Genomic DNA, 56,864 nt, shown 5'->3' with positions numbered 1-56,864 from the left:
AGTTTCGGCGGGCTCGGCGGGGTGTCGACCTGGCCGGGATAGATTGGGCGCGTGTTCACCGGAATCGTTGAGGAACTGGGCGAAGTGGTCGGCAAGGACGATCTGGCTGACTCCGCGCGGTTCGTCATTCGCGGCCCCGTCGTCACCGCCGATGCCCGCCACGGCGACTCGATCGCGGTCAACGGTGTCTGTCTGACCGTCGTCGACGTGCTACCCGGCGGGCAGTTCAGCGCCGATGTGATGGCCGAGACGCTGAACCGGACGAGCCTGGCCGCGGTCGCGGTCGGTAGCCCGGTGAACCTGGAGCGCGCCGCGGCGGTCAACAGCAGACTCGGCGGTCACATCGTGCAGGGCCACGTCGACGGCACCGGGCGGGTGATCTCGCGCACGCCGTCCGCCCACTGGGAGGTAGTGCGTATCGCACTGCCGGCCGAGCTGTCGCGGTACGTAGTGGAGAAGGGGTCGATCACCGTCGACGGCATCTCGCTGACGGTGTCCGCCATCGGCAGCGACTGGTTCGAGGTGTCGCTGATCCCGACCACGCTGGCGCTGACGACCCTCGGGCGGGCGCCGGTGGGCGCTGCGGTGAACCTCGAAGTAGACGTGATCGCGAAGTACGTCGAGCGCCTGCTGGGCGATCGCCAGCTCTGACCTGCCGTGGGCGCGCCGGTGGGCGCTGCAGTGAACCTCGAAGTAGACACGTAACGAAGTGCGTCGTGCGCCTACTCGCCGATCGCCAGTTCTGAGCTGCCAGAACACGTCATCCTTGCTCAGTCCGAAAAGCGAAACTCGTTCAATCCAGAAAACGAAGTTTGCTGAAATTCAGACTCCACGGGTTTCCTAATTGCTTAGTTGGGCTTGACTTCGACTCGGTACCCGTAAATTGGCCGTTCAGTGCGTTCTCCTAAAATTCCGCTAGCAATAACCTTGGTGACAGCTCCGGGTGATGTTAGGTTGCTGGACGGTAAAGTGACGCGTGTCTCCCTGGGTTGCATTCGTGAGGGTCGTCACTCGCAAACGAGCGGGAGAGTTGGTGGGTTCGAAGAAGCGCGGGGGCCGTCACCGGAAGCCCCCGTCCCGTAACGGCCGGCAGGCAGCTCGTAACGGGATTTTCGCGGCCGCGGTGGGGCTGGGCTTGGCGGTCGGCGCCGGACACGGCATGGCCTCGGCCAGCGCAGACGGTGGATCGTCAGATTCCGGCGCAGCACCGCATTCCGCGAGCAACGCCGGCAGCAATTCCGGCAACTCCGCGAGTTCCGGCCGCGGGAACGGATCCGCCGGCCCTGCGCGCGCCCGCTCGGCGGGCAAGGCGCCCGCGGCGGCCTCCAACGGCGGCTCCTCGTTGGCCGTCCGGTCGTCCGGCTCAGGCCGGGCTGTGGTGGCGAGGAGCAACTCGACAGCCACAGCCGGTGCCACCGCGACTGGCGCTGCCGACACCGCTACATCGACCGGCGACACCACGCTCGCGGCACCGGCCGCCGAGAACACGACAACGACGGTCGTGACCGACGACACCGCGACGCCGGCATCAACCGTCTCGCCGACGGCGACGGCCGCCAGCCCGTCGGAATCGACGGGCTCCGGCATCTCGAGGCTCTCCTCGGCCAGGGTTGCCCCAGCCGCCGCAGCCGCCGCCCCGTCGGCCGCGGCTGACTCGATGGACGGCGACCTATCGGCCGTTCAGGACGGCGCCGCCCCGATCACCACCCCGGCGCACTACGACATCCAGACCTCACTCGACGCCTGGGGCGCACAGTTGGACGCCTTCCTGGCGGCCCCGCTTTCTGTGGAGAACGCCTGGCTCAAGTTCCCCGTCACCGTCTTGAACATGTTCTTCACGTCACCGATCGTGTCGGATTCGTTCTCGCATTCGCTCAACGGCATGGCCACCTTCATCAATGAGTTCGTGCCACCGTTCAAGATGGTGAGCGGCGCACCCGAAGCCATCACGCCGGCGTCGGTGACCGCCGCGACCCTCGCGGGCGCAATCGAGGTCATGAACATCGCCCAGACCTGGGACGTCAACGTCTGGGGCGCGGAGGTCATCAGCTTCTCGAACGCGATGGTCGCGCTCGCCAGCGGCGATCTCATCAACGGCTTGAACGATCCGATCATCTCGGCCGGCGCCGGTGCGTTCCTCTCTCCAAAAACCGTGCTGGACAAGATGGTTGATGTCGGACCCGCCCCGAACCCGGTTTCACTTGTCATGTACGTCGCCGTGATCGCCATTTTCCGGCGGTTCGCGGACGTGGCGATCGATCACGCCCCCGTGCTGACTGGCGTGTCGTACAGCCAGACGAACAACGTCACCATCGACGGGGTTGTCGACTTCTATGATCAGGACTTCGACCCGATCACCGGTCCAGACGGTTTTACGCTGCCGGACAACGGCACGTGGTCACTGGCCATCGCCGACGCTGTCGATCCCTGCACGGGTTGCGGGCGTTTCACGTTCCAGCTGGTGAACTGGAACAGCGGCTTTGACAACGGACCTCAACTGCTGACGTTCACTTTTACCATCGATGCCCTGGGCGACGGCACCATCAGTGTGCTGCATCCGTACATGCCCGAAGGTAATGACGCCACAACCAAATTGACGGTGGCCATCACGGTCTACTGGCCCGGCGTCAACGTGCCTAGCTCCACGACCGACTCCCTCGGTGTCGTCCGCGGCGACCTTGTCGGCGACGGCGGTAACGGTTCCCTCACATACTCACTGGTCGACTCCGGATACGGCTCGGACGGCGCCGCTGGACCCCTCAGTGCCGCGAGTGCCGCCTCCACCACCTCGATGTCGGGGTATTCGGCCAAGGGTGGCATTGTCAAGCTGAATTCGGACGGCACCTACACCTACATTCCGACGTCGACGGCGGGGACGACGGATTCGTTCCAGGTTCGGATCGCAGACGACGAGGGCCGGTCCACCGTTCTGACGGTCAATGTTCCGGTTACCGCGCCGCAGGTCACGACGGTGTCCTCGGCGACCAATGTCCAGACGGTCAAGCTGAACCTCCCGGGTGCCGACGTTGGGATGCTCACCTATGCCAAGGGCTCCGATGGCGCGTACGGCACGGTCGTGGTCAACCCGGACGGCACGTACACCTATACCCGCAACCCGAACCTGGGCCACTCCGTCGCCCGCGACGATACGTTCACCGTCATTGGCACCGACTCTGCGGGGCGCACAGTGACTTTCGCGGTTGCGGTCGCGCCGCCGGTGACCAATGCCGTGCCGGTCGGCACCGGGGTGACGACGACGTCTCCGGTCGGGGCACCGACCTACGAAGCGGGCCACGGCCCGGCCGATGAGCAGCACACTACGGGCACGCTGCACGCGACCGACGCCGATGGCGATGCGCTGACCTTCGCCGCCGGCACCTACACCACGTCCAACGGCGGTTCGATCACGGTGAACGCCGACGGCACGTTCAGCTATTCGATGAGCAAGTACGCGTACGACGACGGGGCTGCCATCCACACCCACGACGCCTACTGGCACCACGCTGTCGGCGCGGTGGACACGGTGGCCATCAATGTCGCCGACAATTTCGGTGGTACCACGGCGGTGACGTACGGGATTCCGATCGCGTCGCGCAACGAAGCTCCGACTCTGAACGGCACAACGGGCATCACCCGCGACGCGCTGGGTGTGGTGCGCGGCACCATCAGCGGTTCTGACGGTGACGGTGACGGGCTCACCTACAGCTTGCTGGGTGCCGGTAATCCGGCCGGGGCGACGGCGACATCGTCGTACACCACCAAGGGCGGAATCGTCTATCTCAGCGGCAACTCCTTCACCTACGTTCCGACGTCGGCAGCGGGTTCGACGGACTCGTTCAACGTGCTGGCCAACGATGGTCACGGCGGAACCGCCACGCAGACGGTCAACATCTCGGTGGTGCAGCCTGCTACCACCACGGTGGGCGTGACCGCCACCACCGCGACGGTCAAGCTCACCATCCCGACGAACGATGCCGGAATGCTTTCCTACAGCGTCAATTCCAACGGCGCACACGGCACGGTGGTGGACAACGGCAACGGCACGTACACCTACACCCTCAATCCGGGCGATACCTCACCGAGCGACACCTTCACGCTGCGGGGTACCGACGCCAACGGACGTAGCGTGACGTTCACCATGACGGTCGCCCCGTCGGTGAACAATCGTGCGCCGGTCGCTGGCGGCGTGGTGGTGACGACGAACGCGCTCAATAGTGTGGCGGGTCCGGGCCATCGGCAGGTGGCCACCGGCACGCTGCTGGCGACCGACGCCGATGGCGACACGGTGACCTTCACCACCGGCACCTACAGCACCGCCAATGGCGGTTCGATCACGGTCAACGCCAACGGTACGTACAGCTACACCAGTGAGACGGAGCTGGATGCCTTCGGCGTCCCGAGCAGCCACTGGCACGCGGCCACCGCCGACGGCGCCCAGGGCGACACGTTCACCATCGCACTCAGCGACGGCCGCGGGGGTACCACCACCGCGACCTATTCGATCCCGGTCTATCAGCAGAACACGCCGCCGAATGCGACCACGTCGGTGAGCAATACCAGCACCGACGCCCTGGGTGTGCTGCGCGGCACCATTGTGGGCTCCGACCCGGACGGCTTCTACTCGTGGTCGCAGGTCAAGACCATCTACGACTCGCTGTCCTACAGCATGATCGGCGCCACCGGCGGCAACCTGTACACCGCCAATGGCGGCATCGTCACGATCAACTCGAACGGCACCTTCACCTACGTCCCGAAGGTGGGTGTCACCTCCGACTCGTTCCAGGTGCTGGTCAACGACGGGCACGGCGGCACCACGGCGGCGACGGTCAATCTGACTGGCCTGGCCGCGGCGACGCAGACCACCAACGGCAGCACCTCGACGCCCAACGTCGTGACCGGGCAGATCAATGTCCCGGCCAACGACGCCAGCCTGGGCGGAGGCTGGACCTACAGCCTGGGCGCCGGCCCGTCGAAGGGCACCGTGACGGTCAACGCCGACGGCACCTACACCTACACCCGGACCGCCGGCCTGGGCCACACCACCACGCCGAACGATTCGTTCACGATCGTGGCTACCGACGCCACGGGCAAGTCGGTGACAATCGCGACGATCAACGTGGTGCCGTCGGTGGCCAACAACGCGCCGGTGGGCAACGGTGTGACGACGGACAGCCCAGTCGGGGCTCCCACCTACAACGTGTGGGGCGGGCCGTCTGACGAGCAGCACACGACGGGCACGCTGCACGCGACGGACGCTGATGGCGATACGGTGACGTTTGCCGCGGGCACCTACGGCACTGCTCAGGGCGGTTCGGTCACGGTCAACGCCGACGGCACGTTCACATACGACAACAGCAAGTCCGCGCTGGCCGGAATCCATCAAAGCTACTGGCACACTCATGCCGCCGACGGCGATCCCGGTGACACGTTCACGATCACCATCAGAGATGCCTTCGGCGGCACCACCACGGCGACCTACGGGATCCCGATCGCGAAGCTCAACAATGCGCCGACACTCAGCAGTTCGGTCAGCGGCACCGACACACTGGGTGTAGTGCGCGGCACCGTCTCCGGCTCCGACAATGACGGCGACGGCATGACCTACAGCCTGGTCAATGCCACCGGCGGATCGGTCTACACCACCAACGGCGGCATCGTCTCGATGAGCGGCGCCTCGTTCACCTACGTTCCGAAGGTGGGGGTCACGTCCGATTCGTTCCAGGTGCAGGTGAACGACGGTCATGGCGGCGTCACCACGGCCACCGTCAACCTGACCGGGCTGACCACGCCGGGCACGACGACGGGCGTGGACAGAACGACGACGCTGGGTACCGAGACCGGGACGCTGAACATTCCGTCCCCCAGCGATACCACCGGTCTGGGGCTGACGTACAGCGTGGGCACCGGTCCGTCCAAGGGCACGGTGCAACTCGTCAACACCAACGGCACCTACACCTACACCTACGTACGGAACTCCAGTCTGGGCCACACGACGACCTCGGCTGATTCGTTCACCATCAAGGCCACCGACGCCACCGGTAAGACGGTCACGGTTGCGACGATCAACGTCGCCCCGAACGTGGTCGACAACGCCCCGGTGGTGAGTACGACGACGACCGACAAGGGCAGCACCGACTCGAACAAGTGGCGGCTGGACACGTTGAGCAGCAACGGCGGTAACGACCGGAAGCAGACGACCACCGGCAAGATCACCGCCACCGACGCCGACGGTGACACGCTCACCTATTCGCTGGTCGATCCCACCACCCATGCGAGTGTCACGACCACTACCGACGGTGGCTCCGTCACGTTGAATGCCGACGGTTCCTTCACCTACACGATCACCAAGGACAAGTCGTACTTCCACGCCGCGGCCAAGGTCGGTGCATCCGCTGCGGACACGACCGACACGTTCACCGTGGCGGTGAGTGATGGCCTGGGCGGCGTTGCTTACACCACGGTGACGATGTCCACCTATGCGGTGAACAATGCTCCGACGATCTCAGGTGGCACCAAGGCCAGCCTCTTCGGCCTTTCGCCGACGGTGACCGGGATTTCGGTGTCCGACGCTGACGGCGACTCCAGTGGCTTCGGCAATGTGTATTCCGGTAGCGGCGCCGGCCACACCATCACTAGCCGGACCTACTTCAATTACGACCTGCGCAGAATCGACGCCGACGCGGGGGTCAATTTCTCCGGTAAGACGATTACCCTCACCATCTACGATGGCTATTACACCGTCAGCAATGGGGTCGTGACCGGCACGCCAGCCAAGTCCTCGCCAGCTGGCTCATGGTCCTTCTAGTCGGCTTCTGCGGACGGAAGCGTTGTTGCCCACAGCCCACGGTCACGCGCTTTGCTGGTGCTTGCTACGCGTGACAAGAATCGGCACGGCCACTCGAACTCGTCGCCGGCGCTGTCGCTCTACAGCCCAGCTAACTGCGGCAGTGTTGCGTGGGCGATCAGGAAGTAGATGATCAGCCCGGTGCCGTCGACTATGGTGGCGATCATCGGCCCGGACACCACCGCCGGATCCACCCGCAGCTTCTTCAGCAGCGGCGGCAGCACCGAGGCCACGATCGAGGCCCACAGCACGATCGCGGCGACCGTCAGTGACACCGTGATGGTGACCTGGGGGCCGACTCCAAGGGTCCACGCCCGGATCACAGCGGCCAGGGCCATCGTCGCGGCGATCAGGAAACCTGTCGACACCTCCTTGGCCACGATTCGGGGCAGGTCGCGTAGCCGGACCTGTCCGGTTCCCATGGCGCGGACGAGCGTGGTGGTGATCTGGGTACCGGTATTGCCACCGGTGCCGATCAGCAGCGGGATGAAGAACGCCAGCGCGACGACCGCCTCCAACTCGTCTTCGAATGCCCGCAGCACGGTGCCGGTGTAGGCCTCGGCTGCGAACAACACGAGCAGCCAAACGATCCGCTTGCGCCACAAACGAAGTGGGGATGCGCGAAGGTAGGGGACCTCCAGGGGTTCCGAGCCGCCTTGGCGTTCGGCGTCTTTGGTGGCCTCCGCCTCGAGGATGTCGGCTGCCATGTCCGCGGTCAGCACACCGAGGATCCTTCGTTGGTCGTCGACCACCGGCAACGCGGCCAAGTCGTAGTCGATGAGCGAGTGTGCGGCCTGTTCGGCGTCGACCAAGGGGCGCACCCAGACCGGGTCGTCGCTGGCCAACTCTGCGACGGACTGATTCGGTTGGGCGAGCACGAGGTCTTGGAACTCCACGAATCCGATCAGCCGCCGGTCGGCATCAGTGACGTAGACCAGCGCGCCGGCACGGGCCCGGCCCCGAACCTGGGCGCTCTGCTCGCGAACCACCGCTTCGGCATCGGCAGCGGTGATCGTGTCCGAGACCGTGAACACGTGGGGGAGCATGTGCGCGGCAACGGACTTCGGCGGCCACCGCAGCATCTCGCGGAGGGATTGGGCCGGCTCGTCGTCGATGCGCTCGATGAGCGACTCGCGCGCTGAATTGTCAAGTCTGCGCAGAACTTCGGCGGCGTCATCACACTCAAGGGCTTCGAGCCACCGGGCCGACTGGCCAATATCCGCCGACCTGATGATCCGCGTCGCAAGATCGGCATCGACGGAGCCGAGCAGCTCGGGACCTGTCGACGAATCGAGCAGCGAAACAAATCTGGCCAGCTGTGGCTTCGACATCGAATCGACCTGCCGGCTTCGCTCGGCCGAACCGACCGACCGCAGCCACTGGTCGACGGCGAGCGCGGAGTCCAACTCGGCAGCCCGAACCGGGAGAACGCCTAGTACGCCAGTGCCGACGCCGAGTCCCCTCATCGCGCTCCTGTTCGTTCGGCGTGCGCCGCCCACACCACCGGGTCGACGAGCACGGCCAACTTTCGGCAGCGTCAGCGTAGCGACGGAAGCGGCAGCGCCGGAACTGACGCGAGCGGCGCGCGTCTGCTCGTCCGGCAGCTGGCCACGTCGATGACGGCCCGGCAGGACCTGGCGAAATACGCGGATGCCGCCGTCTCGGCCGCCGCGAAACTCCGCGATCCACTCTCCTGAGCGCAATGGCAACGCCTCAGTGATTTCATCTGTCGTTCACCCCCTGTCGAGATCTGCCGGCCGACCGCGTACGCGCAGTAACGGGGCGCGAATCGTGGGCGCCGCCGGACGGCGCCTCTGCTGCCACCCCGCAAGCCCCTCCTGTCACCTATGTCACACCGCGGGCGGGCCCGCCGCCAATGGCCTGCGAAAATCGGTGATCACAGCTGAGCGGCAATCGACGATCGGGCCACTGGGCAAGACGGGCAATAATCGACCGTGATCGGTGGTTCATACTGTGTGCAGCAGAATCACTTGGAATTCCTAGTACGGACTTCCCATGGTTACAGGGCGGCAACGATGACGAGGCTGGATACCGTCGAGCGGGCGGTCGCCGATATCGCGGCGGGCAAGGCCGTCGTGGTCATCGATGACGAGGACCGCGAGAACGAGGGCGACCTGATCTTCGCCGCCGAGAAGGCGACGCCGGAGCTGGTCGCGTTCATGGTGCGCTACACCTCGGGGTACCTGTGCGTGCCGCTGTCGGGCGAGATCTGCGACCGGCTGGGCCTGCTACCGATGTACGCGGTGAATCAGGACAAGCACGGCACCGCCTACACCGTGACCGTGGATGCCAAACACGGTGTGGGGACCGGCATTTCGGCGTCAGACCGGGCAACGACGATGCGGTTGCTCGCCGACCCGGCCAGCGTGTCTGAGGAGTTCACCAAACCGGGTCACGTCGTCCCGCTGCGCGCCAAGGACGGCGGGGTGTTGCGCCGTCCCGGCCACACCGAGGCCGCCGTCGACCTGGCCCGGCTGGCCGGCCTGCAGCCCGCGGGCGCCATCTGCGAGATCGTCAGCCAGAAAGACGACGGCGCGATGGCCCAGACCGACGAGCTGCGGATTTTCGCCGACGAACACGACTTGGCGCTGATCTCGATCGCGGACCTCATCGAGTGGCGGCGCAAGCACGAAAAGCACATCGAGCGGATCGCCGAGGCCAGGATCCCGACCCGGCACGGCGAGTTCCGCGCCGTCGGCTACTCGAGCCTCTACGAAGAGGTCGAGCACGTTGCGCTTGTCAAGGGGGATATCGCCGGCCCCGAGAACGACGGCCACGACGTGCTGGTTCGGGTGCACTCCGAATGCCTGACCGGTGACGTGTTCGGCTCGCGGCGCTGCGACTGCGGTCCGCAACTCGACGCCGCGCTGGCCATGGTGGCCCGTGAAGGCCGCGGCATCGTGCTCTATATGCGCGGCCACGAGGGACGCGGCATCGGCCTCATGCACAAGTTGCAGGCGTATCAACTGCAGGACGCCGGCGCCGACACCGTCGACGCCAATCTCGAGCTCGGGCTGCCCGCCGATGCCCGCGACTACGGCATCGGCGCGCAGATCCTGGTGGACCTCGGGGTGCGCTCGATGCGGCTGCTGACCAACAATCCGGCCAAGCGGGTCGGTCTGGATGGCTACGGGCTGCACGTCATCGAGCGGGTGCCGCTGCCGGTGCGGGCCAACGCCGAGAACATCCGCTACCTGATGACCAAGCGCGACCGGATGGGCCACGACCTGGCCGGGCTCGATGATTACGACGAGGCGGCGCGGCTGCCGGGTGACGTGGGCGGGGCCCTGTGAGCACCGGACGCCCGGCGCGCGGAGCGCACACATGAGCGGAGGCGACGGCGTCCCCGAACTTCCGGAGATGGACGCCTCGGAGCTGTCGCTGGCCATCGTGGCCAGCACCTGGCACGGCAAGATCTGCAACGCGCTGCTCGATGGCGCCCGCAGGGTGGCTGAGGACGCCGGCATCACCGGACCCACCGTCGTACGGGTGCTTGGCGCGATCGAAATTCCGGTCGTTGCACAGGAACTCGCCCGCAGCCACGACGCAGTAGTCGCTCTCGGTGTCGTGATCCGCGGTCAGACACCACATTTCGATTACGTCTGCGATGCCGTCACCCAGGGGCTCACCCGGGTGTCGTTGGACGAGTCGACCCCGGTGGCCAACGGCGTGCTGACCACCAACACCGAAGAGCAGGCCCTCGATCGGGCCGGGCTGCCCGGTTCCGCTGAGGACAAGGGTGCGCAGGCCGCCGCCGCGGCGCTGTCGACGGCGTTGACGCTGCGCCACCTGCGCGGGGCATGATCACGACGCACGGCGACTGGGATGTCGTGTTGCGGCCCCGACTGACGCCGTACTTCGCCTACGTTGCCGCGTTCGTGATCGCCACCGCCGGCATCACGGTCGGGCTGCTGCTGAAGATCCGCTACACCGGCGCGATCATCCAGACCGCCGATCAGGTGTCGATGGCCGGACTGGGGATCATTCTGGCCGCCGGGATTCTGCTGCTGGCCCTTCCCCGGGTCCGGGTGGGACCAGCCGGTATCGGGGTGCGCAACGTCATTGTGGAGCGGCTCGTGCCGTGGAGTGACGTGTTCGGGGTGTCGTTTCCAGAGGGATCGCGGTGGGCCAGGGTGGACCTGGCCGACTATGAGTACGTCCCGGTGCTGGCCATCCAATCGGTGGATGGCCGGCGTGCCGTCGACGCGATGGACACCGTCCGCGCCCTGGTCGCCAAGTACCGTCCCGACCTCACCCGATCCTGAGCCTCATCACCACTTCCTGGGTGGTGCTGCCCGACGGTATCTCGGTGAACCCGAGACCTTCGTAGACCGTGCGCGCCGCGCCGTTGCCGGGTTCCATGCGCAGCGTGGCGGTCCGCACCCCATGCCGGCGTGCCCAGTCCAGTACCGCTTCGACCAGGCGGCGAGCCAGTCCCTGGCCGCGCGCCTGCGGGTCGACCCACAGCGAGTACACGTAGGCGGTCTCGGCGCTGTCCGGGGAGGCGGCGACCAGCCCGACCGGCCGATCGGCGAGGAACGCCGCGAACTGTGCGTGGTCACGTAGCCGTCTGCGCCAGTCGGCCGGGGTGAACCGCGCTTCGGTGCGGTACTGCGGATCCGAGGTGCCGAAGGTATCTCTGAGCGCCCGCAACCGCAGCTGGGCGAACTGCTCCCAGTCCGACTCGGTGAGGCGTGTGACGCGGGCCGCGGGCACGGTGTCGACGGTAGCGGCTGAGGAGCCGGCCGATTTGGTCCGGGTACTAACCTGAGAACGTGCCCGATCCCGCGACCTACCGCCCCGCGCCCGGGTCGATTCCGGTCGAGCCGGGTGTCTACCGATTCCGGGATCCGCACGGCCGCGTGATCTATGTCGGCAAGGCCAAGAGCCTGCGCAGCCGGCTGACGTCCTACTTCCAGGACATCTCGGCCCTGCATCCCCGCACCCGGCAGATGGTCACCACGGCCGCCAAGGTCGAGTGGACGGTGGTCAACACCGAGGTCGAGGCGCTGCAGCTGGAATACAACTGGATCAAGGAGTTCGACCCGCGGTTCAACGTCCGATACCGCGACGACAAGTCCTATCCGGTGCTGGCGGTCACCCTCGACGAGCAGTACCCCCGGTTGTTCGTCTACCGCGGGCCGCGCCGCAAGGGGGTTCGTTACTTCGGTCCGTACTCACACGCCTGGGCGATCCGCGAGACGCTGGACCTGCTGACCCGGGTGTTCCCGGCGCGAACCTGCTCGGCGGGAGTGTTCAAGCGGCACAGCCAGATCGAGCGGCCGTGCCTGCTGGGCTACATCGACAAGTGTTCGGCGCCGTGCGTCGGTCGGGTCAGTGCCGACGAGCACCGCAAGATCGTGGGAGACTTCTGCGATTTCCTGTCCGGCAAGACCGACCGTTTCGCCCGCGAACTTGAACATCAGATGAACGCCGCGTCCAACCAGCTCGACTTCGAGCGGGCCGCCCGACTGCGCGACGATATCGCCGCGCTCAAGCGCGCACTGGAAAAGCAGGCCGTCGTGCTCGGTGACGGGACTGACGCCGACGTGGTTGCGTTCGCCGACGACGACTTGGAGGCCGCCGTGCAGGTCTTCCACGTGCGCGGCGGTCGCGTGCGCGGCCAGCGTGGCTGGGTGGTCGAAAAGCCCGGTGATCCAGGAGATTCCGGGCAGGCGCAGCTCGTCGAGCAGTTCCTCACCCAGTTCTACGGAGAGCAGGCCGAATTAGGCGGGGCGGCAGACGAATCCACTAATCCGGTGCCGCGCGAGGTGCTGGTGCCCTGCCTGCCGCCCAACGCCGAGGAACTGGCCGACTGGCTGTCGGGCCTGCGCGGCTCGCGGGTGGCGCTGCGGGTGCCGCGCCGGGGTGACAAGAAGGCCCTGGCCGAAACGGTGCACCGCAACGCCCAGGAAGCCCTGCAGCAGCACAAGCTCAAGCGCGCCGGCGACTTCACCGCCAGATCGGCTGCGCTGCAGAACATCCAGGAGTCGCTGGGGCTGGCCGACGCACCGCTGCGCATCGAGTGTGTCGATATCAGCCACGTTCAGGGCACCGACGTGGTGGCCTCCCTGGTGGTCTTCGAGGACGGACTGCCGCGCAAGTCCGACTACCGGCACTTCGCGATCCGGGAGGCTGCCGGTGAGGGACGCTCCGACGATGTCGCCTCGATCGCGGAGGTCACCCGCAGGCGCTTCACCCGGCACGTCCAGGAACAGCAGCGGTCGATCGAGGAATTCTCAGCCGAAGGGAAATCCCGCAGGTTCGCCTACCCGCCCAACCTCTACGTCGTCGACGGCGGCGCGCCGCAGGTCAACGCCGCCCAGGCGGTGCTCGACGACCTGGGCGTCAGCGACGTCGCGGTGATCGGCCTGGCCAAGCGCCTCGAGGAGGTGTGGGTGCCCGCCGAGGCCGACCCGCTGATCATGCCCCGCAACAGCGAGGGCCTGTATCTGCTGCAGCGGGTCCGCGACGAAGCACACCGCTTCGCCATCACCTACCACCGCAGCAAGCGCTCCAAGCGGATGACCGCCTCGGCGCTGGACTCGGTCCCCGGGCTCGGAGAGATCCGGCGCAAGGCGCTGGTCACCCACTTCGGATCGCTGGCCAGACTGCGCCAGGCCAGCGTCGAGGAGATCACAGCGGTGCCAGGGATCGGTACCGCGACCGCTGCCGCAGTATTGGAAGCGCTAGGCGTGACGCTAGATTCGGCGGGATCGGCTGCGCAGGTCGACCCCGTCGGTGAAGATCAGTCAGCTGAACAGGCGACGCGATGACAGAAAACAGCACAGGCGAACACATGCACACCGGACAGACCGGCGAAGAGTCGGGTATCGACGTGGTGTTGGTGACCGGCCTGTCCGGGGCCGGCCGGGGAACCGCCGCGAAGGTACTCGAAGACCTCGGCTGGTATGTCGCCGACAATCTGCCGCCCGAACTCATCGCGCAGATGGTCGACCTCGGCCTGGCCGCCGGCTCGCGGATCACCCAGCTCGCGGTGGTGATGGACGTGCGTTCCCGCGGATTCACCGGCGACCTCGACTCGGTCCGCAACGAGCTGGCGACCCGCGACATCCACCCGCGGGTGTTGTTCATGGAGGCCTCCGACAACATTCTGGTGCGGCGCTACGAGAACAATCGGCGCAGCCATCCGCTGCAGGGCAATCAGACGCTGGCCGAGGGCATCGCCGCCGAACGCGCGATGCTGGCCCCGGTACGGGCGTCGGCGGACCTGATCATCGACACCTCGACGCTGTCGGTGCGCGCCCTGCGCGAGAGCATCGAGCGCGCCTTCGGCAGTGAAGCCGTCGCGCAGACCAGCGTGACGGTCGAGTCGTTCGGGTTCAAGTACGGCCTGCCGATGGATGCCGACATGGTGATGGACGTTCGTTTCCTGCCCAACCCGCACTGGGTCGACGAACTCCGGCCGCACACCGGCCAGCATCCGGCGGTCAGAGATTACGTCCTGAGCCAACCCGGCTCGGCGGAGTTCCTGCAGACCTACCATCAGCTGCTGAGACTCGTCGTCGACGGATACAGCCGGGAGGGGAAGCGCTACATGACGGTGGCCATCGGCTGTACCGGCGGCAAGCATCGCAGTGTCGCCATGGCCGAAGCGCTGACCGGGCTGCTCCAGGGCAATGAGCACCTGACGGTCCGCGTGCTGCACCGCGATCTGGGTCGCGAATGAGCCGGATCGTTGCCCTCGGTGGTGGGCACGGTCTGTATGCGACGCTGTCCGCGGCCCGCCGGTTGACCCCGCACGTCACCGCGGTGGTCACCGTCGCCGACGACGGCGGATCCTCGGGCCGGCTACGCAGCGAACTGGAGATCGTGCCGCCCGGTGATCTGCGAATGGCGTTGGCGGCGTTGGCTTCCGACACCCCGCAAGGCCGGTTGTGGGCCACCATCATCCAGCATCGCTTCGGCGGCAGCGGCGCACTGGCCGGCCACCCGATCGGCAACCTGATGCTGGCCGGTCTCAACGAGGTGCTGGCCGACCCGGTCGCCGCGCTCGATGAGCTGGGCCGCGTCCTCGGCGTCAAGGGCAGGGTGCTGCCGATGTGCCCGGTCGCCCTGCAGATCGAGGCTGACGTGGCGGGCCTGGAAGGCGACCCGCGGATGAGCAGGGTCATCCGCGGCCAGGTGGCGGTGGCCACCACACCCGGCAAGGTCCGGCGAGTGCGCCTGCTGCCCGGGGACCCGCCGGCCACCCGGCAGGCCGTCGACGCCATCATGGCCGCCGACCTCGTCGTGCTCGGGCCGGGCTCCTGGTTCACCAGTGTGATCCCGCACGTGCTGGTACCGGGACTGGTCGAGGCGTTGAAGTCCACCACCGCGCGGCGCGCCCTGGTGCTCAACCTGGCCGCCGAGCCGGGGGAGACCGCGGGCTTCTCGGCCGAGCGGCATCTGCACGTCCTGGCTCAGCACGCTCCTGGCCTCTCGGTGCACGACATCATCGTCGACGCGGCATGCGTCCCATCCGACCGGGAACGTGATCAAGTCCGTCGCACCGCAGGGCTGTTGAATGCTGCAGTTCAGTTTGTCGACGTGTCGAGACCTGGTACACCTTTACATGACCCGGCGAAGCTGGCTGCAGCACTTGACGGTGTGCGCATCCGAGGAACGGTACCCACACCACCCATCCTCCCGCCTGCTGCACCCGTGCAGGCCGGCGGAAGCCGACAGGGGGGCGGAGTGCAGGAACCAACTGGCAACGGACCGAGAGGTGACGACCTGTGGCGATGACTGCCGAGGTGAAGGACGAACTCAGCCGGTTGGTCGTCAACTCCGTGAGTGCCCGCCGTGCTGAGGTGGCCGCGCTGTTGCGCTTCGCCGGCGGCCTGCACATCGTGTCCGGCCGGGTGGTCGTGGAAGCCGAAGTGGACCTGGGCATCATCGCCCGCCGGTTGCGCAAGGACATCTACGACCTCTACGGCTACAACGCGGTTGTGCACGTCCTGTCGGCCAGCGGTATTCGTAAGAGCACCCGCTACCTGGTCCGGGTCGCCAAAGATGGGGAAGCCTTGGCGAGGCAGACCGGTCTGCTGGACATGCGCGGCCGGCCGGTGCGCGGCCTGCCCGCGCAGGTGGTCGGCGGCAGCGTCGGCGACGCCGAGGCGGCGTGGCGCGGGGCCTTCCTGGCCCACGGATCGCTGACCGAGCCCGGGCGGTCCTCGGCGCTCGAAGTCAGTTGTCCCGGACCGGAAGCCGCGCTGGCACTGGTCGGCGCGGCGCGCCGACTCGGCGTCAGCGCCAAGGCCCGCGAGGTACGTGGTACCGACCGGGTCGTCGTGCGCGACGGCGAGGCCATCGGTGCGCTGCTGACCCGGATGGGCGCCCAGGACACCCGGTTGACGTGGGAGGAGCGCCGCATGCGCCGCGAGGTGCGGGCCACCGCGAACCGGCTGGCCAACTTCGACGACGCCAACCTGCGCCGCTCGGCGCGTGCCGCGGTCGCCGCCGCGGCCCGGGTGGAGCGCGCGCTGGAGATCCTGGCCGATACGGTGCCCGAACACCTGGCCGCCGCCGGCCGGCTGCGGGTCGAGCACCGGCAGGCCTCGCTGGAGGAGCTGGGCCGGCTGGCCGAACCGCCGATGACGAAAGATGCTGTCGCGGGCCGCATTCGGCGCCTGCTGTCGATGGCCGACCGCAAAGCCAAGCAGGACGGTATTCCGGATACCGAGTCGGCCGTCACCCCCGATCTGCTCGAGGACGCCTGAGCCGCGCCGGCTCTAGCGGGCCGCCGTCCGCTTGGCCACGTAGGCCTTGAGTTCCGCAGACAGCGCGTCGGCGGCCAGCAACCTGGGCAGCAGCGCGGGATCCGACATTCGGGCGCGGAACACCAGCTCGATCGTCACGTCGTGATCGGGACGGTGGTCGATCTCGACCTGGTCGCCTGCGCGCACGGTTCCGGGGGTGAGCACCCGTAGATAGGCGCCCGGCATTCCGGCGTCGGTGAACGTCTTGATCCAGTTGGCGATGTCCAGGAACGCCGAGAAGGTCCGGCACGGCGTGCGCGGCGCGCACACTTCCAGCATCAATCCGTCGGTGCCGACCCGCCAGCGTTCCCCGATACGCGCCCGGCTCACCTCGATCCCGGAGGTGGTCAGGTTCTCGCCGAACATCCCGTTGGTCAGCGGCCGCGACAGCCGGGTTTCCCACTCGTCGAGGTCTTCCCGTGCGTAGGCGTAGACGGCCTGGTCATCCCCGCCGTGCAGCTTGTGGTTGCCGATCGTGTCGCCGACCAGGCCGCTGCCCAGCCCACCGCGCATCGGCCCCGGTGCGCGCACCAGCACCGGCTCCGAGGTGCCCGCCTTGTCGATACCGGTGGACGTCGACGGCGCATCCGGATTCGCGCGGACCCGGGCCAGATTCACCGACAGCACGCTTGCCACCAGACCAGGGTAATGGTGCACGGGCGCCCCCGCTCACGGCTGCCGCGCAGGTCGGCCGAAAGGCTCTGCACCGACGACGGTTTCGGCACTCCCGCGTCAGCGTCATCTGGCGGCTCGGCCCCCGGATCGGGGGAGCGTCCGGGTGACATTCCAGCCGGTCGCACACGGCGCCGGTCGCGCTACTAGTCTGGGCGGGGGTACTCAGGAGCTACTAGAGGAGACAACGTGACCATCCGGGTTGGCGTTAACGGCTTCGGCCGCATCGGACGCAACTTCTACCGGGCCCTGGCAACACAGCAAGCCGAGGGCAAGGCCAAGGACATCGAGATCGTGGCCGTCAACGACCTCACCGACAACACCACTCTCGCGCACCTGCTGAAGTTCGACACGATCCTGGGGCGCCTGCCCGAGGACGTCAGCCTCGAGGGCGAGGACACCATCGTCATCGGCAACACCAAGATCAAGGCGTTCGAGGTCAAGGAAGGCCCGGCCGCCATCCCGTGGGGAGACCTCGGCGTCGACATCGTGGTCGAGTCGACCGGCATTTTCGTCGACGCCCGGGCCCGCGGACACCTGGAGTCGGGTGCGAAGAAGGTCATCATCTCCGCGCCGGCCAAGGACGAGGACATCACCATCGTCATCGGCGTCAACGACGACAAGTACGACGGCAGCCAGAGCGTCATCTCCAACGCGTCCTGCACCACGAACTGCCTGGGCCCGCTGGCCAAGGTGGTCAACGACGAGTTCGGCATCATCCGTGGCCTGATGACCACCGTCCACGCCTACACCGGAGACCAGAACCTGCAGGATGGTCCGCACAGGGACCTGCGTCGCGCCCGTGCCGCCGCGGTGAACATCGTGCCCACCTCCACCGGTGCGGCCAAGGCCATCGGCCTGGTGCTGCCCGAGCTGAAGGGCAAGCTGGACGGCTACGCCCTGCGGGTGCCGATCCCCACCGGCTCGGTCACCGACCTGACCGTCGAGTTGGAGAAGACGGCCAGCGCCGCGGAGATCAACGCCGCCCTCAAGGCCGCTGCCGAGGGCAAGCTCAAGGGCATCCTGAAGTACTACGACGCCCCGATCGTGTCCAGTGACATCGTCACCGACCCGCACAGCTCGATCTTCGACTCGGGTCTGACCAAGGTCATCGACAACCAGGCCAAGGTGGTGTCCTGGTACGACAACGAGTGGGGCTACTCCAACCGTCTGGTCGACCTCGTCGGCCTGGTCGGCAAGTCCCTCTAACAGCGATGGCTGTCAAGACTCTCGCCGACCTGCTTGCCGAGGGCGTTGCCGGTCGGGGCGTACTGGTGCGCTCCGACCTCAACGTCCCGCTCGACGGCAACCACGCCATCACCGATCCTGGGCGCATCATCGCCTCGGTCCCGACGCTGAAGGCGCTGTCCGACGCCGGGGCCAAGGTCGTGGTGACCGCGCACCTTGGCCGGCCCAAGGGTGGCCCGGATCCGGCGTTCTCGCTGGCTCCGGTTGCCGCCGCACTGGGGGAGAAGCTGGGTCGGCACGTTCAGCTCGCCGGTGACGTGGTCGGCAGCGACGCGCTGGCCCGCGCTGAAGGGCTGACCGACGGCGACATCCTGCTGCTGGAGAACATCCGCTTCGACCCGCGCGAGACCAGCAAGGACGACAGCGAGCGGCTGGCGCTGGCCGAGGCCCTGGTGGAACTCGTCGGTGCGGACGGTGGGTTCGTCTCCGACGGCTTCGGGGTGGTGCACCGCAAGCAGGCCTCGGTGTACGACGTCGCCACGCTGCTGCCGCACTACGCGGGAACGCTGGTGGCCGCCGAGGTCAAGGTGCTCGAGCAGCTGACCAGCTCATCCGAGCGGCCCTATGCCGTGGTGCTGGGCGGGTCCAAGGTGTCGGACAAGCTTGCGGTCATCGAGAACCTCGCCACCAAGGCCGACAGCCTCATCATCGGCGGTGGCATGTGCTTCACCTTCCTTGCCGCGCAAGGGCTTCCGGTGGGGACCTCGCTGCTGCAGGAGGAGATGTTGGATACGTGTCGGGACCTGCTCGAAAAATATGGCGACGTGATTCACCTACCGGTGGACATCGTGGTCGCCGAGAAGTTCGCCGCCGACTCGGCACCGGAAACCGTTGCCGCCGACGCGATCCCAGCCGACAAGATGGGCCTGGATATCGGGCCCGAGTCGGTCAAGCGGTTCGCCGCGCTGCTGTCCAACGCGCGCACCATCTTCTGGAACGGCCCGATGGGTGTGTTCGAGTTCCCGGCGTTCGCCGCGGGTACCAAGGGGGTGGCCGAAGCGATCATCGGTGCGACCGCCAAGGGTGCGTTCAGCGTCGTCGGCGGCGGCGATTCCGCGGCGGCGGTGCGCCAGCTCGGTCTACCGGAGGACGGTTTCTCGCACATTTCGACCGGCGGCGGCGCTTCACTGGAATACCTTGAGGGCAAGGTCCTGCCCGGCATCGAAGTATTGAACTAGGAGTCCTGTGTCCCGTAAACCGCTGATCGCGGGCAACTGGAAGATGAACCTCAACCATTTCGAGGCCATCGCGCTGGTCCAGAAGATCGCGTTCTCGTTGCCCGACAAGTACTTCGACAAGGTCGACGTCACCGTCATCCCGCCGTTCACCGATCTGCGCAGCGTGCAGACCCTGGTCGACGGTGACAAGCTGCGGCTGACCTACGGCGCCCAGGACCTGTCCCAGCACGATTCGGGGGCCTACACCGGCGAGATCAGCGGTGCGTTCCTGGCCAAGCTGGGCTGCACCTTCGTGGTGGTCGGCCACTCCGAGCGCCGCACCTACCACCACGAGGACGACGCGGTGGTCGCGGCCAAGGCGGCCGCGGCGTTCCGGCACGGCCTGACCCCGATCGTGTGTATCGGGGAGCACCTCGAAGTCCGGGAGGCCGGCAACCACGTCGAGTACAACGTCGCCCAGCTGCGTGGGTCGCTGGCCGGTCTCACCACGGAGCAGTTGACCGACGTGGTGATCGCCTACGAGCCAGTGTGGGCCATCGGCACCGGGCGGGTGGCCAGTGCCGCCGACGCCCAGGAGGTGTGTGGAGCCATCCGTAAGGAGCTCGAGGCGCTGGCTTCCGCTGAAATCGCCGCCGGTATCCGGGTGCTCTACGGCGGGTCGGTGAACGCCAAGAACGTCGGCGAACTCTCGGCGCAGCCGGACGTGGACGGTGCCCTGGTCGGCGGAGCCTCGCTGGACGGCGAGCAGTTCGCGACGCTGTCGGCGATCGCCGCCGGCGGGCCGCTGCCGTGACCTGGTCGAGCACCCGGTAGGCTGGCTCGCATGGTTTTGACCCTGCAGATCATCCTGGTGGTCACCAGTGTCCTGGTGGTGCTGCTGGTGCTGCTGCACCGTGCCAAGGGCGGCGGCCTGTCGACGCTGTTCGGCGGCGGTGTGCAGTCGAGCCTGTCCGGGTCGACTGTCGTCGAGAAGAACCTCGACCGCCTGACGCTGTTCGTCACCGGGATCTGGGTGGTGTCCATCGTGGGCATGGCCCTGCAGATCAAATACTCGTAGAGTCGGGCGTCAGCACCACCCGTCGACCGTCTTCGGGCTCCTGCCAGACCTGCTCGACATCGCGGAGCGGTACCGCGCGTGCCGGTGTCCGTAACGTCCCCCGCGTGATCTCGTCCGCGAGTTCGGGGAATTCGGCCAGCATGTCGGCGGTGGCCACCGAGCCCAGGCCGCTGCCGACGATCTGCAGCGGCATCGACCGCAGCGCCGCGGCGGGGATGTCCGCGCCGGCTCCAGCCATCGCGCCGATCTGAATCCATGTCAGCGGTTGTGCCGAGTCGTGCCGCCGGGCGGCGATACCGGCGATCAGGTCCGCGGCGGGCCGGCCCCACACGTAGTCGATGACGATGTCGGCGTGCAGCACGCGGTCGAGGTGGGCGCCGACTTCGTCGAGTGCGATCACGTCGTCGGCCCCCAGAGCGGGCAGGCTCGCCAACTGGCGGCGATTCCGTCCGATCCCCGTCACCGCGCCGGCGCCGAGGTGCTTGGCGACCTGGACGGCCATCGTGCCGGCGCTGCCGGTTGCCCCGAGGATCACCACCGATTGGCCTGGGCAAAAGGTGATGCGACGGCGCAGCGCCACCCACGACGACATGGTCGGGTTCATCGCTGCGGCGATCGCGACCGGATCGGCATCCTCGGGCAGGACGACGCTGCGGCGCAGGTCGATCACCGCCCGCTCGGCCATGACGCCGGTGCCGGTGAAGAAGTAACGCAGGGTGCCGTCGGGTGCGCGTCCGACGCCGTCAACCCCGGGCACGACTGGGAGGGCACCGCCGCTGCTGTAGTGCGTCCCGTTGGCGCGGGATCGCACCAACGGGTGCAGACCTGCGGCGAGGACGTCGACGACGACCTCGTCGGGTGTGCCGGGATGCGGATCCGGGAAGTGCTGATAACTGGGCGGTTTGGCGTAATCGGTGACGACGGCGGCGTACATAGGGCCTTCCAAATTAGGTGGTAGTACGAACTAAATTAGATGGTAATACGAACTAATGCGCTACGCTACGGGCATGGCGGGCGATGGCGCGGTCTCAGAGGAGCTGCTGGAAAGTCTGGTGCGGACGTCGTTCACCGTGATGGCCGCGCTGACCCGCATCGCCGCCGAGCACGACCTGTCGCTGACGCAGCTGCGGACCCTGGCGATCCTGCGCGATCGCGAACCCACGATGGCCGAACTGGCGGCTTTCCTGGGTCTGGAGCGGTCCTCGGTCAGCGGGCTGATGGACCGCGCGGAGCGCCGCGGGCTGGTCCGGCGGACCACCAGCGCCGCGGACGCGCGCGCCGTTCAGGTGAGCCTGACCGCCGAAGGGCACGGCCTGGCCGCCCGGCTCGGCGATCAGGCCGCGACGCTCTTGGCGCCCATGACCGGCCGGTTGAGCGCAGCCCAGCAGAAGCGGCTGTCGGGGTTGTTGTTCGCGATGCTGGATCAGCCGACCGGAAACCAGCGCCCCTCGTAGACGGTGCCCAGCACCGGGATGTCCTTGAGCGCCAGCGGGTCGGTGTAGGGATCCTCGGCCAGAATCGTGAAGTTGGCCAGCTTGCCGGGGGTGATGCTGCCGAGTTCGTGTTCCCGCCGCCACGAATAGGCCGCCTCGATGGTGACCGCCCGCAGCGCGTCGTGCACCGAGATGCACTGTTCGGGTGCGACGGTCCGGCCACTGGGCGTACGCCGGTTCACCGCGCACCAGGCCAGCGTCAGAGGTGCCGCCGGGGCCATCGGCAGGTCGGAATGCAGCGACAGCGGAATGCCGCGGCCCAGCACCGATGCGGCCCGCACCATGGTGTCGGCGCGCCGCGCGCCCAAACCGTGCGCGCGGTACTGGTCGGCGAATCCGACGGGGTAGTAGGGGTTGGCCGAGACGATGCAGCCCAGTGCGGCGATCCGGTCGACCTGTTCCTCGTCGGCATTGGCGAAGTGCACGATCACCGTGCGGTGGTCGGTGCGGGGGTGCCCGGCCATGCAGTCGGCGATGGTGTCGAGAACCAGGTCCAGGCCGGCGTCGCCGTTGACATGAATGTGCAACTGCCAGCCCGCGTTCCAGTACGCCTTCGCGAATGCGCGGAAGGTGTCCGGTTGCATCATCCACTCGCCGTGGTGGCACAGGTCGGGATGGCCGTCGTCGTCCAGATAGGGCTCGCGCATCTGCATCAGCTGGCTGATGATCGCGCCGTCGGCGAACAGCTTGACCTGTCTTGGCAGTAGCCGCACCTTGCCGTGCGCGGCCCGCGCAACTTGTCGTTCGGCGTCGGCGACCGCATCGGCCGGATCCATTGCGGCATCGGCCTGACTGCGTGCATCAACGAGAAATGTTGAACTGAAGGGTGTTTCGTCCGCGCCGAGGATGTCCTGGTACATCGACCACGGTTCGACCGCCCACATGATCCCCGGCTCGTTGATGGCGGTCACGCCATTGCGGTGCAGGTAGGCCACCAGCTGTCGCAATCCGGCGGTGAGCCGGTCCGGATTCATCAAGACCGGTGAGAGCTTCGGTAGCAGCAGGTTGGTACCCGATTCCCACCAATGTCCGGCAGCGAAGTCGACCATGGCGCCGGCTGCGCCGTGGCCGGTCATGTCGGCGGCCCGCAATTCCAGGGCGTCAATGGCGGCCGAGTTGAGAAAGAACTCGTGGCAGGAGCGCTGCCAGATCACGATCGGCCGGCTGGCGCTGACCTGGTCGAGCCTGGCGCGGTCGAGGGGGCCGTGCCAGAGCTTGTGATAACCCCAGGAGATCAGCCATTCGCCGGGGGGCAGCGTGCGGTCGGCGGCGACGAGACGCTGCTGGTATTCGGCTTCGGAATGGGCCGCAGGGCAGGTCCTGTCCGGTAGCGCCCAGTCCTCGATGGCGATGACCTCCGTGACCAGCGTGGTGGCCCCGAGTACGGGATGCAGGTGCTGGTCGATCAGACCGGCGCAGATGATCGCGTCGGCGAAGGTGTCGTCGAGCGTTCCGGCCACGCTCAGCTCGTCGGCGGCGCCCACGCCGGTGACCCGCCCGTCCCGCACCGCCACCGCGGTGGCCTCGGGCCGGGCCGGATCCATGGTGATCACGCGGCGGGCGGTGAACACAGTGGTCGGTGGCGGTGTCATGGGGGTGATCCTGCCCTTTCGAGGCGGACTGTGGACAGCCTCACTGGACTTCGGCCTGCGGCCCGTAGCGGGCACCCCGATACTGGAGGGATGGCTGATGTCTCCGACCTGACCCTGGAGCCGATCGGGGCGGTGCGCCGCACCCAGGTCGGGCGGGAGGCCACCGAGCCGATGCGCGAGGACATCCGGATGCTCGGGGCGATCCTCGGCGACACGGTCCGCGAGCAGAACGGCGACGAGGTGTTCGACCTGGTCGAACGGGCCCGGGTCGAATCGTTCCGGGTGCGTCGATCCGAGATCGACCGCTCCGAGCTGACCCGGCTGTTCGACGGGATCGACGTCCACCGGGCAATCCCGGTGATCCGCGCCTTCAGCCACTTCGCCCTGCTGGCCAATGTCGCCGAGGATATCCACCGCGAACGCCGCCGGGCCATCCACGTCGCGGCGGGGGAACCCCCACAGGACAGCACGCTGGCCGCCACCTACGCCAAGCTCGACGCCGCAGACCTCAACGCCGACATCGTCACCGAGGCGCTGCGCGGTGCGTTGGTGTCGCCGGTGATCACCGCCCATCCGACCGAGACCCGCCGGCGCACGGTGTTCGACACCCAGCACCGCATCACCACGCTGATGCGGCTGCGGCTGCACGGTCAGACTGAGAGCGAGGACGGCCGGCCCATCGAGACCGAGCTGCGCCGCCAGATCCTGACCCTGTGGCAGACCGCGCTGATCCGATTGTCCCGGTTGAAGATTCAAGACGAGATCGAAGTCGGCTTGCGCTATTACCCGGCGGCCTTCTTCGAGGTGATCCCGAAGGTCAACGGCGAGGTGCGCGACGCGCTGCGGTCCCGCTGGCCGGATGCCGGGCTGCTCGACGAGCCCATCCTGCGGCCCGGATCCTGGATCGGCGGGGACCGCGACGGCAACCCGAACGTGACCGCCGAGGTGGTGCGGCTGGCCACCGGCAGTGCCGCCTACACCGCGCTGGCGCACTACTTCGCCGAGTTGACCCGCCTCGAGCAGGAACTGTCGATGTCGGCGCGGCTGGTCAAGACCACCGACGAGCTGGTCGCGCTGGCCGGGGCCTGCGACGAACCGGCCCGGATGGACGAACCCTACCGGCGGGCGCTGCGGGTGGTGCACGCCCGGCTCACCGCCACCGCCGCCGCCATCCTGGACCGCACCCCCGAACACGTCCTCGACCTGGGATTGCCGCCCTACACCACACCCGGCGAGCTACTCGCCGACCTCGACGTCATTGACACCTCGCTGCGTCGCAACGGCAGCGCGCTGCTCGCCGACGATCGACTGGCCAGGCTGCGAGAAGCGGTGGACGTCTTCGGATTTCACCTCAGTGGTCTGGACATGCGGCAGAACTCCGAGGTGCACGAGGAGGTTATCGCCGAGCTGCTGTCCTGGGCCGGGGTGCACTCCGACTACCCGTCGCTGACCGAACCGGAGCGGGTGGAGGTGCTGGTATCCGAGCTGGCGACCCGGCGTCCGCTGGTGCGCGACGACGCCGAGCTGTCCGAGCTGGCCCGCAAGGAGCTCGACATCGTGTTCGCGGCCGCCCGGGCGGTGCGGGTGTTCGGCCCTGAGGCCGTACCCAACTACATCATCTCGATGTGTCAGTCGGTCTCGGACATGCTGGAGGCCGCGATCCTGCTGAAAGAGGCGGGGCTGCTGGATGTTTCGGGGGAGGACGGGTACGCCCCGGTCGGGATTGTGCCCCTGTTCGAGACGATCGACGACCTGCAGCGCGGAGCCTCGATCCTGGAGTCGGTGCTCGACCTGCCGCTATACCGGGCGATGGTGCACGCACGCGGGGAGAGCCAGGAAGTCATGCTGGGCTACTCCGATTCCAACAAGGACGGGGGTTATCTGGCCGCCAACTGGGCGCTGTACCGGGCCGAGCTGGACCTGGTGGAGTCGGCCCGCAAGACCGGCATCCGGCTGCGGCTGTTCCACGGCCGCGGCGGCACGGTCGGCCGCGGCGGTGGCCCGAGCTACGACGCGATCCTGGCCCAGCCGCCCGGGGCGGTGAACGGATCACTGCGGTTGACCGAACAGGGCGAGGTGATCGCCGCCAAGTACGCCGAACCGCGCATTGCCCACCGCAACCTGGAGACGCTGCTGGCCGCCACGCTGGAATCGACGTTGCTCGACGTGGAGGGCCTCGGCGATGCGGCTGGGCCTGCCTATGAGGTGCTCGATGACCTGGCCGCCCGCGCCCAGCGCGCGTATGCCGAATTGGTGCACGAGACACCGGGATTCGTTGAGTATTTCAAGGCTTCGACCCCGGTGAGCGAGATCGGTTCACTCAACATCGGCAGCCGGCCTACCTCCCGTAAACCCACGACGTCGATCGCGGATCTGCGCGCCATCCCGTGGGTGCTGGCCTGGAGCCAGTCGCGGGTGATGCTGCCCGGCTGGTATGGCACCGGCACGGCTTTCCAAGAATGGATCGCCGAAACCGAGGGCAGGCTCGAGGTGCTCCAAGAGCTGTACGTGAAATGGCCGTTCTTCGCCACCGTGCTGTCGAACATGGCGCAGGTGCTGGCCAAGTCCGATATGGGTCTGGCGGCACGGTATTCCGAGCTCGTCGGTGACGAGGAGTTGCGACGACGGGTCTTCGACAAAATCGCCGCCGAGCATGAACGCACCATCGGCATGTACAAGCTCATCACCGGGCAGGACGACCTGCTGGCCGATAACCCGGCGCTGGCCCGATCGGTGTTCAACCGCTTCCCGTACCTGGAGCCGCTCAACCATCTGCAGGTCGAGTTGCTGCGGCGCTACCGGTCCGGGGACACCGACGAACTGGTACAGCGCGGCATCCTGCTGACCATGAGCGGGCTGGCCTCGGCGCTGCGCAACAGCGGCTGACGCCGCTACCCAGACAGAATGATGGGCCGGTCACCTCGATCGGGGGATGTCGAGGCAACCGGCCCATCACCGGTGTTGTGTCGCTCAGCCCTGGTTGATCCAGGCGCCCCAGGGGACGTAGGTCGGCGCCGGATCGGCGTAGGTGTCGGGCGAGGCGACGATCTCGTTGTTCGCGTGCACACCCCAGGTGTCGGTCGCGGAGTAGCCGTTGGAGGTGTAGACGTCGGCGCTGGCCGGGCCGGCCAGCGCAAGGGCGGCGCCAGCGAAGACGGCGCCGGCGACCGCGGGTGCGGCGAGCAGTGCAGCGAGGCGGTTGTTCATCATCATGGTGTCCCTCCCGGTGCTTCGTCGGCCCGGTGGCCGATCTGTTGGTGTGCTGCCCACTAATCTGCCCTAACCTGCGGCGATGGTCGATCGGGCGACCGGCCCTTCTTCATGTCCCCCAATCGGGGGACAGAGCGGTCGGCGGGAACCGGCATCGCGGATTCGGCGTCGAACTCGGTATGACCCAACCCGACTTCCAGGTCTCCCTGGAAAACACCGCCGAACTCATCGGGCCGCTTCCCGCGGTCGCTCCGCCCGTGCTGGCCGACTGGGACGTCGCCGATCCCGCCGAGCGCTGGTGGTAGCGCTAGTCCCGATCGAGCAAGCGCTTGAGCACCTTGCCGCTCGGGTTACGTGGCAGCGCCGCGGTGAACACCACGTCGCGGGGTACTTTGAATCGGGCCAGCCGTTGCGCCACATAGGATTTGACGTCATCGGCGGTCAGTGACCGGCCCGGCTTGGTGACGATGAAGCTGCGCAGTCGCTGCCCGAACTCGGCGTCGTCGACCCCGATCACCGCGGCCTCGGCGATGTCGGGATGGCGCTCCAGGGCGTCCTCGACCTCACTGGGGAACACCTTCTCCCCGCCGGAGATCACCATCTCGTCATCCCGGCCGTCGATGAAAAGCCTTCCGCCGGTGTCGAAATGGCCGACATCACCGCTGGAGAGCAGGCCGTCGACGATCTCCTTGCTGCCGCCGCCGGTATAACCCTCGAACTGCATGACGTTGCCGACGAAGATCCGCCCGGGCGTGCCGGGCGGCACCGGCCGGCCGGCGTCGTCGAGAATCCGCACCGCCGAACCGGCCACCACGGTGCCCACACATCCGGGCTCGGCCGCCAGGTCGGCCGGTGTGGCGATGGTCGCGAAGGCCACCTCGGTGGAGCCGTACATGTTGTAGACCACCGGGCCGAACCGCTCCAGCGCGCGCCGGCACAATCCCGCACCCAGCTGCGAGCCGCCGACGAAGATGACGCGCAGGTCAGGAAGGTCCCCGACCGGCCCCTGATCGAGCATGCGGTGCAGCATGATCGGCACGACGATCAGCGCCGTCGCCCGATTGGCGTGCAGGCTGTTCAGCGTCGCGGCGGGGTCGAACCCGCGCCGGATCACCAGCGTCGACCCCAGCACCATCGCGAACATCGCCTGGCTGAATCCCAGGGAATGGAACAGTGGCACCGCGCACTCGGTGACCTCGCGTGCCCGGAACGGCACCTTGCCGAACAGCCCGCCGACCGGGATCAGCGAGTGCGGCTCGGAGCGGGCGGCGCCCTTGGGGGTTCCGGTCGTGCCGCTGGTCAGGATGATGATCTTCGGTGGGATACCCGGTGGCGGCGGGGGAGTTCCGTCGCCGTCGCCGATCAGCCGTTCGAGTGTGTCGGGCCCGCTGGTCTCGGAGTGCCAGGCCAGGAACCGGCCCATCGGCAGTTGGAGGGCGCCGGCCACGGCGGTGAACTCCTCGTCGTGGACCAGCAGCTCCACACCTTCGCGGGCGACGACGTCGGCCAGCTGGTCGGGCCCGAACCCGGTATTGAGCAGGATCAGCCGGGCGCCACACTTGGCGGCGCCGAACACCGCGTCGTAGAAGCCGCGGTGGTTTCGGCACAGCACCGCGACCCCGGTGCCCGGCTGTAGCCCCCGCCGCCGCCAGCCGGCGGCCACCGCGTCGGAACGGCGGTCGAGGTCGCCGAAGGTCAGTGGACCTAGCTCGTCGATGATGGCCACCCCGTCGGGATCCCGCAGCGCCGCGATCCGTGTTCCCGCGCCCATGAGGCCATAGTCGTTGAGGGCCTTGAGTATTCCGGTCAACTGGCCGACCGACAGTGGGCGCACCACCCCGGTGCGCAGCAGCAGACCCGCTGACCAGATCTCCAGCCCGGCGCGGCGCGCCAAGCCCGCGAGAGAACGGATCAACGGCCCGCGCGCCGCACCGCGTTGACCATTCCCCGCACCGCGGACTCGGTGGCCGCCAGCGGTGTCATCACCGCCTCGCCCAGACCGACGATGCGCTCGACCCGTTCGACGATCCCCTCCAGGCGGTCGACGACCGCATTGAGCCTGGGAGCCAGCTCGTCGATGCGGGCCAGCGTGGTGTTGAACACGCCGAGGGTCTCCTCGAAGTACTCCAGCGTGCCGTCCATCCCGGTCATCGTCTTGTTGAGGTCGGTGAGGGCACCGCTCATGCCGGTCAGGATGGTGTCGAGCTGGTCGACGGTGACGTCGGCGTTCAGCGCGGCTTGGGCCAGCGTCTTGATCCGATCGCGACCGCTGCGCGGGGCCGGCCTCTTCTCGGCCTCCGGCGTCTTGTCGACCATCGGGTCAGTCTTGCAGCTTGGCGGCTGCCTCGGTGTCGAGAAGCCACACAGTCGCCTCACGCCCGACCGCGCCCGCGGCAGGTATGTCGGCCGGCTTGGCGCCGCCGATGGCGTCGGCGACCGCGTCGGCCTTGGCCGCACCGGAGACGACCAGCCACACCTCCCGGGAGCGCGCGACGGCAGGCAGGGTCAGGGTGATCCGCCGGGGCGGCGGCTTGGGGGAGTCCTCGACGCCGACCACCAGCCGCTTGGCCTCGGCCACCGCAGGCGTGTGCGGGAACAGCGAGTTGATGTGCCCTTCGCCGCCCATCCCGAGCAAGTGCACGTCGAACACCGGGGTGGGCTCGCCCGGTGCGGCGTTGGCGGCCAGCACACTTTCGTAGGCCAGCGCGGCGGCGTCCAGGTCGGAGCCGAATTCGCCGTCACTGGCCGCCATCGGGTGCACATTGCTGGCCGGAATGGCGACGTGGTCGAGCAGCGCCTCCCGGGCCTGCTTGTCGTTGCGCTCGTCGTCGTCGGCGGGCACATAGCGCTCGTCACCCCAAAAGATGTGCACCTTCGACCAGTCGATCGCCGCGTCGTGGTCGCCGACGTGCTTGAGCAGGGCGATGCCCGTCCCGCCGCCGGTGAGCACGATCGCGGCCTGCCCGCGTACGTCAATGGCACTGGTGATCGCCGCGACCAGCCGGTCGCCGGCCGCGGCCACCAGGGCCGCCGTGTCGGGGTAGGTCTCGACTATTCGGTTCACATGCGCCTCTCTCGGCCGGCTCGATCAGACGTACTGCACCTTGCCAATACCCGCCAGCGCCTCGTGGTAAATCTCGTCCGCATCGAGCCGTCGAAGGTCCTCGGCCAGGCATTCGCGGGTTTCGCGGCGGGGCAGCGGCAGCAGCGCGTCGGGCCGGTCGGTACGGCGCAGCATGGCCGTCACGCCCTCTTGCGGCCGGCTCAGCGTCACCGCCACCGATCCGCGCACCAACTCGACCTTCAGCTCACCGACCGCCCGCTGCACCGGGCCTTCGATGCGGCTGGCCAGCCAGCCGGCCAGCACGTCCAGGGCCGGTTCGTTCTTCAGGCCCGACACCAACGCCGAGGTCACCGGCTCGTACGGCGGTTGATCGATGGCCGACGCCAGCAGGGCGCGCCAGTAGGTGATCCGGCTCCAGGCCAGATCCGTATCGCCGTCGGTGTAGCCCTCGAGCCTGGCCCTTATCGAGGCCAGCGGGTCCTCAGCCGTGGTCGCATCGGTAATCCGCCGAATTGCCAACCGGCCCAACGGATCTTGCGCGGGAACCGCCGGTGCCACACCCGGCCACCAGGCCACCACCGGAGTGTCGGGCAGCAAGAAGGGCAGCACCACGCTGCTGGCATGGTTGGACAGCGGCCCGGAGATCCGCAGCACCACCACCTCGCCGGCTCCCGCATCGCCGCCCACCCGCAACTGTCCGTCCAGTCGCGGGTCGGAGGCGAGCCGGTCGTCGGGAACCACCACGATGATCCGGCAGGGATGCTCCCGGCTCGCCGAGACGGCGGCGTCGATGGCGTCCTCGACGAGGTCCTCGCTGTCGGGGGCGACCACGAGGGTCAACACCCGCCCGAGCGTGATCGCGCCGCCCTCCTCACGAAGCGCGGTGATCTTCTTGTTGAGCGCGTTGGTTGTCGTGTCCGGCAGATCGACAATCATGTTCGGTTCCTCGCACTCGTGCGCATCACGGCCTTCTCCATTCCCGACCGGACCGCGTCAGCATCTCGAACGCCGAGTCCGGACCCCAGGTGCCCGACTCATACGGATCCGGTTTCCCGTGCGCTGCCCAGTAATCCAGCACGGGATCCAAAATCTCCCAAGACAATTCGACTTCGGCGTTGACCGGAAACAGGGATGGCTCGCCCAGCAGGACGTCGAGGATGAGCCGCTCGTAAGCCTCCGGGGAATCCTCGGCGAAGGCCGAGCCGTAGGAGAAGTCCATGTTGACGTCGCGGACCTCCATCGCGCTGCCGGGCACCTTCGACCCGAAGCGCAGCGTGATGCCCTCGTCCGGCTGCACCCGGATCACCAGGGCGTTCTTGCCCAGTTCCTCGGTCATGGTGGCGTCGAACGGCAGGTGCGGTGCCCGCTTGAACACCAGCGCGATCTCGGTGACCCTGCGGCCCAGCCGCTTTCCGGTGCGGAGGTAGAACGGCACCCCGGCCCAGCGCCGGGTGTCGACCTCGAGTTGGATCGCGGCGAACGTCTCGGTGGTGGAGTCCTTGGAGAACCCTTCCTCGTCGAGCAGCCCGACGACCTTCTCCCCGCCCTGCCAGCCCGCCGCGTACTGCCCACGGGAGGTGGTCAGATCCAGCGGCTGGGCCAGCGAGGTGGCCGATAGCACCTTGATCTTCTCGGCCTTGACCTCCTGCGGATGGAAGCTGACCGGCTCCTCCATCGCGGTCAGCGCCAGCAGCTGCAACAGGTGGTTCTGGATGACATCGCGGGCCGCACCGATGCCGTCGTAATACCCGGCTCGTCCGCCCAGCCCGATGTCCTCGGCCATGGTGATTTGGACGCTGTCCACGTAGTGGCTGTTCCAGATCGGCTCGAACAGTTCGTTGGCGAAGCGCAACGCCAGGATGTTCTGCACCGTCTCCTTGCCGAGGTAGTGGTCAATGCGGAAGACCGACTCCTCCGGGAAGACACTGTTGACCACGTGGTTGAGGTCGATGGCGGACTGCAGATCGTGGCCGAAGGGTTTCTCGATCACCACCCGGCTCCAGCGGCCCTCCTGCTGGCGGGCCAGCCCGGATTTCTTGAGCTGCTCGCACACCACCGGGAAGGCCTTGGGCGGAATCGACAGGTAGAACGCATGATTGCCGCCGGTGCCGCGCTCGACGTCGAGTTTCTCCAGGGTTTCGGCCAGCCGGCCGAACGACGCATCGTCATCGAAGGTGCCCTGCACGAACCGGAATCCCTCGGCCAGCCGGTCCCACACCTCCTGCCGGAACGGGGTGCGGGCGTGCTGGCAGACGGCGTCGTGGACGATGGCGCCGAAGTCCTCGTCGGCCCAGTCACGCCGGGCGAATCCGACCAGCGAGAACGACGGCGGCAGCAGACCCCGGTTGGCCAGGTCGTAGATCGCCGGCATCAGTTTCTTGCGGGCCAGATCGCCGGTCACGCCGAAGATCACCACACCGCACGGCCCGGCGATCCGCGGCATCCGCTTGTCTCGCTTGTCGCGCAGCGGGTTGTGCCAGGTCGCAGGGGCGGGCGCGAGTACCCCCGGCACCGGCCGGTCGCCGGTCATTTGGCCGCGGCGTCGAGCTGATCCTGAGTTGCGTCGATCAGTTCCTGCCACGACTTCTCGAACTTCTCCACGCCCTCGTTCTCCAGCACCAGGAACACGTCGGTCAGGTCGATGCCGATGGCATCGAGCTTGTCGAACACGTCCTGGGCCGCCGCGGCGGTGCCGGTGATCGTGTCGCCGGTGACCACGCCGTGGTCGGCCACCGCGTCGATGGTCTTCTCCGGCATGGTGTTGACCGTGTTGGGGGCGACCAGCTCGGTGACGTAGAGGGTGTCGGAATAGTCGGGATTCTTCACACCCGTGGAGGCCCACAGCGGGCGCTGGACCCGGGCGCCGGCCTCGGCCAGGGCGCGGAACCTGTCCCCGCTGAGGAACACCTCTTCGTAGGCCGCGTAGGCCAGCCGCGCGTTGGCGACCCCGGCCTGCCCGCGCAGCGCCAAGGCCTCGTCGGTGCCGATCTGCTCCAGCCGCTTGTCGATCTCGCTGTCCACCCGGGACACGAAGAACGACGCGACCGAATGGATCGTGGACAGATCATGGCCGGCCTGGCGGGCGGCCTCCAGTCCCGCGAGGTAGGCGTCCATGACGGCGCGGTGGCGCTCTACCGAGAAGATCAGCGTCACGTTGACCGAGATGCCCTCGGCCAGCGTCGCGGTGATCGCGGGCAGGCCCGCCTCGGTGGCCGGGATCTTGATCAGCAGGTTCGGCCGGTCGACGATCTTCCATAGCTCGATCGCCTGCAGCACGGTCTTGTCGGTGTCGTGGGCCAGCCGTGGGTCGACCTCGATTGAGACCCGGCCGTCGACGCCGTCGGAGGACTCCCACTGCGGGCGGAGTACATCGCAGGCCTCGCGGACGTCGTCGGTGGTGACGGTGCGGATGGTGGCGTCCACATCGGCGCCGCGCTCGGCGAGCTCGGAGACCTGTGCGTCATAGGCGTCGCCGTGCGACAGCGCCGCCTGGAAGATCGACGGGTTGGTGGTGACACCGACAACGCTGCGGGTGTCGATCAACTCCTGCAGGTTGCCCGACCGCAGCCGGCTCCGGGACAAGTCGTCGAGCCAGACGGACACGCCGGCGGCGGACAGCGCCGCGAGGTTGGGATTCTGTGCCATGACGTTCCTTCTCTTGCTGTTGTCGTTTAGTTGTCGATTGCGCGTTCGGCGGCCGCGGCGACGGCTTCTGCGGTGAAGCCGAATTCACGGAACAGGGTCTTGTCGTCGGCGGATTCGCCGTAGTGCTCGATCGAGATGATCTCCCCGGTGTCGCCGACGAACTTGTACCAGCTCTGGGCCACACCGGCTTCCACCGCGACTCGCGCCGAGACATCCGGCGGCAGCACGCTGTCGCGGTACTCCTGCGGCTGCGACTCGAACCATTCGACGCATGGCATCGACACCACGTAGGCGTTGATGTCCTTGTCGGCCAACAGTTTCTTCGCCTCGACCGCCAACTGCAGCTCGGACCCGGTGGCGATGATGATCACGTCGGCATCGTCGGCCGGGCTGCCACCACCGAGCACGTAACCACCCTTGGCGACCCCCTCGGAACTGGTTCCCTCCAGCACCGGGATGCCCTGTCGGGTCAGGATGAAACCGACCGGGCCGCTGCCGTTGCCTCGGGCGATGATGCTGCGCCAGGCGTAGGCGGTCTCGTTCGGGTCACCGGGACGCACCACCGACAGCTTCGGGATGGCCCGCAGCGCGGCAAGGTGCTCGATCGGCTGGTGGGTGGGGCCGTCCTCGCCCAGGCCGATCGAGTCGTGCGTCCAGATGTAGATGGTGTCGATGTCCATCAACGAGGCCAGCCGCACGGCCGGACGCATGTAGTCGGAGAACTGCAGGAACGTCCCGCCGAACGCCCGGGTCGGCCCGTGCAGCACGATCCCGGACAGGATCGAGCCCATGGCGTGCTCGCGGATGCCGAAGTGCAGCACCCGGCCGTACCAGTCGGCGGTGTAGTCCTTGGTCGAGATCGACGGCGGGCCGAACGACTTGACCCCATTGATGGTGGTGTTGTTGCTGCCCGCGAGATCGGCTGAGCCGCCCCACAATTCGGGCAGCTTGGGCGCGACGTCGTTGAGCACCTGGCCGAAGGCGGCGCGGGTGGCCAGCGGTTTGGACCCCGGCTCCCAGTAGGTGATGTCGGCATCCCAGCCGTCGGGCAGCTCCTCGGCGGTCAGCCGGTCCAGCAACGCCTTGCGCTCCGGTTCGCGCTGAGCCCAGGCGTCGAAGTCACCCTGCCACTTCTCGTGTGCCTCGCGGCCGCGCTCCACCAGCTTGCGGGTGTGCTCGATCACTTCGTCGCGCACCTCGAAGGTCTTGTCGGGGTCGAAGCCCAGCACCTTCTTGGTGGCGGCCACTTCCTCGGCGCCCAGGGCCGAGCCGTGCACGCCACCGGTGTTCATCTTGGTGGGGGCCGGATAGCCGATGATGGTGCGCACCGCGATGAACGACGGCTTGTCGGTGACGGCCTTTGCGGCCTCGATGGCGTCCTCTATCCCGATGACGTTCTCGCCGCCGTCGACTTCCTGGACATGCCAGCCGTACGCGCGGTAGCGCTCCAGGGTGTCCTCGGACAGCGCGATGTTGGTGTCGTGCTCGATGGAGATCTGGTTGCGGTCGTAGAAGACGATCAGGTTCCCGAGCTGCTGGGTGCCAGCCAGTGAGGAGGCCTCGCTGGTGACGCCCTCCTCGATGTCGCCGTCGGAGGCGATGACATAGATGTAGTGGTCGAACGGGCTGGTACCCGCCGGTGCGTCCGGGTCGAATAGGCCGCGCTCGTAGCGCGCGGCCATCGCCATCCCGACCGCCGAGGCCAGGCCCTGCCCGAGCGGACCCGTGGTGATCTCCACACCGAGGGTGTGCCGGAACTCGGGGTGGCCCGGGGTTTTGGAGCCCCAGGTGCGTAGCGACTCGATGTCGGAAAGCTCGAGGCCGAAACCACCCAGGTACAGCTGCAGGTAGAGGGTCAGGCTGGAATGCCCGCAGGACAGGATGAACCGGTCGCGGCCCAGCCAGTGGGTGTCGCTCGGGTCGTGCCGCATCACCCGCTGGAACAGCGTGTAGGCCAGCGGCGCGAGGCTCATCGCCGTGCCGGGGTGCCCGTTGCCGACCTTCTGCACCGCGTCTGCCGCCAGGACCCGCACCGTGTCGACGGCCAGTGAGTCGACATCCGTCCAGTCATCGGGGTGGTGCGGTTGGGTCAGTGCGGCAATGTCTTCGGTTGTGGTCACGAACTCGCTCCTGGCTTGAGATTCGGCTGGCAAGCTGGGGTTGTCCTCTTCACCCTAGTGCCGTCGGGTCGGTTGCTGCAGTGTGCTCCCACCAGCATTACCGGTGGGTGAAGCTTTACGCCTACGACTGTGTCACTACGGTGGAATCGCCGTGAATCGACCCTTCAGTACCGGTCGGGGTGTGGCGCGGTCTACCATCGCCTGTAGTAGATCGTCGTGTCAGGAGTCAGTTGCGTGAGAGTTCGCGAAGTGCACCTCGTTGATGGGGCGCCGAACCGGTTCCGCGACAAGCTCTTGGGCTACCTTGCCCTGACTAAGCCGCGGGTTATCGAGCTGCTTCTCGTAACCACCATCCCGGCCATGCTGTTGGCCGACCGCGGCACCGTCAACCTGGTGTTGATCCTCAACACCCTGTTCGGTGGTCTGCTGGCCGCGGCCGGCGCCAACACGCTCAACTGTGTGGCCGACGCCGATATCGACAAGAAGATGAAGCGCACCGAGCGCCGGCCGCTGGCCAGGGCCACGGTGCCGCGCAGCCACGCCCTGGTGTTCGGGCTCGTGCTGTCGGTGGCCTCGTTCTTCTGGCTGTGGTGGACGACCAACATGCTCTCGGCCCACCTTGCCGGGGCCACCATCGCCTTCTACGTGCTGGTCTACACACTGCTGCTCAAGCGCCGCACCTCGCAGAACGTGGTGTGGGGCGGGGCAGCCGGCTGCATGCCGGTGATGATCGGCTGGTCGGCGGTGACTGGCACCGTCGGGTGGCAGGCGCTGGTGATGTTCGCCATCATCTTCTTCTGGACCCCGCCGCACACCTGGGCGCTGGCGATGAAGTACAAGGATGACTACCGCGCCGCGGGGGTGCCGATGCTGCCGGTGGTCGCCACCGAGCAGCAGGTCACCAAGCAGATTCTGATCTACACCTGGCTCACGGTGCTGGCCACGTTGGCGCTGGTGCCCGCGGCTGGCTGGCTGTATGCCTCGGTCGCCGCGCTGGCCGGGATCTGGTTCCTGGTCATGGCCCACCAGCTGCACGCAGGTGTGCGCCGCGGCAACCCGGTCAAGCCGCTGCGGCTGTTCCTGCAGTCGAACAACTACCTGGCCCTGGTGTTCGTCGCGCTGGCCGTCGACTCGGTGCTGGGACTGCCGACTCTGTTCGGCTGACCCGGTCGATTAGGGACTTTTCGGTCGGACCCGGTGACCTGGGACCCTGTCCCCGGCTCGCATCGTGCGGCGACGATGGCCTCGAATCGTTTCAACGATGCGGGGGAGTATGCGTCATGGCCAGAGCCGGCGCGGTGTCACTGACCGATCAGGACGTCGATGGCATCACCGTCGATTTCCTGCATTCGCAGTACGTCGAGGACACCTACGGCGGCTGGCCCCTGGACCGGCGGCTGGAATCCTTCCTGCGCCGAAGCGGGCTGGGCCGCATCGCCGACGACGGTGACCTAAACGAGCTGGTGCTGCGCCGGGTGATGGCCTACCTCAAGGCCCTCAAAGGCGGTGTCCGAGCCTGACGGTCAGGGCACCAGCACGATCGACCCGATGGTCTTGCGGCCCTGCAGGTCCTGGTGCGCCCGGTGCGCTTCGGCCAGCGGATAGTGGCCACCGACCGTGATCGTGATCGATCCGTCCGCGATGGCGTCCAGTAGTTCGCCTGCGCGCCAAGCAAATTCGTCGGACGTGCGGGTGAAGTGCGCCAGGTTTGGCCGGGTCAGGTACACCGACCCGGCGGCGTTGAGTCGCTGCGGGTCGACCGGCGGAACCGGTCCGCTGGAGGCGCCGAACAATGCCAGCGTGCCCCGGATCGCCAGGCTGGCCAGGCTCGCGTCGAATGTGGTCTTGCCGACGCCGTCGTAGACCGCGGCGACTCCGTGGCCGTTGGTCAGCTCGCGGATGGTGGCTGCGAACCCGGCGGTGTCCTCGGGATAGTCGAGCACTTCGATCGCGCCGGCCTGCCGGCTCAGTTCGGCCTTCTCCGGGCTCGAGGCGGTGGTGATCACCCGCGCACCGAGGCTGGTCGCCCACTGGGTCAGGATCAGGCCCACCCCGCCGGCCCCGGCGTGGACCAGGACGAAGTCGCGGGCCGCAACCGCGTACACCGACTTGATCAGGTAGTGCGCCGTCATCCCCTTCAGCAGCGCTGAGGCGACCGCATCGGCCTGCACTCCGTCGGGCACGTAGGCCACGAAGTCGGCTGGCGCGGTGCAGAATTCGGCGTAGGCGCCGGCGGCATTGGCGGTGACCACCCGATCGCCGGGTTTGATCGCGGCGACGTCGTCGCCCACGGCGGCGACCGTGCCGCACACCTCGGTGCCCAGCACGAAGGGCAGCTCGCGCGGGTAGAGCCCGGAACGGAAGTAGGTGTCGATGTAGTTGACGCCGATCGCGTCCGCCTGGATCAGGACCTCACCCGCACCGGGAGTGGGCGTCGGCTTCTCGACGTAGTTGAGGACCTCGGGACCGCCCGTCTCGGCGACTTCGATTGCGTGCATGTCACTATCATCCCCGCTGTGAAGTCCCCTTCGAAGCTGGCCCGTCCCGACGTCTTCCACCCCCGCATCGTGCTAGCGGGGTGTCCGCAGCTTGCCGCCGGCGACGGCGATGACGACGGCCTCGTCGACGCGCTGCGCAGCCGCGGGCTGCATGCCCGCTGGATGTCCTGGGACGACCCGCAGACCGAGACCGCCGACCTGGTGATCCTGCGCGCGACATGGGACTACACCGAACGGCGCGAGGAGTTTCTGGCCTGGACCACCAGGGTCCGCAACCTGGTGAACGCGCCGGCCGTGGTGGCGTGGAACAGCGACAAGCACTACCTGGAGGATCTGGCGGCCGCGGGAGTGGCGACCCTGCCCTCGTCGTTCTTCGCACCCGGCGAGAAGGTGCGGCTGCCCAAGGGCGAGGTCGTGGTCAAGCCGGCCATCGGGGCCGGTTCGATCGGCACCCGGCGCTTCACCGACCACGGCGGGGCCCGCGCGCATGCGGCGGCGTTGCAGGCCGCGGGCCAGGCCGTGCTGGTGCAGCCCTATGACGCCCGCGTCGAAGGCGGCGAGACCGCCCTGGTGTTCCTCGCCGGCCGCCAGTCGCACGCCTTCACCAAGGGCCCCATGCTGCCGCCGGAAGGTGAGCTGCCGGGGCTCGACGAGTCAGGCACGTTCGCCGCGGAATCGCTGCGGTCCGCCGACCCCGACTTCGCGATGTGGGATGTCGGCTACGCCGCGCTCGACGCCGCCTGCCGCCACCTGGGCATCGGCACCGACGAACTGCTCTACGCCCGGGTCGACCTCATCGGCGACGGCGCTGACCCGCTGCTGCTCGAACTGGAACTGATCGAGCCGTCGTTGGGCTGGCGCCAGCTCGACGAGACGACCCGCGAACTACAGCAGAGGACGTTTGCGCTGGGGGTGGAGTCAGCCTGCGAGCGGCTTGGGCTCGGTCCGCTGTCGCATCGACGCCCATAGCGCGGCGGTGGCCGCGGTGCAGGCCGCGGCTCCCGCGACGTGCACCGCCACCAGGGCGGCCGGCACGCCGGTGAAGAACTGCACGGAGCCGATGACACCCTGCGCCACCACCAGGGCGACCAGGACTGCCAGCCGGCGCATGATCACCCGGGGGGCGAACACCGCCTGTAACCCGGCAGCCAGGCCCACCAGCAAGGCCAGGTAGGCGATCAGCAGGGTGGAGTGCATGTGCACCAGGGTGAGGATCTCCACCTCGAGCCTGGGCACCGGGCGCTGCAGGCTCTTGTCCCCGGCGTGCGGGCCGGCGCCCGTCACCAGGGTTCCGGTGACCAGCGTGGCGGCCAGGGTCAGCGCAGTGAGCAGGGTCAGGTGCCGCAACGGCTTGGGGACCAGGGCGGTGGAAATGCCGTCATCGGGCTCGCCGATCTTGACGTAGAGCAGGGTGGCCAGCCACACCATCGCCATCGAGGCGACAAGGTGGATGGCCACCGTCCACCAGGCCAGGCCAGCCAGCACGGTGATACCGCCGATCACGGCCTGCAACACCGTCGAGGCCGGCATCAACCAGGCATAGACGAGCACCTCGCGCCGGCGGCGGGCCCGGGTCACCGCGAGCACCGCGAGGATCGCGGTGATGACCACCAGGAAGGTGATCATCCGGTTGCCGAACTCCACCGCTTGGTGGATCACGGGGACCTCGGCGTGCGGCACCGGGACGAAACTGCCGGGGAAGCACTGCGGCCAGGTCGGGCAGCCCAGACCCGAGGCCGTCACCCGGACGATGGCGCCGGTGACGGCGATGCCGCCCTGGGTGAGGATGACCGCCGCCGCGATGATGCGCTGGGTGCGCAGGCTCGGCAGTGGCAGCAGGTCCACCAGCCGCAGGAAAATCCGTCCGACGGGCACGGGCCGATCGTAGTTGACGGCTAACTACGGCCCGTAGTAGGGACCGTGCTCAGGTGAACCGGAACCAGCGCAGCGCCGCCAGCGCCGATACCGCGCCCCACACCGCCAGCACGGCGATACCGAACCAGTCGACCGACAGCGACATCGCCTGGGACAGCGACTCGGTGAGCGCCCCGGACGGGGTCAGCCGGGCCACCCAGGTGATCCCGCTCGGGATCGCGCCGGTTTCCAGGGTCAGCGCCCCCAGCCCGGCGAACACGAACCACAGCAGGTTGGCGACGGCCAGCACGATCTCGGCGCGCAGGGTACCGCCGAGCAGCAGACCCATCGCTGCGAAGCCGGCGGTGCCCAAGGCGATGACCACCGCGCCCAGCAGCAGGCCGGCGGGTTGCGGTCGCCAGCCCAGGGCCAGGCCGATGCCACCGAGCAGCAGGGCCTGTAGGAACACCACGCTGACCACCGCCAGCGCCTTGCCGGCGATGATGCCCCACACCGGTAGCGCGGTGGCGCCCAGCCGTTTCAGCGCGCCGTAGCGGCGGTCGAAGGCGACCGCGATGGCCTGGCCGGTGAACGCGGTCGAGATCACCGCCAGCGCCATGATGGCCGGCACGAACACCCCGACCCGGTCGGCGCCGAACGATCCGAACGGCAGCAGCGTGAGCCCGATGAGCAGGGTGATCGGGATGAACATCGTCAGCAGCAGCTGCTCGCCGTTGCGCAGGAGCAGTTTGAGCTCCAGGCGGTACTGCGCGGCCAGCATCCGCGGCACGGTGTTGGGCCGCGGGTCCGGGGTGAAGGTGCCGGCGGGGAAGAGGTCCGTCGCGTCGCTCATGGCTGTCTCCGATTCGCTCCGCAAGCGTCGCTCATGGCGCAACCTCGCAGGCTCGGTTGCGCCATGCCTGTCTCCGATTCGCTCCGCAAGCGTCGCTCATGGCCGCAGCTCCTTGCCGGTCAGGTCCAAGAACACGTCTTCAAGGCTGCGCTGCTCCACCCGCACGTCGGTGGCCAGCACGTTGAGCCGCGCACACCACGCGGTCACGGTCGCCAGGACCTGCGGGTCGATATGCCCCTCGACGAGGTATTCGCCGGGCGAAACCTCTCGGGCCGCATAGTTTTCCGGCAGCGCGGCGATCAGCAGCGTCAGATCCAGGCGGCGCGGCGCGGTGAACCGCAACTGCCCTTCGGCGCCGTCGTGCATCAGCTCGGCGGGTGTCCCGGCGGCCACCGCTGAGCCGTGATCGATGATGACGATGCGATCGGCGAGTTCCTCGGCCTCCTTGAGCTGGTGGGTCGTCAGCACCACCGTGACCCCGTCCCGGCGCAACGCGTCGATGAGCTCCCACACCACCAGCCGGGCGTGTGCGTCCATGCCCGCGGTCGGCTCGTCGAGAAACACCAATTCGGGGCGCCCGACCAGCGCGCAGGCCAGCGCCAGCCGCTGCTGCTGGCCGCCGGACAGCCGGCGATAGGTGGTGCGGGCGGCATCGGTGAGGCCGAGGGTGTCCAGCAGCCAGTCCGGGTCCAGGGGGTTGGCCGCGTACGAGGCCACCAGCCGCAGCATTTCGCCGGCGCGCGCAGCCGGATAGCCGCCGCCGCCCTGCAGCATGACGCCGATGCGCTCGCGCACCCGCGCGTTATCGCCCACCGGGTCCAGGCCGAGCACCTCGATGGTGCCGGCATCGGGTCGCACGAACCCTTCGCACATCTCGACGGTGGTGGTCTTGCCTGCACCGTTGGGGCCAAGCAGCGCCAGCACTTCAGCGGCATGCACCTCGAGGTCGAGGCCGGCCACCGCCGTCGTCGACCCATAGCGCTTGGACACCCCGCGCAGTCGTACGGGGATTTCGCGGCCGGAACTCACGGGGACTCAGCGTAGGCGCCGGGAGCGTGACGCGACGCCGGTGGCTCGGCTGGTGGCGCCGGATCGGGGTCCTGGCCGCTGAACGCCTCGGTGGTGCCGGGCACTTTCCGCCAGGGCAGCCGGTGCAGGGTCAGGGCGATCAGCATCAGCACGATCACCGTGCTGGCCACCGTGGCGTCCACGATCTGGAAGAGGGCGAAGCGGTCGCCGTTGGCGGTGGGGCCGAAGATGCCCACGATCAGCGACACCGCGATGGTGGCGATGCGGAATCCCGGCCGGGTGGCCCACGCCGCCAGGGGGATGATCGCCCACAGCAGATACCAGGGCTGCACGACGGGAAACAGCAGCACCGTGGCGCCCAACGCGACGCCCAGCCCGCCGACAGGATGCAGCCGCCCCCGCAGCACGGCCAGCAGCAACCAGGTCACCGTGATCATGATGATCAACACGCCCATCGCGCGGGTCAGCGACAGCACCGCGGTGGTGTGGTCGCCCAGACCGAGCAGGATCCCGACCTGGCCGGTGCCCAACGCGAGCAGAGTGGGTGGTGACATCCAGCTGCGCACCACGTTGGCGGTGCCCAGGGTGAAGATCCAGCCGAAGCCCAGCCCGCTGGCCCAGCCGATGAGCGCCATGACCACCACCGACAGGCCCATCGCCAGCGTGCTGGCCAGCAGGAACGCCCTGACTGTGCCGCCCCAGCGGTGCGCCAGCGCCATGGCCACAAAGCCCAGTGCCAGCAGGCCGGGCAGCTTGACCTGCGAGGACATCGTGATCAGCACCGCCCCGCCGGTCAGCAGGCCCAGCGGTGCCCAGGCCGCCCACTGCTGGCGGCCGTGCGGCCAGTGCAGCGGCCGCGGCAGCAGCGGAGCGGACACCATGCCCGCGGCGGCCGACCCGGCGGGCCCGGAGATCCCCCGCAGGGCAAACTCCGTGCCGGTCAGCATCAGCCCCAGCATCAGCGCTTCGTTGTGGATACCGGCCACCAGATGCATCAGCAGCAGTGGATTGGCGGCGCCGAGCCACAGGGCACTGACTTCGGCCACCCCGCAGCGGCGGGCCAGCCGCGGTACCGCCCACACGATCAGCCCCACGCCGATCAGCACCACGACCCGGTGGCTCAGCACGGCTGCGACGATGTTCTCCCCGGTCAGCGCGGAGATGCCGCGGCCGATCCACAGGAACAGCGGCCCGTAGGGCGCCGGGGTCTCGCGCCACAGGCTCGGCACCGACAGGGTGAACACGTGATCCAGGCCCAGGCCAGGGGCTGGGCCGACCTTGTACGGGTTGAGGCCGTTGGCCGAGATCTGGCTCTGGGCCAGGTAGGAGTAGACGTCCTTGCTGTACATCGGCGGCGCGATCAGCAGCGGCACCATCCACAGCAGCAGGGTGTGGTCGAGCTGGCTGCGCGACATCCGGCGGGGCCCGAGCGTGAAGCGGCCCAGCATCAACCAGGCCAGCGCCATCATCACCGCGCCGGTGGTCGTCATGGTCAGCGACACCGTCGCAATGCGCGAGGGCAGGTTCAGCAGCCGGACGCCGAACGTCGGGTCCTGCACGACCGGCCGGGCGCCGGCTCCCAGCGCCCCGATGCCCATCAGCATGGTCCCGGTGGCACCGAAGATCCGGGTCCGGCGCATCGCGCGCAGTTCGGCGTCGTTGAGGGGCGAGCCCACGGTGCGCTCATCGCCGTGCAAGCGGGCGATGGAGGAACTCAACGAGCGTTGGCGGGCTGCCACCACAGCACTCTAACCGCAGGGCTCACCTGGCCCGGAGCCGCTGAGGGTGCCCTTGCTTTACCCGCTCGATCAATTGCGTCACACTGGTGTTGTGAAAATCCCGGCCGATGCATACCCGGTGCCCGCTGTGGGCGCTCCGGTGCATGACGGCCAGACGCGGCGGGCGATTGTGCAGCTGCTGCTGGAATCGGGATCGATCACCGCCGCCGAGATCGGCCGCCGGCTGGGTATTTCCGCGGCCGGTGTGCGTCGCCACCTTGATGCGCTCATCGAAGCGGGCGACGCGCAGGCCAACGCCGCGGCGGCGTGGCAACAGGCCGGCCGCGGCAGGCCCGCCAAGCGCTATCGGCTGACCGCTGCGGGGCGCGCAAAGCTTGAGCACACCTACGACGACCTGGCCTCGGCCGCGATCCGGCAATTGCGTGAGATCGGCGGCGAGCAGGCGGTCGAGGCGTTCGCCCGGCGTCGGATCGACGCGATCCTGGCGGGAGTAAAGCCGGGGCCCGACGATGTTGAATCCACTGCTGAGCGGGTAGCCGACGCATTGACCAAGGCCGGCTACGCGGCGACGACGACGCGGGTGCGCGGCCCGGTGCAGGGCATCCAGATCTGCCAGCACCACTGCCCGGTTTCGCATGTCGCCGAAGAGTTCCCGGAGCTGTGTGAAGCCGAGAAAGAGGCCATGTCGGAGATCCTCGGGACCCACGTACAGCGGCTGGCGACGATCGCCAACGGCGACTGCGCCTGCACCACCCACGTGCCGCTGACCCCGGCAACGCCCTAGCCCAGACCACCTTCGGCGCACAGCCCGCGCCGAAGCCGCCACGAACGCATAAGGAGCGTCGCCATGACACTCACCCCGGATGCCAGGCCGGCCGAGTCGCCGCTGACCCAGGAGGAGACGATCGCCTCGCTGGGCCGCTACGGCTACGGCTGGGCGGACTCCGACGTCGCGGGCGCCAGCGCGCAGCGTGGCCTGTCGGAGGCTGTGGTGCGCGACATCTCGGCCAAGAAGAGCGAACCCGAGTGGATGCTCGAGATGCGTCTGAAGGCGCTGCGCACCTTCGACAAGAAGCCCATGCCGAACTGGGGCTCCAACCTCGAGGGCATCTTCTTCGACAACATCAAGTACTTCGTGCGCTCCAGCGAGAAGCAGGCCGCGACCTGGGATGACCTGCCCGAGGACATCCGCAACACCTACGACCGGCTCGGTATCCCGGAGGCGGAGAAGCAGCGCCTGGTGTCCGGTGTCGCGGCGCAGTACGAGTCCGAGGTGGTCTATCACTCGATTCGCGAGGATCTCGAGGCCCAGGGTGTGATCTTCCTCGACACGGACACCGCGCTCAAGGAACACCCAGATATCTTCAAGCAGTACTTCGGCACCGTGATCCCGGCCGGGGACAACAAATTCTCCGCGCTCAACACGGCGGTGTGGTCCGGCGGGTCGTTCATCTACGTGCCGAAGGGTGTACACGTCGACATCCCGCTGCAGGCCTACTTCCGGATCAACACCGAGAACATGGGCCAGTTCGAGCGGACGTTGATCATCGTCGACGAGGACGCCTACGTGCACTATGTCGAAGGGTGTACCGCGCCGATCTACAAGAGCGACTCACTGCACTCCGCGGTTGTCGAAATCATCGTCAAGCCGGGCGGACGGTGCCGTTACACGACCATCCAGAACTGGTCGAACAACGTCTACAACCTGGTGACCAAGCGAGCCCGCGCCGAGGCCGGTGCCACCATGGAGTGGGTCGACGGCAACATCGGCTCGAAGGTCACCATGAAGTATCCGGCGGTCTGGATGACCGGTGAGCATGCCAAGGGCGAGGTGCTTTCGGTGGCGTTCGCCGGCGAGGGCCAGCATCAGGATACCGGCGCCAAAATGTTGCACCTGGCCCCGAACACCAGCAGCAATATCGTGTCCAAGTCGGTGGCACGCGGTGGTGGCCGGGCGTCCTACCGCGGCCTGGTCCAAGTTAACAAGGGTGCGCACGGCTCGCGTTCGAGCGTCAAATGCGATGCGTTGCTGGTGGATTCGATCAGCCGCTCCGACACCTACCCCTATGTCGACATCCGCGAGGACGACGTCACCATGGGCCACGAGGCCACCGTCTCCAAGGTCAGTGCCGACCAGCTGTTCTACCTGATGAGCCGCGGAATGACCGAGGACGAGGCGATGGCGATGGTCGTGCGCGGCTTCGTCGAGCCGATCGCCAAGGAACTGCCCATGGAGTACGCCCTGGAGCTCAACCGGCTGATCGAACTGCAGATGGAAGGCGCGGTCGGCTGATGGGGACAACGAAGCGACGGGACATATAGATAGATGGCGCAGAACCTCACCGCGACCCTCGAGGGTCGCAATAAGGGCGAGCAGTTCGCCTCCTTCGACGTCGACGCCTTCGAGGTGCCCGGCGGTCGCGACGAACTGTGGCGATTCACCCCACTCAAGCGGCTGCGTGGCCTGCACGACGGCTCTGCGCCGGCCACCGGCACCGCGCAGATCAGCGTCGCCGAGCAACCCGGCGTGACGGTCGAATCCGTCCGTCGCGGCGACCCGCGCCTGGGCCAGGGTGGCATTCCCGCCGACCGTGTTGCCGCACAGGCATTCTCGTCGTTCAACGGCGCCACGATCGTCACCGTCGGACGTAGCGCCCATACCGACACGCCGGTCGAGATCGCGGTCACCGGACCCGGTGCAGGCGCTACCGCCTACGGCCATCTGCAGGTTCGGGTCGAGGAACTCGGCGAAGCCGTCGTCGTCATCGACCACCGCGGCAGCGGCACCTACGCCGACAACGTGGAGTTCGTCGTGGCCGACGCCGCCCGGCTCACGGTGGTGTGGATCGCCGACTGGGCCGACGACGTGGTGCACGTCGGCGCCCAGCATGCCCGATTGGGCAAGGATGCGGTGCTGCGCCACGTGGCCGTCACCCTCGGCGGCGAAGTAGTCCGCACCTCGGTCACGGTGCGTTACGACGCCCCCGGCGGCGACGCCGAGCTGCTTGGCCTCTACTTCGCCGACGAAGGCCAGCACCTGGAATCGCGGCTGCTGGTCGACCACGCGCAGCCCAACTGCAAGTCCAACGTGCTCTATAAGGGTGCGCTGCAAGGTGATCCGGCCTCCAACAAGCCCGACGCGCACACCGTGTGGGTCGGTGACGTGCTCATCCGCGCCGATGCCACCGGGACCGACACCTTCGAGGTGAACCGCAACCTGGTGCTCACCGACGGCGCACGCGCCGACTCGGTACCCAACCTGGAGATCGAGACCGGTGAGATCGTCGGCGCCGGCCACGCCAGCGCCACCGGCCGCTTCGACGACGAGCAGCTGTTCTACCTGCAGGCGCGCGGTATCCCCGAGGAGCAGGCCCGCCGTCTGGTGGTGCGGGGGTTCTTCGGCGAGATCATCGCCAAGATCGCCGTGCCCGACATCCGCGACCGCTTGACCGACGCCATCGAACACGAACTAGCCATCACTGAATCGAGAATCGCACAGCCATGAGCACCCTGGAAATCAAGGACCTTCACGTCAGCGTGGCCAACGAGGACGGGACCGAGAAAGAGATCCTCAAGGGCGTCGACCTGACCGTGAAGTCGGGGGAGACCCATGCGGTCATGGGGCCCAACGGATCCGGCAAGTCGACGCTGTCCTATTCGATCGCCGGCCACCCCAAGTACCACGTCACCTCGGGGTCGATCACCCTCGACGGCCAGGACGTGCTGGAGATGAGCGTCGACGAGCGCGCCCGCGCCGGGTTGTTCCTGGCCATGCAGTACCCGGTCGAGGTGCCGGGTGTGTCGATGTCGAACTTCCTGCGCACGGCGGCGACCGCGGTCCGCGGCGAGGCACCCAAGCTGCGGCACTGGGTAAAAGAGGTCAAGGCCGCGATGACCGACCTGGAGATCGACCCGCAGTTCGCCGAACGCAGCGTCAACGAAGGCTTCTCCGGCGGTGAGAAGAAACGGCACGAGATCCTGCAGCTCGGTCTGCTCAAGCCGAAGATCGCCATCCTCGACGAGACCGACTCCGGTCTGGACGTGGACGCCCTGCGGGTGGTCAGCGAAGGCGTCAACCGCTTCGCCGAGGCCGAGCATGCCGGTGTACTGCTGATCACCCACTACACCCGCATCCTGCGCTACATCCGCCCCGCATTCGTCCACGTCTTCGTCGACGGCCGCATCGTCGCCTCGGGCGGACCGGAACTGGCCGACGAGCTGGAGGAGAACGGCTACGTGCGGTTTACCCAGCAGGCTGCGGCGACCGGGGCCTGAGGTGACCGCGTCGGTCGACCTTGACGTTACGGCGATCCGCGCCGACTTCCCGATCTTGAGTCGGGTGATGCGCGGTGGCCACCAACTGGCCTACCTGGACTCCGGGGCCACCTCGCAGAAGCCGTTGCAAGTCCTCGACGCCGAGCGGTACTTCCTGACCCACCACTACGGCGCCGTCCACCGCGGGGCCCACCAGCTGATGGAGGAGTCCACCGACGCCTACGAGCTCGGCCGCGCGGACATCGCCGCGTTCGTCGGGGCCAGGGCCGGCGAGCTGGCCTTCACCAAGAACGCCACCGAGGCGCTCAACCTGGTGTCCTATGTGCTGGGGGACAGCCGGTATGCGGGCGCAGTCGGGCCGGGTGACGTCATCGTCACCACCGAACTGGAACACCACGCGAACCTGATTCCCTGGCAGGAGCTGGCCCGCCGCACCGGCGCCACCCTCAAGTGGTACGGCCTGACCGATGACGGCCATGTCGACCTGGACTCGCTGCAACTCGACGAGCGGGTCAAAGTCGTTGCCTTCACCCATCATTCGAATGTGACCGGAACGGCACCACCGGTCGAGGAGATGGTGAAACGCTCCAAGGCTGTCGGTGCGCTGACGGTGCTGGACGCCTGCCAATCCGTGCCGCACCAGAGGGTGGACTTTGGTGCTCTCGGCATCGATTTCGCAGCCTTCTCAGGTCACAAGATGCTCGGCCCCACCGGCATCGGCGCACTGTACGGCCGTGCCGAACTGCTCGAGGCCTTGCCGCCGTTCCTGACCGGTGGCTCGATGATCGAGACGGTGACGATGGAGGGTGCCACCTACTCGGCGCCGCCGCAGCGCTTCGAGGCGGGCACCCAGATGATCTCGCAGGTGGTCGGGTTGGCCGCGGCCGCGCGATACCTCGACGGAATCGGCATGCCGGCGGTGGCCGCCCACGAGCAGCAGCTGGTCGCGGCGGCCTTGGAGGGTCTGAGCGCCATCGACGGTGTGCGGATCATCGGCCCGACGAACGCCGCGCAGCGCCGATCTCCGGTGGCCTTTGTGGTTGATGGTGTGCACGCCCACGACGTCGGACAGGTCCTTGACGACGACGGGGTTGCGGTGCGCGTCGGGCACCACTGCGCGTGGCCGCTGCACCGCCGCTTCGGAGTCGCCGCGACCGTGCGCGCATCGTTCGCGGTGTACAACACCCTCGATGAGGTCGACCGGCTGATCGCCGGGGTGCGGCGGGCGATCGAGTTCTTCGGCAGGTAGGCGACGTGAGACTGGAACAGATGTACCAGGAAGTGATCCTGGACCATTACAAGCGCCCGCACCACCGCGGGTTGCGCGAGCCATTCGGGGCCGAAGTGCACCACGTCAACCCGACCTGCGGTGACGAGGTGACGTTGCGGGTGGCTCTGTCCGGCGACGGAGAGCACGTCGAGGACGTCTCTTATGACGGCCAGGGCTGCTCGATCAGCCAGGCTGCCACCTCGGTGCTGACCGATCAGGTGATCGGGCAGACCGTGGGCGATGCCCTCAAGACGGTCGCCGCGTTCACGGAGATGGTGTCCTCCCGCGGAACCATCGAGGGCGACGAGGACGTGATCGGCGATGGAGTGGCCTTCGCCGGGGTGTCCAAGTATCCGGCGCGAGTCAAATGTGCGCTGCTGGGCTGGATGGCATTCAAAGATGCGGTGGCCCAGGCATCGCACCGCCTAGACGTAGAGGAGAAGTCATGACCGACGTGACCGGGGAATTGAACCCGGAGGGCAGGAGCGAAGCGACCCGGGAATTGAACCCGGAGGGCAGGAGCGAAGTGTCCGACGAGCTGCTGGCGGACATCGAGGAGGCCATGCGCGACGTGGTCGACCCCGAGCTCGGCATCAACGTCGTCGACCTCGGCTTGGTCTATGGGCTCAACGTGGACAAGAGCGACGCCGGCACGGTGGCGCAGATCGACATGACCCTGACCTCGGCGGCCTGCCCGCTGACCGACGTCATCGAGGACCAGACACTCACGGCACTGGTCGGCGCGGGTCTGGTCAACGAGGCCAAGATCAACTGGGTGTGGAACCCGCCGTGGGGTCCGGACAAGATCACCGAGGACGGCCGCGAGCAGCTTCGCGCACTGGGCTTCACGGTCTAGTCGTACGGCTCGCCGGTGGCCAGGAAGTGCTCTAGGCGGCCAGCGTGTCGCCTGCTGCCGACGACGACTGGTTCTGCGTATTGGCCAGTCGGGCGGTCACCATCATGAACCGACTCGGTTTCCAGGCCGCCAGGAAGTCCTCGTAGGACAACGCCATGCCCTGTCCCTGGGCCAAGGCGGTGTCGTTGATGTAGACCACCTTGTTGGTGACGTCGACCCCGAGCACCGTCACCGCGTGGTTGCCTTGGATGAAGCCGCCCGGTCGTGTCCACCCCCCGACGATGCTCGCCGTGACCCGGCCGTGAATGGAGACGATCACCGACTGGCCCTGCGACAGCGAGGTGACCATGTCCTGCAGCGCCCGGTCGCCCTGCCCCGACGTGTAATAGGTGGCGGTGGACGTGATGCCGTGCTTGGTCAGCAGGTTCATCGCGTCGGTGTAGAAGACGTACTCGTCGTTGAGGGGGTCGTAGATGTTGCCGCTGCGGTCGACCCACTTCCTGAACAACTGTGAGTAGAACCTGCCGCGGGTGTACGTCGCGCTCTGCGTGGTGCTGGCCTCAACGATGATCTCGGTCGGATCTGGCATCTTTCCGGTGAGTTGCCCGATGACTTGGGCCGTCGACATCAGGACACAGGTGTTGCCTCGCTGTCGTTTCCAGTACGTCGCGTACTTGGCCGGATTGCCGTAGACCCCCTGCCCTGGGCTGGGCAGGGCGGTCGGCGTTGCCGTGTCGGACGCCGTCGGTTGGGCCGGCCCTGCGATTGCCGTTTCGACGTTGCGCCGCACGGCGTCCAGGTTTCGGCGCGCACCCTCGAGCGCAGACTGCGCGGCCCGCGTCAGCCGCGCCGGGGTCGACAGCTCCGGATCCGATTGCGTCGACGTCGGTGTCTCATTGGGCAGGCGAAGTGTGACGACCGACGCCGAACCGCGGGCCGCGTTGGCGTGCGGGCTGATTCGGACCGGGCTGCTGCTAGCCGACGGAGCGGGCGTCTTGCTGACGCGCGCGGAGGAGGGACGTGCGGAGGCCGGGCGTGACGGTGACGGCGAGGCTGATGACGCGTTATCGGCGCTGTCGGGCGCGGCCGAGGCCACCGCCCCGGAGGCGATCGCCAGTCCCGCTCCGAACAAGACGGCCACGATGGTGGCTCGACCCGCGCGCCTGGCCGAACTCACCCCGGCTCGCCGGTTGTGCTGTTGGTCAGCCAATGACCGAAGCCTCGGAGGCTGCTCGACGCTTACCATGACAGCTCACTAACCCCCGGATGATTAAGCGGCCAACGCGAAATCGTCGGCGCGCGCGCCGCTGATCTGCGCGCTCGGTGCTTGTTCGACGACCATCATTTCGTAGAACTTCGGCTTCCAAGCCTGCATGAAGTCGGCTTTCAGCATCACTTTCCCCTTGCCGTCGGCGCCGAGCGCAGCGTCATTGACGATCACCTCGTTGGTGGTGTCGTCGACCGCAACGATCACGACCAGGCGCACCACGTTGCCGGTGAAGTTGGGGGCGGGGGAGCTGATCAGGGCCACGACCGCTTTCTTCTGGTCCAGTGCCGCGATGACGTTGGCCAGCGCGGTGTCACCGTCTGCGCTGTTGTAGAAGCTGCCCTTGGGCAGCACGCCGTGGTTCTCCATGAGCTGGGCGGCGTCGTTCGACCAGACCCAGTCGTTGGTGTCTGCGCCCAAGTACATCTTCCGGGGCTTACCGGTCCCGTTCCCGGTCACCGGGTCCAGGGCTTCCCGGTCGACGCTGTCGGTGTCGGTGGCTTCTTCGACAATGGCGTCGAAGTTCGGCATCGTGCCGGTCAGTTGGCCGACCACCATGGCCACGACCGCGAGGTTGGCAATGCGTGTCGGCGACGCTTGCCAAAAGTCCTGGTTCTTCAGGTTGCCATGGATGACATCGGTGTCTTCCGGCGGCTGCGCCGGCGGCCGCGGGGTGTGGACCTGGCCGAGGCCGAACGCCCGGGTCAGGTTGTGCCACAGCGTGTTGAGCTCACGACGCAGTCCGTCCAGGGCGGCGACGATTACCTGCTGCACGTCCGCCAGGGTCGGCAGGCTCAGTGCCGTCCGTCGCGCCAACTGCTGGGCGGCCGGTGCGGGCGTAACGTCTGCCGCGGGTGGCGACGTGGCCACCGACAGCCGGGGTGCGGCGCCGGGCTCAGCCGCCGTGGCGGGCGCCGAACTGACCGCAACCGGCCGCGGCGCGGCGCGGGCCGGCTCAACAGCCGGGGCAGCGCCGCGCGATGTGATGACGGCGGCGGATGACCGGGACGCGGCCGAGCGGCTGGCTGACCGGGCGGGGCCGGTGTTCAGCGACGAGGCCGGCGATGAGTGCGACAGCCGGGCCGACGAGCCACGTGTCGGCGACGATGTGTGTGCTGGCGACGGTGAAGCCGCCGCGGTGCTATCGGAGGCGTCGGGTGCGGCGGAGGCCACGGCACCGGAGGCGATCAGCAAGCCCGCGCCGAGCACGACGGCGGCCGCCGTCGCCCATGCCACCCGCTTTGCGGTCACGCCAGCCCCCACCCGCGCTCAGGTTTCCTTCGATTAACGACGCTGACAATAACAGCTGGCGGATCCGCGCGGCAGCTTTCAGCTACCCCCCCGACAGCGGTCCCCGGCCGATACCCACCGCCACCTGCTCACCTCGTCCGCCGCCGCACCGGGCCGATATCCGGCCGATACCATCGTGTTTCGATGACGATCGAGATCGACGAGAAGGCTGTGGTCGCCGGTCTGCGTGCGCGCGACGAGGCGGTGTTCACCCAACTCGTCGATGCGCACACACCCGCGCTGCTGCGGGTCGCTCGCAGCTATGTCTCCAGCCGGGAGACCGCCGAAGAAGTCGTCCAGGAAACATGGATCGCCGTGCTGCGGGGCATCCACACCTTCGAGGGCCGCTCGTCACTGCGCACCTGGCTGTTCGCAATCATGATCAACATCGCCAAGTCGCGCGGCATCCGCGATCGCCGCGCCGGCGAGGCCGAGATCGCTGCCGTCACCGGCTGGACTGTCGACCCGGCGCGGTTCCGCCCGGCGGGCGACCGCTGGCCCGGGCATTGGAAGAGCGGGGAAGAGCCGTCCGCGTTCCCGGACGGCCCGGAAGGCTCGGCGCTCGGTCGCGAGCTCATCGAGATCGCCCACGCCGAACTCGACCGGCTCCCGCCACGGCAGAGTCAGGTGGTGGCCTTGCGTGACATGCTGGATTTCGACTCGAGTGAGGTGTGCGAACTGCTCAACATCAGCGCAGCCAACCAGCGGGTGCTGCTGCATCGTGGTCGCGCCGCGGTGCGAAAGGCGCTCGAGGACTATCTGGCGGACCGACCATGATGCCGCTGGACTGCAACCAACTTGTCGAACTCGTCACGGCCTACCTCGACGGCGCGCTGGATCTGGACACCCGGGTGCGCTTTGATCAGCACCTCACCGAATGCGACGGATGCGAGAATTATCTGCAGCAGTTTCGTGGCACGGTGGACACCCTCGGCCGCATCGACTGCGATGACCTCGATCCGGATTTCCGTAGTCGCCTGTTGCGGGCCTTCCAGGACTTCAATTCCTGACCTCCCCCAGGGAATGTCGGCCGCTGCGGCCGGTGTTGACTAGCCACATGGTGGACGACGCTCGACTACAGGAACTGTTCGCGCCGCTGACGATCGGCCCGCTGACGCTGCGCAACCGGTTCGCGATGGCGCCGATGACTCGCGGAGCCTCGCCGGGCGGCGTTCCCGGGCCGGACGTGGCCGCCTACTACCGCCGCCGCGCGGCCGGCGGAACCGCGCTGATCATCACCGAGGGCGTCCGGATGCCGCACCCGGCTGCCGGCTGGCCCGACGCCATCCCCGAACTCGACGGCGCCGACGTGTTGCGTGGATGGCGTGCGGTCACCGAGGCCGTGCACGCCGAGGGTGGCGCCATTGCCGCCCAGCTCTGGCATCAGGGTGCGGCTCGCGGTGAACACGACGGCGACACCCCCGACCAGCTGCCGGTCAGCCCGTCGGGCCTCGACGTCGCCGGCAATCCGGTCGGCCGGGCGTTGGCGACTGAGGAACTGCCCGCGGTGGCGCAGGCCTTCGCGCTCGGTGCCCGCAACGCCCGTGAGACCGGGTTCGACGCGGTGGAGATCCACGGTGCCCACGGCTATCTTCTCGACCAATTCCTCTGGGCGGGAACCAATCACCGCACCGACGGCTACGGCGGCTCGCTGGCGGCCCGGACCCGGTTCCCCGCCGAGGTCGTCGCTGCCGTGCGCGCCGCGGTGGGACCCGACTTCCCGATCATCTACCGGTTCTCGCAATGGAAGATGAACCGCTACGACGCGACCATTGCCGACACCCCCGCCGAACTCGAACGCGTGCTCGCCCCGCTCGTCGACGCCGGGGTCGATGTACTGCACCCGTCCACCCGGCGCCACTACCTGCCCGGCTTCCCGGATGATGATCCGCAGCTGAGCCTGGCCGGCTGGACGAAGAAGGTGACCGGCGTGCCGGTGATCGCCGTCGGATCGGTCGGCCTGGAAACCGAATTCAAGCCCGGCGATCCCGGTGGGCTGATTCCGTCGGCGCCGGTCGACCGGCTGCTCGACCAGTTCGATGCCGGCGAGTTCGACATCATCGCCGTGGGGCGCGCGCTGCTGGCCGACCCCGCCTGGGTCAACCACCTGCGCGACGGCCAGCTCGGCGAGTTCACCGGATTCGACGCGGCGGCCGCGCTCTCCCGTTTGTATTGATACCGGCAGGGAACACACAGACTCACCCCGACGTTAGGAGATTCGTGGCTACTCAAGACCTCACCGCACAGAACTTCAACGACACCATCGCCGGTAACGACATCGTGCTGGTCGACTTTTGGGCGTCGTGGTGCGGGCCCTGTCGCGCGTTCGCACCGACGTTCTCGGCGTCTGCGGAGAAGCATCCCGACATCGTTTACGGCAAGGTCGACACCGAGGCCGAGCAGCAGCTCGCCGCGGCGGCCGAGATCCGGTCCATCCCGACGCTGATGGCCTTCAAGAAGGGCAAGCTGATCTTCAACCAGGCCGGTGCGCTGCCGCCGGCCGCACTGGAGGATCTCATCCGCCAGGTTGAGGAGTTCGACGTCGACGCCGCGGTCGCCCAGTCTCAGTCCGACGACGCCTGAACGCGGGCACGGGTTACCGTGCAGGCGTGAATCGTGACTCTGGCCTCGTCCTCGTCGATCAACCGCATCCGCACGTCGCTCTGGTCACGCTCAATCGTCCGGAGCGGATGAACTCGATGGCCTTCGACGTGATGGTTCCGCTCAAGGACGTCTTGGACGAGCTGACCTACGACAATTCCGTGCGGGTGGTGGTGCTGACCGGCGCGGGCCGGGGCTTCTCGTCGGGCGCCGACCACAAGTCTGCCGGGTCGGTACCGCACGTCGCGGGACTGACCCGGCCCACCTACGGCCTACGGTCCATGGAACTGCTCGACGATGTGATCCTGGCCATGCGCCGGCTACACCAGCCGATCATCGCTGCGGTCAACGGGGCGGCCATTGGCGGGGGATTGTGCCTGGCCCTTGCCGCCGACATCCGGGTCGCCGCCGGCGACGCGTATTTCCGCGCTGCGGGCATCAACAACGGGCTGACCGCCAGCGAGCTGGGCCTTAGTTACCTGCTACCACGGGCGATCGGGTCGTCACGGGCTTTCGAGATCATGCTCACCGGCCGCGACGTCGACGCCGAGGAGGCCGAACGGATCGGACTGGTGTCCAAGCAGGTGCCCGCCGAGGACCTGCTGCCGACCTGTTTTGAGATCGCCGCCCGCATTGCGGCGTTCTCCCGCCCCGGAACCGAGTTGACCAAGCGGACGCTATGGAGTGGACTAGACGCCGGTAGCCTGGAAGGGCATATGCAGGCCGAGGGCCTCGGGCAGCTCTATGTGCGCCTGCTCACCGCGAACTTCGAAGAAGCGGTCGCCGCGCGCGCCGAGCAGCGCGCCCCGGTCTTCACCGACGAGAAGAAGTAGCAACCAAGGGGAGCAGCGCCAGTGATTACCGCAACGGACCTCGAGGTCCGCGCTGGGGCGCGCACCCTGTTACTGGCCGAGGGCCCCGCTCTGCGAGTCCAGCCCGGTGACCGTATCGGCCTGGTCGGGCGCAACGGTGCCGGCAAGACGACGACGATGCGGATCCTGGCCGGTGAGGGTGACCCCTACGCGGGCACCCTCACCCGTACCGGCGAGATCGGTTACCTGCCGCAGGATCCCCGCGAGGGCGACCTGGACGTCCTGGCCCGCGATCGGGTGCTGTCGGCGCGGGGCCTGGACACCTTGCTGGCTGACCTGGAAAAGCAGCAGGTGCTGATGGCCGAGGTGGTCGACGAGGCGGCTCGCGACAAGGCAGTACGCCGATACGGCCAGCTCGAGGAACGGTTCGCTGCTCTCGGCGGATATGCCGCCGAGAGCGAGGCCGGACGGATCTGCGCCAGCCTCGGACTGCCCGAACGGGTTCTCACCCAATCGCTTCGCACTCTCTCCGGTGGCCAGCGCCGGCGGGTGGAGCTGGCCCGGATCCTGTTCGCGGCCAGTGACACCGGCGCCGGATCGTCTATGACGCTGTTG

At 67.8% G+C, this 56,864-nt stretch carries 54 protein-coding genes; 33 read left to right on the top strand and 21 right to left on the bottom strand.

The annotated features are described in order from the left end of the window. The first annotated feature begins 51 nt into the window (after positions 1–51). Positions 52–651 carry a riboflavin synthase gene (locus tag ADBZ9K_RS00785; RefSeq protein WP_526617815.1) on the top strand — a complete coding sequence of 200 codons (600 nt, stop codon included), beginning with the start codon at positions 52–54 and terminating at the stop codon, positions 649–651. Between the two features lie 408 nt (positions 652–1,059). Here ADBZ9K_RS00785 and ADBZ9K_RS00780 read toward each other — a convergent pair whose 3' ends face one another. Continuing rightward, positions 1,060–1,587, bottom strand: a complete 528-nt coding sequence (locus ADBZ9K_RS00780; RefSeq protein WP_526617814.1) for a hypothetical protein — start codon at positions 1,585–1,587, stop codon at positions 1,060–1,062. A 70-nt stretch (positions 1,588–1,657) separates the two neighbouring features. Here ADBZ9K_RS00780 and ADBZ9K_RS00775 point away from each other — a divergent pair, with 70 nt between their 5' ends. Next, a complete protein-coding gene (locus ADBZ9K_RS00775) occupies positions 1,658–6,805 on the top strand; it encodes a beta strand repeat-containing protein (RefSeq protein ID WP_526617813.1) in 5,148 nt (1,715 codons plus the stop codon). Between the two features lie 119 nt (positions 6,806–6,924). Here the strand turns inward: ADBZ9K_RS00775 and mgtE are convergent, their stop codons facing one another. Continuing rightward, the gene (mgtE, locus tag ADBZ9K_RS00770; RefSeq protein ID WP_526617812.1) at positions 6,925–8,310 is read right to left on the bottom strand and encodes a magnesium transporter; all 1,386 of its coding nucleotides are present in this window, start codon (positions 8,308–8,310) and stop codon (positions 6,925–6,927) included. A gap of 570 nt (positions 8,311–8,880) precedes the next feature. On the opposite strand from mgtE, the gene ADBZ9K_RS00765 reads away from it, so the two are divergent. Genes ADBZ9K_RS00765 through ADBZ9K_RS00755 form a run of 3 tightly spaced genes read left to right on the top strand, consistent with a single transcriptional unit; the run spans position 8,881 to position 11,130 of the window. Then, entirely contained in the window at positions 8,881–10,158 is a 1,278-nt protein-coding gene (locus ADBZ9K_RS00765; protein WP_526617810.1) for a bifunctional 3,4-dihydroxy-2-butanone-4-phosphate synthase/GTP cyclohydrolase II, read from the top strand. 31 nt (positions 10,159–10,189) lie between these two features. Further along, the gene (gene ribH / locus ADBZ9K_RS00760) at positions 10,190–10,669 is read left to right on the top strand and encodes a 6,7-dimethyl-8-ribityllumazine synthase (protein ID WP_526617809.1); all 480 of its coding nucleotides are present in this window, start codon (positions 10,190–10,192) and stop codon (positions 10,667–10,669) included. After that, the gene (locus tag ADBZ9K_RS00755) at positions 10,666–11,130 is read left to right on the top strand and encodes a PH domain-containing protein (protein WP_526617808.1); all 465 of its coding nucleotides are present in this window, start codon (positions 10,666–10,668) and stop codon (positions 11,128–11,130) included. The genes ribH and ADBZ9K_RS00755 overlap by 4 nt, the downstream gene beginning before the upstream one ends. Here ADBZ9K_RS00755 and ADBZ9K_RS00750 read toward each other — a convergent pair. Further along, positions 11,117–11,581 (bottom strand): GNAT family N-acetyltransferase, encoded by a 465-nt coding sequence (locus tag ADBZ9K_RS00750; protein WP_526617806.1) that lies wholly within the window; start codon positions 11,579–11,581, stop codon positions 11,117–11,119. The genes ADBZ9K_RS00755 and ADBZ9K_RS00750 overlap by 14 nt on opposite strands. 59 nt (positions 11,582–11,640) lie before the next feature. Between ADBZ9K_RS00750 and uvrC the strand changes: the two genes are divergently transcribed. From uvrC to whiA, 4 genes are read left to right on the top strand one after another with little or no spacing between them, the layout of a single operon-like run. Beyond that, positions 11,641–13,641, top strand: coding sequence for an excinuclease ABC subunit UvrC (gene uvrC / locus ADBZ9K_RS00745; RefSeq protein WP_526617805.1), 2,001 nt, complete (start codon positions 11,641–11,643; stop codon positions 13,639–13,641). A gap of 23 nt (positions 13,642–13,664) precedes the next feature. Further along, complete coding sequence (gene rapZ, locus ADBZ9K_RS00740; protein ID WP_526617847.1) at positions 13,665–14,555, top strand: RNase adapter RapZ; 891 nt, start codon at positions 13,665–13,667, stop codon at positions 14,553–14,555. Beyond that, the gene (locus ADBZ9K_RS00735; RefSeq protein WP_526617803.1) at positions 14,552–15,613 is read left to right on the top strand and encodes a gluconeogenesis factor YvcK family protein; all 1,062 of its coding nucleotides are present in this window, start codon (positions 14,552–14,554) and stop codon (positions 15,611–15,613) included. The genes rapZ and ADBZ9K_RS00735 overlap by 4 nt, the downstream gene beginning before the upstream one ends. Next, positions 15,604–16,587, top strand: a complete 984-nt coding sequence (whiA, locus tag ADBZ9K_RS00730) for a DNA-binding protein WhiA (protein ID WP_526617802.1) — start codon at positions 15,604–15,606, stop codon at positions 16,585–16,587. Before ADBZ9K_RS00735 ends, whiA begins: the two co-directional genes overlap by 10 nt. A 12-nt stretch (positions 16,588–16,599) precedes the next feature. Here the strand turns inward: whiA and ADBZ9K_RS00725 are convergent, their stop codons facing one another. Next, on the bottom strand, positions 16,600–17,262 hold the full coding sequence (locus ADBZ9K_RS00725; protein WP_526617800.1) for an MOSC domain-containing protein: 663 nt from the start codon (positions 17,260–17,262) through the stop codon (positions 16,600–16,602). Between the two features lie 225 nt (positions 17,263–17,487). Between ADBZ9K_RS00725 and gap the strand changes: the two genes are divergently transcribed. The 4 genes from gap to secG are packed head-to-tail and all read left to right on the top strand — an operon-like array spanning position 17,488 to position 20,781. Continuing rightward, complete coding sequence (gap, locus tag ADBZ9K_RS00720) at positions 17,488–18,507, top strand: type I glyceraldehyde-3-phosphate dehydrogenase (RefSeq protein WP_526617799.1); 1,020 nt, start codon at positions 17,488–17,490, stop codon at positions 18,505–18,507. 5 nt (positions 18,508–18,512) lie between these two features. After that, positions 18,513–19,724: a phosphoglycerate kinase gene (locus ADBZ9K_RS00715; protein WP_526617798.1), complete on the top strand. Its 1,212-nt coding sequence runs from the start codon at positions 18,513–18,515 to the stop codon at positions 19,722–19,724. 7 nt (positions 19,725–19,731) lie between these two features. Further along, positions 19,732–20,517: a triose-phosphate isomerase gene (gene tpiA, locus ADBZ9K_RS00710; RefSeq protein ID WP_526617797.1), complete on the top strand. Its 786-nt coding sequence runs from the start codon at positions 19,732–19,734 to the stop codon at positions 20,515–20,517. Between the two features lie 30 nt (positions 20,518–20,547). Next, complete coding sequence (gene secG, locus ADBZ9K_RS00705; RefSeq protein ID WP_099251382.1) at positions 20,548–20,781, top strand: preprotein translocase subunit SecG; 234 nt, start codon at positions 20,548–20,550, stop codon at positions 20,779–20,781. On the opposite strand, the gene ADBZ9K_RS00700 is transcribed toward secG, so the two are convergent. Next, entirely contained in the window at positions 20,768–21,715 is a 948-nt protein-coding gene (locus ADBZ9K_RS00700; RefSeq protein ID WP_526617796.1) for a quinone oxidoreductase family protein, read from the bottom strand. The genes secG and ADBZ9K_RS00700 overlap by 14 nt on opposite strands. A 73-nt stretch (positions 21,716–21,788) precedes the next feature. Between ADBZ9K_RS00700 and ADBZ9K_RS00695 the strand changes: the two genes are divergently transcribed. Continuing rightward, positions 21,789–22,235 (top strand): MarR family winged helix-turn-helix transcriptional regulator, encoded by a 447-nt coding sequence (locus tag ADBZ9K_RS00695; protein ID WP_526617794.1) that lies wholly within the window; start codon positions 21,789–21,791, stop codon positions 22,233–22,235. Here ADBZ9K_RS00695 and ADBZ9K_RS00690 read toward each other — a convergent pair. Further along, positions 22,205–23,866 carry an amidohydrolase gene (locus ADBZ9K_RS00690; RefSeq protein ID WP_526617793.1) on the bottom strand — a complete coding sequence of 554 codons (1,662 nt, stop codon included), beginning with the start codon at positions 23,864–23,866 and terminating at the stop codon, positions 22,205–22,207. The genes ADBZ9K_RS00695 and ADBZ9K_RS00690 overlap by 31 nt on opposite strands. 90 nt (positions 23,867–23,956) lie before the next feature. Here ADBZ9K_RS00690 and ppc point away from each other — a divergent pair, with 90 nt between their 5' ends. Beyond that, positions 23,957–26,752, top strand: coding sequence for a phosphoenolpyruvate carboxylase (gene ppc / locus ADBZ9K_RS00685; protein WP_526617792.1), 2,796 nt, complete (start codon positions 23,957–23,959; stop codon positions 26,750–26,752). A gap of 84 nt (positions 26,753–26,836) precedes the next feature. Here the strand turns inward: ppc and ADBZ9K_RS00680 are convergent, their stop codons facing one another. Then, the gene (locus tag ADBZ9K_RS00680; RefSeq protein WP_526617791.1) at positions 26,837–27,079 is read right to left on the bottom strand and encodes a hypothetical protein; all 243 of its coding nucleotides are present in this window, start codon (positions 27,077–27,079) and stop codon (positions 26,837–26,839) included. 176 nt (positions 27,080–27,255) lie between these two features. Between ADBZ9K_RS00680 and ADBZ9K_RS00675 the strand changes: the two genes are divergently transcribed. Continuing rightward, positions 27,256–27,381, top strand: a complete 126-nt coding sequence (locus ADBZ9K_RS00675; protein WP_526617790.1) for a hypothetical protein — start codon at positions 27,256–27,258, stop codon at positions 27,379–27,381. A gap of 2 nt (positions 27,382–27,383) precedes the next feature. Here ADBZ9K_RS00675 and ADBZ9K_RS00670 read toward each other — a convergent pair whose 3' ends face one another. From ADBZ9K_RS00670 to tkt, 7 genes are read right to left on the bottom strand one after another with little or no spacing between them, the layout of a single operon-like run. Then, on the bottom strand, positions 27,384–28,970 hold the full coding sequence (locus tag ADBZ9K_RS00670) for a class I adenylate-forming enzyme family protein (RefSeq protein ID WP_526617789.1): 1,587 nt from the start codon (positions 28,968–28,970) through the stop codon (positions 27,384–27,386). Positions 28,971–28,987: 17 nt separating this feature from the next. Beyond that, a complete protein-coding gene (locus ADBZ9K_RS00665; RefSeq protein ID WP_526617787.1) occupies positions 28,988–29,392 on the bottom strand; it encodes an ATPase in 405 nt (134 codons plus the stop codon). A 4-nt stretch (positions 29,393–29,396) separates the two neighbouring features. Further along, a complete protein-coding gene (gene pgl / locus ADBZ9K_RS00660) occupies positions 29,397–30,140 on the bottom strand; it encodes a 6-phosphogluconolactonase (protein ID WP_526617785.1) in 744 nt (247 codons plus the stop codon). Positions 30,141–30,164: 24 nt separating this feature from the next. Beyond that, entirely contained in the window at positions 30,165–31,076 is a 912-nt protein-coding gene (gene opcA / locus ADBZ9K_RS00655) for a glucose-6-phosphate dehydrogenase assembly protein OpcA (protein WP_526617784.1), read from the bottom strand. 25 nt (positions 31,077–31,101) lie between these two features. After that, positions 31,102–32,670 carry a glucose-6-phosphate dehydrogenase gene (gene zwf / locus ADBZ9K_RS00650; protein WP_526617782.1) on the bottom strand — a complete coding sequence of 523 codons (1,569 nt, stop codon included), beginning with the start codon at positions 32,668–32,670 and terminating at the stop codon, positions 31,102–31,104. Continuing rightward, entirely contained in the window at positions 32,667–33,785 is a 1,119-nt protein-coding gene (tal, locus tag ADBZ9K_RS00645; protein ID WP_526617781.1) for a transaldolase, read from the bottom strand. The genes zwf and tal overlap by 4 nt, the downstream gene beginning before the upstream one ends. A gap of 26 nt (positions 33,786–33,811) precedes the next feature. Further along, positions 33,812–35,905 (bottom strand): transketolase, encoded by a 2,094-nt coding sequence (gene tkt, locus ADBZ9K_RS00640; protein ID WP_526617780.1) that lies wholly within the window; start codon positions 35,903–35,905, stop codon positions 33,812–33,814. Between the two features lie 234 nt (positions 35,906–36,139). On the opposite strand from tkt, the gene ADBZ9K_RS00635 reads away from it, so the two are divergent. Both ADBZ9K_RS00635 and ADBZ9K_RS00630 read left to right on the top strand, forming a co-directional pair. Continuing rightward, positions 36,140–37,069 carry a heme o synthase gene (locus tag ADBZ9K_RS00635; RefSeq protein ID WP_526617778.1) on the top strand — a complete coding sequence of 310 codons (930 nt, stop codon included), beginning with the start codon at positions 36,140–36,142 and terminating at the stop codon, positions 37,067–37,069. Between the two features lie 116 nt (positions 37,070–37,185). Further along, positions 37,186–37,425 (top strand): hypothetical protein, encoded by a 240-nt coding sequence (locus tag ADBZ9K_RS00630; protein ID WP_526617776.1) that lies wholly within the window; start codon positions 37,186–37,188, stop codon positions 37,423–37,425. A gap of 3 nt (positions 37,426–37,428) precedes the next feature. On the opposite strand, the gene ADBZ9K_RS00625 is transcribed toward ADBZ9K_RS00630, so the two are convergent. After that, positions 37,429–38,403, bottom strand: coding sequence for a quinone oxidoreductase family protein (locus ADBZ9K_RS00625; RefSeq protein ID WP_526617774.1), 975 nt, complete (start codon positions 38,401–38,403; stop codon positions 37,429–37,431). 18 nt (positions 38,404–38,421) lie between these two features. On the opposite strand from ADBZ9K_RS00625, the gene ADBZ9K_RS00620 reads away from it, so the two are divergent. After that, the gene (locus ADBZ9K_RS00620) at positions 38,422–39,372 is read left to right on the top strand and encodes an ATP-grasp domain-containing protein (RefSeq protein WP_526617772.1); all 951 of its coding nucleotides are present in this window, start codon (positions 38,422–38,424) and stop codon (positions 39,370–39,372) included. Here the strand turns inward: ADBZ9K_RS00620 and ADBZ9K_RS00615 are convergent. The 4 genes from ADBZ9K_RS00615 to mptB form a co-directional block, all read right to left on the bottom strand. Continuing rightward, positions 39,322–40,251 carry a COX15/CtaA family protein gene (locus ADBZ9K_RS00615; protein ID WP_526617845.1) on the bottom strand — a complete coding sequence of 310 codons (930 nt, stop codon included), beginning with the start codon at positions 40,249–40,251 and terminating at the stop codon, positions 39,322–39,324. The two genes, ADBZ9K_RS00620 and ADBZ9K_RS00615, sit on opposite strands and share 51 nt — an antisense overlap. A gap of 76 nt (positions 40,252–40,327) precedes the next feature. Next, positions 40,328–41,110 (bottom strand): ABC transporter permease, encoded by a 783-nt coding sequence (locus ADBZ9K_RS00610; protein ID WP_526617771.1) that lies wholly within the window; start codon positions 41,108–41,110, stop codon positions 40,328–40,330. 96 nt (positions 41,111–41,206) lie between these two features. Further along, positions 41,207–42,139, bottom strand: a complete 933-nt coding sequence (locus ADBZ9K_RS00605; RefSeq protein WP_526617770.1) for an ABC transporter ATP-binding protein — start codon at positions 42,137–42,139, stop codon at positions 41,207–41,209. Further along, complete coding sequence (gene mptB / locus ADBZ9K_RS00600) at positions 42,136–43,878, bottom strand: polyprenol phosphomannose-dependent alpha 1,6 mannosyltransferase MptB (RefSeq protein WP_526617769.1); 1,743 nt, start codon at positions 43,876–43,878, stop codon at positions 42,136–42,138. Before mptB ends, ADBZ9K_RS00605 begins: the two co-directional genes overlap by 4 nt. A gap of 40 nt (positions 43,879–43,918) precedes the next feature. Between mptB and ADBZ9K_RS00595 the strand changes: the two genes are divergently transcribed. The 7 genes from ADBZ9K_RS00595 (at position 43,919) to ADBZ9K_RS00565 (ending at position 50,279) form a co-directional block, all read left to right on the top strand. After that, positions 43,919–44,662, top strand: a complete 744-nt coding sequence (locus ADBZ9K_RS00595; protein WP_526617843.1) for a helix-turn-helix transcriptional regulator — start codon at positions 43,919–43,921, stop codon at positions 44,660–44,662. 63 nt (positions 44,663–44,725) lie between these two features. Next, positions 44,726–46,171: a Fe-S cluster assembly protein SufB gene (gene sufB, locus ADBZ9K_RS00590; RefSeq protein WP_526617768.1), complete on the top strand. Its 1,446-nt coding sequence runs from the start codon at positions 44,726–44,728 to the stop codon at positions 46,169–46,171. A 33-nt stretch (positions 46,172–46,204) separates the two neighbouring features. Next, complete coding sequence (sufD, locus tag ADBZ9K_RS00585; protein ID WP_526617767.1) at positions 46,205–47,383, top strand: Fe-S cluster assembly protein SufD; 1,179 nt, start codon at positions 46,205–46,207, stop codon at positions 47,381–47,383. Then, on the top strand, positions 47,380–48,153 hold the full coding sequence (gene sufC, locus ADBZ9K_RS00580) for a Fe-S cluster assembly ATPase SufC (RefSeq protein ID WP_526617765.1): 774 nt from the start codon (positions 47,380–47,382) through the stop codon (positions 48,151–48,153). Before sufD ends, sufC begins: the two co-directional genes overlap by 4 nt. Position 48,154: 1 nt before the next feature. Continuing rightward, positions 48,155–49,402, top strand: a complete 1,248-nt coding sequence (locus ADBZ9K_RS00575; protein ID WP_526617763.1) for a cysteine desulfurase — start codon at positions 48,155–48,157, stop codon at positions 49,400–49,402. Positions 49,403–49,422: 20 nt separating this feature from the next. Beyond that, on the top strand, positions 49,423–49,872 hold the full coding sequence (sufU, locus tag ADBZ9K_RS00570; RefSeq protein WP_526617841.1) for a Fe-S cluster assembly sulfur transfer protein SufU: 450 nt from the start codon (positions 49,423–49,425) through the stop codon (positions 49,870–49,872). Next, positions 49,869–50,279, top strand: a complete 411-nt coding sequence (locus tag ADBZ9K_RS00565; protein WP_526617762.1) for a metal-sulfur cluster assembly factor — start codon at positions 49,869–49,871, stop codon at positions 50,277–50,279. The genes sufU and ADBZ9K_RS00565 overlap by 4 nt, the downstream gene beginning before the upstream one ends. A gap of 31 nt (positions 50,280–50,310) precedes the next feature. Here ADBZ9K_RS00565 and ADBZ9K_RS00560 read toward each other — a convergent pair whose 3' ends face one another. Together ADBZ9K_RS00560 and ADBZ9K_RS00555 are read right to left on the bottom strand one after the other, a co-directional pair. Then, the gene (locus ADBZ9K_RS00560; protein WP_526617760.1) at positions 50,311–51,456 is read right to left on the bottom strand and encodes a C39 family peptidase; all 1,146 of its coding nucleotides are present in this window, start codon (positions 51,454–51,456) and stop codon (positions 50,311–50,313) included. Positions 51,457–51,549: 93 nt separating this feature from the next. Further along, positions 51,550–52,416 carry a hypothetical protein gene (locus ADBZ9K_RS00555; RefSeq protein WP_526617758.1) on the bottom strand — a complete coding sequence of 289 codons (867 nt, stop codon included), beginning with the start codon at positions 52,414–52,416 and terminating at the stop codon, positions 51,550–51,552. On the opposite strand from ADBZ9K_RS00555, the gene ADBZ9K_RS00550 reads away from it, so the two are divergent. From ADBZ9K_RS00550 to ADBZ9K_RS00520, 7 genes are all read left to right on the top strand, one after another. Beyond that, complete coding sequence (locus ADBZ9K_RS00550; protein WP_526617757.1) at positions 52,409–52,834, top strand: hypothetical protein; 426 nt, start codon at positions 52,409–52,411, stop codon at positions 52,832–52,834. The two genes, ADBZ9K_RS00555 and ADBZ9K_RS00550, sit on opposite strands and share 8 nt — an antisense overlap. A 146-nt stretch (positions 52,835–52,980) precedes the next feature. Then, the gene (locus ADBZ9K_RS00545; protein WP_526617756.1) at positions 52,981–53,613 is read left to right on the top strand and encodes an RNA polymerase sigma factor; all 633 of its coding nucleotides are present in this window, start codon (positions 52,981–52,983) and stop codon (positions 53,611–53,613) included. Continuing rightward, the gene (locus tag ADBZ9K_RS00540; RefSeq protein ID WP_526617755.1) at positions 53,610–53,846 is read left to right on the top strand and encodes an anti-sigma factor family protein; all 237 of its coding nucleotides are present in this window, start codon (positions 53,610–53,612) and stop codon (positions 53,844–53,846) included. Before ADBZ9K_RS00545 ends, ADBZ9K_RS00540 begins: the two co-directional genes overlap by 4 nt. 47 nt (positions 53,847–53,893) lie before the next feature. Beyond that, the gene (locus ADBZ9K_RS00535; RefSeq protein ID WP_526617754.1) at positions 53,894–55,012 is read left to right on the top strand and encodes an NADH:flavin oxidoreductase; all 1,119 of its coding nucleotides are present in this window, start codon (positions 53,894–53,896) and stop codon (positions 55,010–55,012) included. A 44-nt stretch (positions 55,013–55,056) separates the two neighbouring features. Then, positions 55,057–55,419 carry a thioredoxin gene (gene trxA / locus ADBZ9K_RS00530; RefSeq protein ID WP_526617752.1) on the top strand — a complete coding sequence of 121 codons (363 nt, stop codon included), beginning with the start codon at positions 55,057–55,059 and terminating at the stop codon, positions 55,417–55,419. Beyond that, a complete protein-coding gene (locus tag ADBZ9K_RS00525; RefSeq protein WP_526617839.1) occupies positions 55,416–56,270 on the top strand; it encodes an enoyl-CoA hydratase in 855 nt (284 codons plus the stop codon). The genes trxA and ADBZ9K_RS00525 overlap by 4 nt, the downstream gene beginning before the upstream one ends. 21 nt (positions 56,271–56,291) lie before the next feature. After that, positions 56,292–56,864: ATP-binding cassette domain-containing protein (locus ADBZ9K_RS00520; RefSeq protein WP_526617751.1), on the top strand; the 573-nt coding region annotated here is incomplete at its 3' end.

The sequence above is a fragment of the Mycobacterium sp. genome (genome assembly GCF_965229265.1).
GTDB lineage: Bacteria > Actinomycetota > Actinomycetes > Mycobacteriales > Mycobacteriaceae > Mycobacterium.
Note: the sequence above shows the minus strand (reverse complement) of the source record. Positions and strands in the feature narration are given on the sequence as shown.

Coding starts and splice junctions, on each gene's coding strand:
- sufU (WP_526617841.1), top strand. CDS start 49,423: ATGTACCAGGAAGTGATCCTGGACCATTACAAGCGCCCGCACCACCGC.
- ADBZ9K_RS00675 (WP_526617790.1), top strand. CDS start 27,256: ATGACCCAACCCGACTTCCAGGTCTCCCTGGAAAACACCGCCGAACTC.
- ADBZ9K_RS00690 (WP_526617793.1), bottom strand. CDS start 23,866: ATGACACCGCCACCGACCACTGTGTTCACCGCCCGCCGCGTGATCACC.
- ADBZ9K_RS00680 (WP_526617791.1), bottom strand. CDS start 27,079: ATGATGATGAACAACCGCCTCGCTGCACTGCTCGCCGCACCCGCGGTC.
- mgtE (WP_526617812.1), bottom strand. CDS start 8,310: ATGAGGGGACTCGGCGTCGGCACTGGCGTACTAGGCGTTCTCCCGGTT.
- ADBZ9K_RS00545 (WP_526617756.1), top strand. CDS start 52,981: ATGACGATCGAGATCGACGAGAAGGCTGTGGTCGCCGGTCTGCGTGCG.
- secG (WP_099251382.1), top strand. CDS start 20,548: ATGGTTTTGACCCTGCAGATCATCCTGGTGGTCACCAGTGTCCTGGTG.
- rapZ (WP_526617847.1), top strand. CDS start 13,665: ATGCACACCGGACAGACCGGCGAAGAGTCGGGTATCGACGTGGTGTTG.
- ADBZ9K_RS00625 (WP_526617774.1), bottom strand. CDS start 38,403: ATGCACGCAATCGAAGTCGCCGAGACGGGCGGTCCCGAGGTCCTCAAC.
- opcA (WP_526617784.1), bottom strand. CDS start 31,076: ATGATTGTCGATCTGCCGGACACGACAACCAACGCGCTCAACAAGAAG.
- ADBZ9K_RS00715 (WP_526617798.1), top strand. CDS start 18,513: ATGGCTGTCAAGACTCTCGCCGACCTGCTTGCCGAGGGCGTTGCCGGT.
- zwf (WP_526617782.1), bottom strand. CDS start 32,670: ATGACCGGCGACCGGCCGGTGCCGGGGGTACTCGCGCCCGCCCCTGCG.
- ADBZ9K_RS00695 (WP_526617794.1), top strand. CDS start 21,789: ATGGCGGGCGATGGCGCGGTCTCAGAGGAGCTGCTGGAAAGTCTGGTG.
- tal (WP_526617781.1), bottom strand. CDS start 33,785: ATGGCACAGAATCCCAACCTCGCGGCGCTGTCCGCCGCCGGCGTGTCC.
- ADBZ9K_RS00540 (WP_526617755.1), top strand. CDS start 53,610: ATGATGCCGCTGGACTGCAACCAACTTGTCGAACTCGTCACGGCCTAC.
- ADBZ9K_RS00755 (WP_526617808.1), top strand. CDS start 10,666: ATGATCACGACGCACGGCGACTGGGATGTCGTGTTGCGGCCCCGACTG.
- ppc (WP_526617792.1), top strand. CDS start 23,957: ATGGCTGATGTCTCCGACCTGACCCTGGAGCCGATCGGGGCGGTGCGC.
- sufD (WP_526617767.1), top strand. CDS start 46,205: ATGGCGCAGAACCTCACCGCGACCCTCGAGGGTCGCAATAAGGGCGAG.
- ribH (WP_526617809.1), top strand. CDS start 10,190: ATGAGCGGAGGCGACGGCGTCCCCGAACTTCCGGAGATGGACGCCTCG.
- ADBZ9K_RS00775 (WP_526617813.1), top strand. CDS start 1,658: ATGGACGGCGACCTATCGGCCGTTCAGGACGGCGCCGCCCCGATCACC.
- ADBZ9K_RS00535 (WP_526617754.1), top strand. CDS start 53,894: ATGGTGGACGACGCTCGACTACAGGAACTGTTCGCGCCGCTGACGATC.
- ADBZ9K_RS00565 (WP_526617762.1), top strand. CDS start 49,869: ATGACCGACGTGACCGGGGAATTGAACCCGGAGGGCAGGAGCGAAGCG.
- ADBZ9K_RS00735 (WP_526617803.1), top strand. CDS start 14,552: ATGAGCCGGATCGTTGCCCTCGGTGGTGGGCACGGTCTGTATGCGACG.
- ADBZ9K_RS00665 (WP_526617787.1), bottom strand. CDS start 29,392: ATGGTCGACAAGACGCCGGAGGCCGAGAAGAGGCCGGCCCCGCGCAGC.
- sufC (WP_526617765.1), top strand. CDS start 47,380: ATGAGCACCCTGGAAATCAAGGACCTTCACGTCAGCGTGGCCAACGAG.
- ADBZ9K_RS00765 (WP_526617810.1), top strand. CDS start 8,881: ATGACGAGGCTGGATACCGTCGAGCGGGCGGTCGCCGATATCGCGGCG.
- ADBZ9K_RS00700 (WP_526617796.1), bottom strand. CDS start 21,715: ATGTACGCCGCCGTCGTCACCGATTACGCCAAACCGCCCAGTTATCAG.
- ADBZ9K_RS00610 (WP_526617771.1), bottom strand. CDS start 41,110: ATGAGCGACGCGACGGACCTCTTCCCCGCCGGCACCTTCACCCCGGAC.
- ADBZ9K_RS00630 (WP_526617776.1), top strand. CDS start 37,186: ATGGCCAGAGCCGGCGCGGTGTCACTGACCGATCAGGACGTCGATGGC.
- sufB (WP_526617768.1), top strand. CDS start 44,726: ATGACACTCACCCCGGATGCCAGGCCGGCCGAGTCGCCGCTGACCCAG.
- ADBZ9K_RS00780 (WP_526617814.1), bottom strand. CDS start 1,587: ATGCCGGAGCCCGTCGATTCCGACGGGCTGGCGGCCGTCGCCGTCGGC.